We start from the raw sequence: 54,524 nt of genomic DNA on the forward strand, positions 1-54,524 counted from the left end.
ATTACACGGCGGAGGTGGATTACCCGCTGGAAGGCGCGATGGTGCCGGCGGCCGGCGAGGAATAGCCGCCGCCACGCCGTGCTTGCGGGAACGTCCGCGATCCCGCATCACCCCCGGCACCGATGACCCGCCGCCTTCGCCCGTTCCTGCTGCGCCTGCTCGTCGCCCTGCTGATCGTGCAGGGCGTGGCGGCGCCGGCGTGGTGCCTGGAGCGGATGGCGGCCACCACCGGCACGCCGATCTGCACCGCGGACGGCCTGCGCTTCCGCCACGACGGGGGCGACACCCCTGCCCCGCACCACGGCGCCGACGGCTGCGTCGTATGCCACGCCTTGCCGCAGGGGCCGGTGCCGGATGCGCCATGGCTGGCGGGCCGTGTTCTGGCGCCCGCCGCCATGGTGCCGCCGCTGCCGGCGGCGGCGGCGCTGCCGCAAGGCGCGCGGGTCCGCTCCTATGCCGCGAGGGCGCCGCCAGCCGCGTGAACGACCCGATGCCGTTCCACGCCTGACGACCCCCACGCCTCCGGAGCCATACGCCCATGTTCAACCGTCGCATCCTGCTCGCCGGCCTCGCCGCGCTGGCTCTCGCCACCCCCGTGCTCGCCCATGGCTACAAGGCGGGGCAGGTCGAGATCGGCCATCCCTGGAGCCGCGCGGCCCCGGCCGGCGTCACCGGTGCCGGCTACCTGACGCTGACCAACAAGGGCGCCACCGCCGACCGGCTGGTGGGTGGACGGGCCGAGATCGCCCGCGCGGTGGAAATCCACACCAGCACCATGGAAGACGGCGTGATGCGCATGCGCCCGCTGCCCGCCGTCGAGGTCGCGCCCGGCGCGGAGGTGAAGCTGGCGCCCGGCGGCATGCACCTGATGCTGATCGGCCTGAAGCAGCCTCTGGTGGCCGGCAGCCGCGTGCCGATGACCCTGGTGTTCGAAAAGGCGGGCGAGGTGCAGGTGGAACTGGCGGTGGAAGCCGCCGGCGCCCGCGCCGCGCCCACGCACGACCACAACCACGGCGGCTGAGCCTCCGCTTGAGGCTTCGGGCATGGCGCGCCATCTGCGCGCCATGCCCCTCGATGACCTGGAGCGGGCGGCGCGCGATGCCGCCGCCTGCACCCTTTGCGCCGCCGTGCTGCCGCTTGGGCCGCGCCCCGTGTTCCGCGTCAGCCCCACCGCGCGGCTGCTGGTGATCGGCCAGGCGCCCGGCACCAAGGTGCACCTCAGCGGCATTCCCTGGAACGACCCGTCCGGCGACCGGCTGCGGCTGTGGACGGCGCTGGACCGCGATACCTTCTACGACGCTGCCCGGGTGGCGATCGTCCCCACCGGCCTGTGCTACCCCGGCCGCCTGCCGCGCGGCGGCGACGCCCCGCCCCGGCCGGAATGCGCGCCGCTGTGGCACCCGCGGCTGATCGGGCCGATGCGCGAGATCCGGCTGACGCTGCTGGTGGGGGGCTATGCCATCCGCCATGCGCTGGGGCGGCAGGCGGGGCTGGAGCCCAGCGTGCGGGACTTCGCCGGGCTGCTGGCGCGCGGGCTGTTTCCGCTGCCGCACCCCTCCTGGCGCACCCGCGCCTGGGCGGCGCAGCGGCCGTGGTTCGAGGCGGAGGTGCTGCCGGCGCTGCGGGAAGCGGTGCGCGGGGTGTTGGAGAAGGCCGGGGGAATGAATTCCCCCAGGCCCCCATCTTTTTTCTGATTCATTTTATCCGGCCGCCTTCGAAGCCGTCCCGCTCCACAGCGACGACCGAAAGACAGGGAAAAAGAAGATGGGGTTTGGGGAATTCTTTCCCCAACCTTCTCTACCCCCTCAGTCCGCGCACCGCCGCCTCGCAGCGCCGCCCGACCTCCAGCCACCCCGCCTTGTCGTTGCCGACGCCCGAAAACTCCAGCGGCGGGCCAATGCGCAGCCGCAGCTTGCCGGGGCGCGGCCAGGAACGGGTGGCGGGCCAGCAGTCGAAGGCGCCTTCCAGAAAGCAGGGCACCACCGGCACGGCGCCGCCGGCCACCAGCGCGCCGATGCCAGGCAGAAAGCGGCCCATCTCGCCGTTGCGGCTGCGGGTACCCTCGGGAAACAGGATGAAGACCAGCTTGTCCTCCTCCAGCCGTTCCCGCAGTCCGTTGAGATCTTTGGCGCTGGTGCGCTTGCGCCATACCGGCAGGGCATTGACCGCCCAGGCCGCGAAGGCCGAGGCGCGCACGGAGGTGAAGAAGGTGTCCCCCGCCGCCAGGGCGAAGGCACGGCGGGCACTGGTGCCGCGCAGCATGGCGGCCAGCGTCAGCGCGTCCAGGTGGCTGCTGTGGTTGGCGATCAGCACGAAGGGCGGCGCGGCGGGCAGGTGCTCGCGCCCGCTAACCTCCAGCCGGTGGAACAGCCGCAGGTAAAGCCGTACCCCGCGCCGCCAGATGCCCTGCGCCAGCAGGCCGCGCAGGCCCACCTCCCGCGCGTGGCTGCTGAGGCGGGCAACCGGCGACAGCTCGGTGTCGCGCGCCGGGCGGAACTGGAATTCCATCAGCCGGTGATCACGCGGGTCGGCGCCTGCAGGCCGAAGCCCACGTAGTAGCCGACCAGGTGGAACACCGCCGGCGCCACCAGCAGCAGGCTGTTGAAGCGGTCCAGGATGCCGCCGTGCCCCGGCAGCGCCGCCCCCATGTCCTTGATGCCGACGTCGCGCTTGATCGAGGACAGCATCAGGTCGCCGCATTGCCCGGCGACGCTGACCAGCATGCCCAGGAAGACCAGCAGCGGCCAGTGGTCCATCGCGGTGCCGGCGAAGATCAGCTTGCCGAGCCAGGCGACCAGCGCCGTGGTGGTCAGCAACGCGCCCAGCGCGCCCGCCACCGTCTTGTTGGGGCTGGTGTTGGGCACCAGCTTGCGGCCGCCGAACAGCTTCTTGCCCAGCAGCTTGCCCCAGGTGAAGGCGGCGACGTCGTTCAGCGCCACGGCGGCCAGCAGCATCAGCACCAGCGGGCGGTAGCCCGGGTCGTTGGCCATGTAGCTGAGGTGGCCGAGGCCGACGCCCAGCAGCATGAAGGCGAAGATCGCCAGGGCATTGCGCTGGATGTAGCCGCCCGGCCGGTCCTGCGGGATGCTGGCGGCCAGGATCACCACCACCGTCAGCGGCCACAGCGCGACGAAAAAGCCGTACCAGTGGTCCAGCGCCGCGAAGTTCACGGCCAGGATGCCCAGCGCCACCACGGCGGTGGTCAGGTATTCGCGGAACAGCCCGGTGGCGCGGGCGAACTCGCTGAAGCACAGCAGCGCCAGCAGCGTCACCGCGCCGATGGTCCAGGCCCGGCCCAGCAGCACCGGCCCGAACATCAGCGGCAGCAACACCAGCCAGGAGCCGTAGCGCAGCCACAGCTCGCGCCGGAAGGCGGGGGTGCCGCGCCCGGTGAGCTGCATGGCGCCGATGACGAGACCCGCCAGCAGCAGGACCCCCGCCGTGGCGAAGACGATGCCGGTGGTGACCGGGTGGGCGAAGGCCGTGTTCATGCGCGTTACACTGAGCGGGATCGGAGGCGAGCGGAAGCCCTGCCGTGGGGCCCTTGAGGGGGCGCCGCCCCCTCAAGGCGCGGCCACTCAGCGCCGCAGCACGCCCGCCACCCGCACCAGCCGGCGGACCGCCGTCAACGCCGCCAGCAGCGTGATCGCCCCCAGCACCCAGGCCGCCAGGTGCCAGCCGCCGAGGAACTGCCAGCGCAGCGGCAGCAGGGCCGAGACCACCGCCACGCCGGTCGCCAGCGCCATGCGCTGCTGCTTGGCCATGGGCCCGGAAAAGTCGCTGCCGGCGCCCGCCGCCTTGCCGACGGCGCGGATATAGGCCGTGGCCATCGCCGCCAGCGAGGCCGCCAGCCCCAGCCCCCACAACCCGCCCGCCGCGGTGCCGAGGCCGAGCAGGATGGCGGTGTCGGACACGCGGTCCGGCACCTCGTTGTACAGCTCGCCCACCGGCGAGGCGATGCCGCGGCCCAGCGCCACCATACCGTCGAACAGGTTGGCCAGCAGCCGCGCCTGCACCAGCGCGGCCCCCAGCAGCCACAGCAGCCGTTGCCCGAAGCCACCCGGCGCCGCGTGCCACACCCCCCAGAAGCACAGCCCGGCCAGCGCCGCCGCCGCCATGCCAGCCAGGGAGATGCCGTTGGCCGAGGCACGCCGGGCCACCAGCCACGCGGCGACGCGCTGCGCCCAGCCGGTTTGCCGCGCGGCGATCGGCCGGCGGTCGCCGGACGCGGGTTCGCCCGGGGTGCCGCCGCCCGCGGGGGCGCTCACCCCTCGCCCTCCAGCCGGGCGATCTCGTCGTCGGAAAAGCCGAAGTGGTGGCCGATCTCATGGATCAGCACGTTGCGGACCAACCGGAACAGGTCCTCGCCCGTTTCGATCCATTCCACCAGGATCGGCTCCCGGTACAGCAGGATGGTGTCGGGCCCGGCCGGGACGTCGAGATTGGTTTTCTCTGTCAGCGGCGTGCCGCGATACAGGCCGGTCAGCTCCCAGGGGTGTTCCAGCTCCAGCGCGTCCAGGGTTTCCTGGTCGGGCACCTCCTCGACCAGGATGGCGGTGCCGCGCACGGCGTCGCGCAGCTCCACCGGGATGGCGGCGAAGGCGGTTTCCGCCATCTCCAGCAGGTCCTCGGCGGAGGGCGGCAGGGTGTGGCGCATCATTCCGGGGGTCACCGGCTTAGGCCAGGGGGGCATCGTCGCCGGGTGCCCCCGGGGCCGGCGGGGCGGTTCGGCCTTCGCGCGCCAGGCGCAGCTCGTCGCGGATCTCCAGCAAAATCTTCTCCTGCGGCGTCGGGCCGCTTGGCTTGTTGTCCTGGCCGGCGCGCAGGTGCAGCTTGGTCAGCACGCGCAGCAGCCAGAAGATCGCCATGGCGACGATCAGGAATTTGACGATGGCGTTGATGAACACGCCGATCGCCAGCACCGCGGCGCCGGAATTGCGCGTCGCTTCCAGCGAGGGGCCGCGCTCGCCGCTGAGCACCACGAAGATGTTGGAAAAATCCACGCCGCCGATCAGCAGGCCGATCAGCGGGTTGATCAGGTCGGTCACCAGGGAATTGACGATGCCGGTGAAGGCGGCACCGATGACGATGCCGACGGCAAGGTCCACCACGCTGCCGCGCATGATGAAGCTTTTGAACTCGCTCAGCCAGCGCGGCTCGTGCAGCGTGATGGGTGACTTCATGGGGGCAGTTTCTCCTTGGGGGGCTCAGCCCTCCCGGTAGGCGTCAAGCAATCGTTGACCCGGCGCCCCGGCCCGTTCGATCCATTCGCCGAGGATGATGGTGCCGATCCGCTCGAAGTCCTCGACCAGCTTAGGCGAAGGAGGGTTCAGCGTCATGCCGTGCCCGGACAGCACCTGCTGCGCCGCGGCCTGGGCGGCCTGCAGACCGTCCCAGCCGGCGGCCTCGCACCGCCCCGCCACCTCGCGCAGCAGCGCCCGGCGCGGCGCGGGCAGCGCGTCCATGGCGCGGCTTTGCGCGCACACGGCATTCTTGGAGAAGCTGCTGGACAGCGTGGTGAAGTAGCTGGCGAACTGCCATGCCTCGCTGTCCACGCCGGTGATGGCCGAAGCGAGCATGACGCTGGCTTGGCGGGTGGCGAAGGCCCGGGGCACGTCTTCCGGCTCCACCTGCGCGACGGTGGCGCCGGCCAGCCCGGCGACGCGCGCGCCGACCGGGGTCATGGACCGCATGCGGGTGCCCCGCAGCGACCCCACGGAATCGATGGCGAAGCGGCTGAACAGCCCGGCGCCGCTCCAGGGCGCCCAGTAGAGCAGCGTCAGGCCTTCGCGCTGCAGCTGCTGCTCGATCGCCGCCCGGGTGACCGCCGCCAGGCGCCGCGCCTCGTCCGGGGTGCGCGCCAGCATCGGCACCGTGTCCAGCTCCAGCAACGGGTTGCCCTGCGAATGGGCGGCCAGCGAGATGTCGCCGATCTGCACCGCCCCCTGCTGCAAGGCTTGGCGGATGTCGCGGCTTTTCAGCAGGTCGCCGCCGCCATGCCACTGGATCTGGACGGCGCCGCCCGAGGCCTCGTCCACCTCCTCGCAGAAGCGTCGCAGCAGCTGCACCATGGGATTGGCCACCGGCCAGGCGGACGCGGCCCGCCATTGCGTCCGTGCCCGCGCCGGACGCGGCCCGCCCAGCAACAGGCCCGAGGCAGCCAGGCCGCGGCGCGTGATTGCCATGTCCGTTCCGCCTCCCCCGCGCCGCCGCCCGGCCGCAGCTTGCGGCGCGGCGGCGGCCGGGACTACCCCGCCGTCGAAACGTAATGGCGCAGCTCGGTCGCCTCCATCTCCGCCTCGGCGATGCGGGCCTTCACGAGGTCGCCGATCGAAACCATGCCGGCCAGCCGGCCGTCCTCTTCCAGCACCGGCAGGTGGCGCACGCGGCGGTCGGTCATCATCGCCAGCGCCTCGACGATCAGGCTGCGCGGGCCGACGGTGTGCAGCACCTGGGTCATCAGCGCGCCGGCCATCAGCCCGGGCAGCCGCGCGGGATCCTCTGCGATGGCCCGGACGATGTCTCGCTCGCTGACGATGCCCAGCACCTTGCCAGAGGGGTCGCGCACCAGCACGGCGCCGATGCGGTGCCGCGCCAGGACGCGGGCGATCTCGGCCGCGCTGTCGCCGGGGTCCACCGAAACCACCGTGCTGCCTTTGCTTCGCAGGATGTTCGCGATCACCATGATGCATTCCCTTGCGCTTGGCGGCACGGGCGCGGCAGGCGTGGCCGGCCGTCGTCCGTGGCACGCCGGGGAACGATGGCAAGGCGCATTACAGCCTGTCCAGAAAAATCCCGCGCTTCGCCGCGCACGAAGTCGCGCGGCGGCCGTCAGCCCAGCAGCCGCGCCGCCTCGGCTTCCGCGCGGCGGATGGACAGCACGAACACCCGGCGGTCGCGCCGCGCCAGCCCGTCCAGGTCGGCACCGGTGAGCAGGGCCAGCAGCCCCGCGCCGCCGCCACCCGGCAGCGCCGAGGTCAGCCCCAGCAGCGTGCCGTCCGCATCCACCACCGGGCCGCCGGAATAGCCCATCAGGGCCGGCATCCAGGCCGTGAAGCCGCGGCCAAAGCCCGGCATCTCGGCATCCGGCGCTTCCACCACGCCGCGCGCCACGGGGCTGCCAAGGCCGGGCGCGCCGGCCGCCCAGACCGTTTCGCCCGCTTCCGGCGCCGCCGCGGCGCGGGGCGGCGGCAACAGAAAGCCGGCCGGCACGCGCAGCACCGCCAGGTCCATGCGCGCGCTGCGCAGCACCGCCTGGGGCCGCAGCTCGGCGCCATCGGCGCCGCGGCGCAGCGTCACCGTATCGCCGGCCGGCAGCACATGGGCGCAGGTCAGCAGGTGGTGGTCATCGAAGGCCACGGCGGCGCCGCGCGGCATGCCATGCGCGTAGAGTGCCGCGAAGCCGGTGGCGCTGACCTGGGCCGCGGGCGTGCCGCCGGCTTCCGGTGCCGGCATGCGCGCACAGGCCCCCAGCCCCGCCGCCGCCATGGCCCCACCCGCCGCCCGCAACAGACACCGCCTGCTTGTCATCGCCGTTTCGCCTCAATCCAGCCGAGTCCCCCGACCCGGTGCCGGCAATCAACCACATCTCAACCTTTGATTGAAGTGCCTTGCTTATCGTATTATGAATCCAGCGAATTTGGTTGAGTGGTTTCGGGGGCCGGATGCCGCCGCGTGGCAGCGGAAGCGCGGCATTGCCATGGTGGCCGCGAAAACTTGGCGCATACCCTGGCGCATGCCTATGCTGCGCGCCTGCCGCCGCCGCGGCGCCGGCGTTGTGGCCGGCCCGGCGGCACCCGCCAATCCGGGAACGCCCATGACACCCTTTGTCCGCACCCTGTTGCTGCTGGCCGCCACGCTTCCGCCGGTGGCCGCGCTGGCCCAGGGGGCCACGCCGCCCGCCAGCCCCGCCACCACCGGCGAGCCGAGCTGCGATGCCGCCGCCATCGCGTGGCGCAACTGCATCGCCGCCAGCCCCAAGAACGACGCGGACAAGGCCCAGGCCAACCTGGAGGTGGACAAGTTCATGCGCGACGTGGCCGATGCCGGCCCGGCGCACCGCCCGTCCATCACCGGCGCCTGCCCGCGCACGCGGGAAGGCTACGAGACCATGCTGCGGATGGGCACCTGCGCGGCCAACACCACCGGCGCGCGGGACGACGTGCGCGTGGCGCGCGACCCGGTGCCGCCGCCCATCCAGCGCCGCTAAAGCATGTCCAGCGGCTGCTTGCGGCGCGGCGGCGGAAAGGCGGCGTCCAGCTCCACCAGATCCTCCGGCGTCAGCACCATCATGCGGGCGCCCAGGTTGTCGCGCAGGTGTTGCTCGTCGGAAGCCTTGGGGATGCTGATCACCCCCGGCTCGCGCAGCGTCCAGGCCAGCGCCACCTGCGCGGGCGTGGCGTTCTGGCGACGGGCCACGCGCGCCAGGGCCGGGTGGCGCAACAGCGCGCCCGCCTGGCCCAGCGGCGAATAGGCCATCACCGGCATCCGCCGGTCCCGGCAGAAGGGCAGCAGGTCGAATTCCACGCCGCGCGATTCCAGGTTGTACAGCACCTGGTCGGTGGCGCAGTCCGGCAGGTCGCCGCCCAGTTCCTTCAGGTCCGACACGTCGAGGTTGGACACGCCCCAGTGGCGGATCTTGCCGGCGGCCTGCAGGGCGCGCATCGCCGCCGCCGTTTCCGCCAGCGGCACGCTGCCGCGCCAATGCAGCAGGTACAGGTCGATCACCTCGGTCTTCAGCCGCCGCAGGCTGCGCTCGCAGGCTTCCGGCAGGCGGCGGGCGGAAGCGTTCTGCGGATAGGCCTTGCTGACCAGGAACACCTCGTCCCGGCGGCCGGCGATGGCCTCAGCCACCACCTCCTCCGCGCCGCCATCGGCATACATCTCGGCGGTGTCAATCAGCGTCAGGCCCAGTTCCAGCCCGAGGCGCAGCGTGGCGGCCTCGGCCGCGCGGTCGGCGCCGCGCTCGCCCAGCTTCCAGGTGCCCTGGCCCAGGGTGGGGACGGGCGTGCCGTCGGCCAGCGTGATGGGGTGCATGGTATCCTCCTTGGCTCGACCCTATCTTGGCGGGCATGCGCCTCAGCACCACCGCCGCCCTTCTGGTTTCTCTCACTGGCGCGGCCGCCGCGGCGCCCGCCGCGCGGGCCGAGACCTTCGGCCCCTGGCTGCTGGATTGCGCCACCGACAGCATGACCGACCGGCAAAGCTGCCGCATGACGCATGAAACGCCGGTGGAGCCGGCTTCGGCCGGCCAGTCCGCCATGGCGCTGGAGGTGGTGCGGCGCGGCGAGCTGCTGTTGCCCGCCGTGACCGCGCGGGACCTGGGGCTGGACACCGCCGGGCGCGGGCTGCTGGCCTTCACCGGCACGGCGCAGATCCGCTTCCCGCCCGCCGCAATGCTGGAAATGCCCTGCCGCCTGGACGGCCGTTCCGTGGTCTGCGTGCCGCGCGCCGAAGACGCGGCGCGCGCGGCGGCGGAGCTGCCGCAGGCCGGCCGGGCGCTGGTGCGGATCACCGGGCTGGGCAGCGGCGGCGAGGCGGCGCCCCGGGAATTGCGGCTGGAACGAACGGCCGATGCCCTGTCCGCGCTGCGCGCGCGCCTGCCCGCCGATGGCGGCGCCCCGGCCGCCGAGCCGGGCTTCGACCTGCGCGATCTGCTGGGGCGCGCGCAGCGCTTTCTGTTTCCGGAATAGCCTCCGCTCAGCGGGTGGCGGTCATCACCCGGAACATCGCCAGCACGAGCAGCAGCACCCCGCCCAGCATCGCCAGCCGCTGCAGCACGGCGCTGATCCAGTCCACGGCGTTCCACAGCACGGACTGGCCGTAGCTGTTAAATTCCAGGAGGCCGGAGGCATTGCGCCGATGGAACGCCCGGCGCCCGCGCCAATGCCGCAGCAGGATGCCCACCGCCAGCAGCACGCCGCCCGCCACCAGAAAGGACGTGTTCATCGCCAGCCGCGCAACCGCGCGATGGCGTCGCGCACCGTGGCTTCCGTGCCGCAATAGCTGAAGCGCAGAAAGCGGTGGCCGCGCTCCGGGTCGAAATCCACGCCGGGGGTCGCGGCGATGCCGGCCTCGGCCAGCATGCGGGCGCAGAAGCCGACGCTGTCCTGCGTGCGGTCCGACACGTCGGCCCACAGGTAGAAGGCGCCTTCCGCCTGCGCCAGTGTTCCGAAGCCGGCGCCGGGCATCGCTTCCAGCAGCAGGGCGCGGTTGCGCGCGTAGACGGCCTTGTTGGCTTCCAGCTCCTCGGCGCAGCCGAAGGCGGCCTCGGCGGCGACCTGGGCGATGTGCGGCGCGCTGATCACCATGTTCTGCGCCAGGCATTCCACCGGGCGCAAAAGGTCCTCCGGCAGCAGCATCCAGCCGATGCGCCAGCCGGTCATGGAGAAATACTTGGAAAAGCTGTTCACCACGATGGCGCTTCCGGAGCAGCCGGCGGCGGTGGCTTCCTCCGTGCCATAGGACAGGCCGTGGTAGATCTCGTCCGAGATCAGCCGCACGCCGTTGGCCTCGCACCAGTCGGCGATGGCCGCCAGCTCGCCCCGCCCCAGCATGGTGCCGGCGGGGTTGCAGGGGCTGGCGACGATCAGGCCCGCCGGGCGCGGGTCCAACGCGTCCAGCATCGCCACCGTGGGCTGGAAGCGGGTGGAGGCATCGCAGGGCAGCACCTGCGGCCGCATGCCCAGCGCGGTCAGGATGTTGGCATAGGGCGGGTAGAAGGGCGCGGCCATGGCCACCCGGTCGCCCACGTCGAAGGCAGCGAGAAAGGCCAGCGGAAAGGCGCCGGAAGCCCCCACCGTCACCGCCACGCGGGCGGGGGACACGGCGACGCCATATTTCTCGCGGTAATGCCCGGCGATGCGCTCGCGCAGCGACCGCAGGCCGAAGGCCTCGGTGTAGCCCATCGGCGTGCCGGCCCGCAGCGCCTGGATCGCCGCCTCCGCCGCGCCGCGCGGCGCGCCGGTGCCGGGCTGGCCCACCTCCATGCGCAGAACGCCGGGGGCGCCGGGCGGCAGCGCCGCCTGCCGGGCATTGGCGGCGGCGATCACGTCCATCACCAGAAAGGGCGGCGCTTCCGCCCCCTTGCCGACCTTCAGCGCCACGGCGCTACTGCCCGCCGATGGCGAGGCCGGCGCCGCGCGCATCCGTGCCTGCCACGCATTGCCGGGGGTCGCCCGGCAGGTAGCGGTCGCAGCTGATGGCGTTGGTCCGGCCGGGCTCCGGCACCTCGGCCAGCGCCTGCGGCAGCGGCGTGCGGCTGACAAGCTGGCGGATCGCCGGCAGGGCGGCGGCCAGCGGCGCGGCGGCCTGCCCGCTGCCGGCGCCGGCAAAGCGGAAGGCCTTGAGGTTGCGGTTGTGCACCAGCACGGCCGACAGCAGCGGCGGCTCCACCCGCCCGACGCCCGGGGCGGCGGCCAGGAACATGCCCATGCCCGGCACCAGCCGGCCGGTGCCGAACAGGTTGTTCATGCTGAAGGCGCAGGACACGGCGCCGCCTTCGCGGTCCAGCACCACCAGCGTGGTGGAGGCCGGCAGCGTGCCCATGGCGCCGCCGCCGGCGGGCGGGTTGGCCAGCAGCGCGGCGGGTTCGGCGCCCCCGGCACGCCAGGCGCCCGCGGCGGCCAGCCCGCGCGCCTCGGCGGCGGCCGGCGCCTGCCCGGCGGCCAGCGCCTGGGCCGCCACGGCGGCGGCCAGCCCGCCATCGGCCGGTGGCGGCAGAAAGGACAGGGTGTCGTTGACCAGCGTCACCTGCAGCGGCGGCATCACCTGCGCCACGGCGGGGCGCAGCGCCGCCACCGTCAGCGGGCCGCCGGCGCGGGGCGAAAGCTCTTCCAGCCGCCGTGCCTGGGCGCCCTGGTACAGGTCGCCCACGCCGGACACCCGCAGCGCCGCCAGCGTGGCGCCGAGGTCGGGCTGGCTCAGCACCTCGCCTTCGCGCAGCGGCTGCTCGCCGGGGGCGAAGACCGCGCGGGCGCCGGCATCGGCCAGCAGCGGCCCGGCCACGGCGGCCAGGTCGGTGGCCAAGGCGCGGGACGCCGGCGTGCCGAAGCGGGCGAGCTGCTCGGCGGGGGACACCAGCTCCTCGAACGGCCGGCGGGGCTTGCGGGTGTGCAGGGCGAAAAGGCCGCGCGCCATCATCGGAATGGCGGCCGGGCGGTCGCCGGCGGATTGCGGGTTGGCACCGGCGGGAAACACCACCGCTTCCGTGCTGTTGCGCACGGGGTCGAACACCAGGCAGGCGCCGCCGCCGCCCAGCCCGGCGCGGGACGGCAAGGTGGCCGTCAGCGCGAAGCCGCCCGCCACCGCCGCGTCCACCGCCGTGCCGCCGGCCGACAGCACGTCCCGCGCCACCAGCGCGGCGCGGGGCTCGTCCGCCGCCACGCCGCCCAGAAAGCCCGACACAAAGCCCTGCTGCCCGGCGGCGGGGCCGGAGCCGCCGCTCACCACGCTGTTGACGGCGCTGGACACGGTGCCGCAGGCCGCGAGCGACAAGGTGCCCAGCAGGGCGAGCGTGGCGGGGATGGCGCGGTCGCGGGTGCTGGTCATGCTGGCGTCTTCGCTCCGGTCGGCCGTTCAATCTGGCGCACCGGCCATAGACTCCTTCGCCCATGGCGGCAACGGGGCGGGCCGGATTTGCCTGCTGCGCCGCCTGCCCGCAGACTGTGCGGCCGCTGAGGAGTTCCGCCGCCTTGCCCCTTCGCCCCCTTGTCCGCCGGGTCCTGCCGGTGCTGCTCGCCGCGCTGCCCCTGGCGCCCGCCCATGCCGCCGCGCTGACGGAAGCGCAGCGGCAGGAGGTGGTGGAGGTGCTGCGCCAGGCGCTGCGCGAGGACCCCTCCATCCTGCGCGACGCGGTGGCCGCCCTGCAGGCGGCGGACCGGCAGGCGCGCGACAGCACGCGCGGCGCCACCATCGCCGCCCAGGCCGATGCGCTGCTGCGCAACCCCGCCGACCCGGTGAAGGGCAACCTGCGCGGCGACGTGACGCTGGTTGAGTTCTTCGACGCCCGCTGCGGCTACTGCAAGGTGCTGCACCCGACCATGGAGGCGCTGCTCCAGGCGGACCCCAACATCCGCGTGGTCATGAAGGACCTGCCGATCCTGGGGCCGTCCAGCGTGGTGGCCAGCCGGGTGCTGCTGGCCGCCCAGAAGCAGGGCAAGTACCTGCCGCTGCAGGCGGCGCTGATGCGCCTGCGGGTGGAACCGAGCGAGGCGGTGCTGAAGGCCGAGGCGGAGAAGCTCGGCCTCGACTGGGCGCGCATCCAGCGCGACATGAACGACCCGGCGGTGCAGCAGCGGCTGGAAGGCAACCTGGCACTGGCGCGGGCGCTGTCCATCGAGGGCACGCCGGCGCTGGTGATCGGCACCACGCTGGTGCCCGGCGCGGTGGACCTGCCGACCCTGCAGCAGCTGGTGGCGGACGCCCGCCGCCGGCCCGCCGCTGCCGGCGGTGGCTGAGCCGGTGGTGCCCGGCGGTGGCCCGCGCGACCTGGCGCTGCCGGTGTTTCCGGTGCAGCTGCCGGTGCCGGACCTCGGCCCCTGGCTCGGCGGCAACCTGTTGCCGGGCGTGTGGAGCTTCGAGGCCGCGTCGCCCGGCCCCCACGTGGCGCTGATCAGCCTGATCCACGGCAACGAGATCGCCGGCGCGCTGCTGCTGGCCCGCTGGCTGCGGGAAGGGCTGCGGCCACTCCGCGGGCGGCTGACCCTGGTCTTCGCCAACCTGGACGCTTTCGCGCGCTTCGACCCCACCGACCCCACCCTGTCCCGCTTCGTGGACGAGGACCTGAACCGGGTGTGGGACGAGCGCGTGCTGCTCGGCCCGCGCCGTTCCAGCGAGCTGGCCCGCGCCCGCGCGCTGCGCCCGCTGATGGACGGGGTGGACGTGCTGCTGGACCTGCACAGCATGCTGTGGCCGTCCGACCCGCTGATCCTGGCGGGCGACACGCCCGATGCCCGCGCGCTGGGACTGCGGCTCGGCGTGCCGGGGCTGGTGGTGGCGGACCAGGGCCACAGCACCGGGCGCCGGCTGATCGACTGCGCCGCCTTTGCCCGCCTCGGCCGCGCCGCGCTGCTGGTGGAAGGCGGCCAGCACTGGCAGCCGGCGACCTTCGAGGTGCTGGAAGCCTCGGCCACGGCGCTGCTGCGCCACACCGGCCTGCTGCCCGCCAGCACCGCCCCCGCCACGCCCCCCGGCCGCTTGGCGGAGGTGACGCGCACCGTGACCGCCACCACGCACGGCTTCGCCTTTGTGCAGGACTTCCGCGGCGGCCAGGTGATTCCCGCCCGCAACACCCTGCTGGCGCTGGACGGCGAGCAGGAGATCCGCACGCCGCACGACAACTGCCTGCTGGTGATGCCGACGCCGCGCGCCCTGCGCGGCCACACAGCGGTGCGGCTGGCGCGCCTGGTGGACGAAGCCGGCCATTCATAACTTGCATGACCGGCATGTTTCGCGCTGATGTCGTGGCCGTCACGATGTCCTTGGAGCGCCGATGTCCCCTGCACCGTCCAGACTGAAGACCGCCCTGCTGCTGGGCGCCGCCACGCTGGCGATGCTGGCCGCGACGCCGCTGGCGGCCCAGAACCTGACCATCGCCATCGGCGGCTCGGTCACCTCGCTGGACCCGCATTTCTACAACGCCTCGCCCAACAACAGCGTGTCGGCGCATTTCTTCGACAAGCTGACGGAATTCGACGCCTCCACCCGCCTGCAGCCACAACTCGCCCTGTCCTGGACGGCGGTGGCGCCGACGGTGTGGGAGTTCAAGCTGCGCCCCAACGTGCAGTGGCATGACGGCAAGCCCTTCACCGCCGACGATGTGGCCTTCACCATCGAGCGCACGCCCAACGTGCCCAACAGCCCGGGCGGCTTCGGCGGCTTCGTGCGCGCCATCCAGCGGACCGAGATCGTCGACCCGCTGACCATCCGCTTCCACACCGCGGCGCCCTACCCGCTGCTGCCGACCGACTTCGCCTCGGTCGCCATCATTTCCCGCCACGCCGGCACGGGCGCCGCGACGGAGGACTACAACAGCGGCAAGGCGGTGGTCGGCACCGGCCCCTACCGCTTCAGCGCCTATGCGCCCGGCACCCGCACGCAGATGACGCGCAACGACAACTACTGGGGCGGCAAGCCGAGCTGGGCGACGGTGGACTTCCGCGTCATCTCCTCGCCGCCCGCGCGCACGGCGGCGATCCTGTCGGGCGACGTGGACATCATCGACACGGTGCCCTCCTCCGACATCCCGCAGCTCGGCCGCGAAAGCCGGCTGCAGCTCACGCAGATCCAGGGCCTGCGGCTGATCTACCTGTCGCCCGACCGCAGCCGCGCCGACAACCCGATCGACGTGACGGACAACACGGGCAAGCCGCTCGCCAGCAACCCGTTCAACGACGTGCGCGTGCGCCGCGCGCTGACCATGGGCATCGCCCGCGACGGCCTGGCCGAGCGGGTGATGGAAAACACCGCCAAGCCCGCCGGCCAGTGGCTGCCGCCCGGCACCTATTCCTACAACGACAGCATCCAGCCGCCGCGCCTGGACATCGAGGGTGCCAAGAAGCTGCTGGCCGAGGCGGGCTTCCCGCAGGGCTTCCGCATGGTGCTGAGCACGCCCAACGACCGCTACCCCAACGACAGCAAGACCGCCCAGGCCGTGGCGCAGATGTGGACGCGCATCGGCGTGCAGACCACGGTGCAGGCCCTGCCCTGGTCCACCTTCTCCGCCCGCGCCAACCGGCAGGAATTCGGCATGCGCCTGACCGGCTGGGGCAGCATCACGGGCGAGGCCTCCTACGCCCTGGTCAACATCATGGGCACCTACAGCACCGAAACGCGGATGGGCGCCAACAATTCCGGCCGCTATTCCAACCCGGAGCTGGACGCGCTGACGGCCAAGGCGCTGGGCACGCTGGACGACGCCGAGCGCGAGAAGCTGCTGCAACAGGCGGTGAAGCTGGCGATCGACGATGTCGCCATCATCCCGCTGCACCAGCTGGTGAACACCTGGGCGGTGCGGAAGGGGCTGGTGCACGACCCGCGCATGGACGAGCGGACGCGCGCCATGGACGTGAAGCCCGGCCAGAGCTGAGGTCGCGCGTCCCGGGGGCGGCGGGCCGCCCCCGGGGCTTCCGCCCTACTTCGGCTCGCCGCTCACCGGCTCGAAGCCCAGGCCGGCCACAAAGGCGGCGATCTCCGCGACCGCCGCTTCCAGCGCCGCCACGTCCGTGCCCTTGGCCACCAGCGCCACGCCGCCGCCGGCTTCGCGGTAATACGGGTAGGAGCCGATCTCCACGGCGGGGAAGCGCTTCTGGATCTGCCCCAGCTCCTCGGCGATGCGGCCTTCCAGCAGGCCGTGCGCGTGCACCGCGCGCATCTGCACCGGCGTGCCGCCCTTCAGCGTCGGCGCCAGCTGCTCGAACATCCCCTGCATGATGCGCGGCACGCCGGCCATCACATGCACGTTGCCGATGATGAAGCCCGGCGCCACCGACACCGGATTGGCGATCAGCGTGGCGCCGCGCGGCATGGTGGCCATGCGCTGGCGGGCGGCGTTGAACTCCACCGGCGGGTCGCGGCGGGCATAGTCGGCGGCCATCAGCGCCATCGCCTCCGGATGCTGCTCCCAGGGCACGCCAAAGGCCCGGGCGATGCATTCGGCGGTGATGTCGTCATGCGTGGGGCCGATGCCGCCGGTGGTGAAGACGTAGGTGAACCGCGCCCGCACGGCGTTCACGGTGTCCACGATCACGTCCGGCACGTCCGGGATGACCCGCACCTCGCGCAGCGGAATGCCGAGCTCGCCCAGCCGCGTGCCGAGGAACTGCAGGTTGGCGTCCTTGGTGCGGCCCGACAGCACCTCGTTGCCGATGATCAGGAGGCAGGCGGTGGGGTTGGTCATCGGCAAGGTCCTCGGCAGGGTTCAGGACGGCGGGAGCGTCACAGGAAATCCCGCAGCATGGCGACCAGCGGCCGGTCGGCCGGCGGCATGGCGTAGTCGGACAGCTTGTTGGGCCGCACCCAGGCCAGCGCCTGGCCTTCGCGCGCCACCATGGTGCCGTCCCAGCGGCGGCACAGGTACAGCGGCATCATCAGATGCGCGTGGCCGAGGTCGTGGCTGGCGAAGGTGAAGGGTGCGAGGCAGGCGGCCGAAACGTCGATGTCCAGCTCCTCCTTCAACTCGCGGATCAGCGCCTCCTCGGGCGTTTCCCCCGGCTCCAGCTTGCCGCCGGGGAATTCCCACAGCCCGGCCATGGCCTTGCCCTCGGGGCGGCGGGCCAGCAGCACCCGGCCGTCGCTGTCCACCAGGGCGCAGGCGGCCACCAGCAGCAGCTTCTTGCCCGGCGGCGCCTCGGCCGCCAGCACGGGCGCGACCGTGGGGGCGGCCTGCGGCGGCGGCTCGGCCGGGGGGGCGGCCACCTCTTCCCGCCCGCCGCCGAACAGGCGCACGGGCAGCCGCGCGCCGCGCGCCAGGAAATGCGCCTCGCCCGTGCCGACCTCCCGCAGGCCCACGCGCTTCAGCACGCCGGCCGAGCGGTCGTTGCCTTCCAGCACGCTGGCCACCACGCGGTCGATGTCCAGGTTCGCCAAACCCCAGCGGGCCAGCCGCCCGGCGGCTTCGGCCGCCACGCCGTGGCCCCAGTAGCGGCGACCGACCCAGTAGCCCAGCTCGGCCTCGCGCTCGTCGGCGCTCTTCTTCATCAGGCCGGCGCAGCCGACCAGCACTTCCTTGTCGCCTTCCTGGCCAACAATGGCCAGGTGCCAGGCCTCGCCGGCCTCGCGCTGGCGGTGGGTGGAGGCGATCCACTCGTCCGCCAGCTCGCGCGGGTAGGGAAAGGGCACGCGGGACAGCCAGCGCACCACGTCCCAGTCATTGATCAGCCGATGCAGCTCGGCGGCATCGGCGGCGCCGAGCGGGCGCAGCGTCAGCCGCTCGGTGCGGATGGGCGTGAAGGCGGGCACGGTCATGACGGCAACCCAAGGCACCCCCGCGGCGGCCAAGCCGCCGCGGGGTCTGGACGGTTCAGCGCTTCCACCAGCCACGCTTCTTGGGTGCGTCGGGCGAGCTTTCCACCAGCACCGGCTGCACGGGGGCGGCGGCCACCGGCTCGGACGTGGCGGAAGCCGGCTCCGCCGGCTCGGCCGGCGCCACGGGCGCGGGGGCCGGCGCCTCGCCGGACACCGTCTCGGCGGCGGCGGGCGGCGGCGGCGCGGGCTCGGCCCGCTTGGGCGCGGCACGGCGGCGGGCGGGCTTGGCGGGCGCCGCCTCCTCTGCCGCCGCCACCGTCGCCTCGGCCGGGCTGGCTGCCGGCGCGGCCTCGGCCTTGCGGCCACGCGGGGCCCGCTTCGGCTTGGCGGCCGGCGCTTCCTCCGGCGCGGACGCCTCGGCCACCGGGGGCTGGGCCAGCGGCGGCTCGGCGGCCGTGGCCGCTTCCGCCACGGCCTTGGGCTTGGCGGCGCGGCGCGCGCGCGGCTTGGCGGGCGCTTCCGGCGCCGGCTCGGCCATGGCTTCCGGCGCCGCCGGGGTGGCTGCCACCGGCTCCGCCGCCGTCACCGGCTCCGGTGCGGGGGCCGCCACGGGCTCGGCTGCCTGGGGCTCCACCACCTGGGGTTCCACCGGAGCCGGCTGCGGCGAAACGGCCGGCTGGGCCGGACGCAGCGCCGCTTCCTCGGCCGCCGCCATGGCGTCGAAGATGTCCTCCAGCGAGCCGCCGGCGAAGGGGTTCGCCGGAGTGGGGCCGACGTAGCGGGCCGGTGCCTCGGGCGTCGGGCGTGCCGCCTCGGGCGCGCGGCTTTCATCGCGGAAGCCCTCGCTGCGGCGGCCACGACGGCGGATGCCGTCCTCACGCCGGCCACCGTCGCGGCCATCGCGGCGCGGGCCGCGATCGTCGCGCCGGCCTTCCGGCTGGCGCTCGGGCCGCGGCGCGGCCACGGGCGCCGGTGCCTCGGGCGCGGCCTGGGTGGCGGTCACGGCGTCCTCGCGGTCCACCGCCCCCTCACCCTGGTCGTCACCCTGGTCGTCGCCCGGCTCACCACCCTGGGCATCCTCGGACGCGACGTCCTGCGGCGTCATCGGGCTGCCGTCCTCGCGGCGGCCGCCACGGCGGCGGCGCCGGCGGCGGCGGCGGCTGCCTTCGCCCGTCTCGCCCTCGGCGCGGCGCGGCGGCTCGCCGTCATGCGCCGGCTCGGCTTCGGCGGCAACCGCCTCGGCCACGCGCGGCGCGGGCTCCACGGCCTCGGGCTCCGGCACGTAGGCGGGCTCGGGGGCGTAGTCCATGCGCAGCGCGGCGGGGGTGGTCGGCGCCTCGGCCACCAGCTGTGCGCGGGTGCGCTCGATGCGCAGCGCCGGCGGCAGCAGCTTGCTGTCGGGCTCGAACACCACCTGCATGCCGTAGCGCTGCTCGATCTGCGCCAGCCGGTCGCGCTTGCGGTTCAGCAGGTGCAGCGCCAGCTCCGGCGCCACGTGCACGCAGATCTCGGCGGCCTTGCGCTTGCTGCCCTCGTCCTCGATCGCGCGCAGCACCTGCAGCGCGGCGCTGTCCGGGCTGCGGACGATGCCGAGGCCCTGGCAATGCGGGCAGGTGATGAAGGAATGCTCGGTCACGCTGGGGCGCAGCCGCTGGCGGCTCATCTCCAGCAGGCCGAAGTGGCTGATGCGGCCGACCTGGATGCGGGCGCGGTCGTGCTTCAGCGCTTCCTTCAGGCGGCGCTCCACCTGGGCGTCGTTGCGGCTCGCCTCCATGTCGATGAAGTCGATCACGATCAACCCGGCGAGGTCGCGCAGCCGCAGCTGGCGGGCCACTTCCTCGGCCGCCTCGCAGTTGGTGCGCAGCGCCGTGTCCTCGATGTGCCGGTCGCGCGTAGCGCGGCCCGAGTTCACGTCAATGGAAACCAGCGCCTCGGTCTGGTTGATGACGATGTAGCCGCCCGACTTCAGCTGCACGACCGGCGACATCATCGCGTCGAGCTGCTGGTCCACCCCGTGGCGGGCGAAGAGCGAGGCGCCCTGGTCGCGATGGATGCGGATCTTGCGCTCATGCTGCGGCATCAGCATCCGCATGAACTCGCGCGCCTGGCGGTAGGCGTCCTCGCCCTCGATCTGGATGTCCTCGATGCCCGTGCTGAACACGTCGCGGATCGAGCGCTTGATGAGGTCGGCTTCCTCGTAGACCAGCGCGGGGGCGACCGATTCCATGGTGCGGGTGCGGATCTCGTCCCACAGCCGCAGCAGGTAGTCGCCGTCGCGCACGATCTCGGGCTTGGGGCGGGACGCGCCGGCGGTGCGCACGATCAGGCTCATGCCCTTGGGCAGGCCGACTTCCTGCACCGCGTCGCGCAGCCGCTTGCGGTCGCCGGCCGAGGTGATCTTGCGGGAAATGCCGCCGCCGCGCGGGCTGTTCGGCATCAGCACGGAAAAGCGGCCGGCCAGGCTGATATAGGTGGTCAGCGCGGCGCCCTTGTTGCCCCGCTCCTCCTTGACCACCTGCACCAGCATGATCTGCCGGCGGCGGATCACCTCCTGGATCTTGTAGTGGCGCATGAAGCGCGACGGCATGCGCCGCTCGCGCTGGTCGTCACCCTCGCCCTCGTCCTTGCTGCCGCGGCCGCCGACGGTCTCGGGCGGCGGGCCTTCCTCGTCTTCCTCGGGGGCGGGCACGTCCTCGTGCGGCACCGTCGCCTCGGCGGCGGCGGCCTCAATGGCGATCAGCTCCTCAGGCGTGGCGGAACGGCTTTCCTGCTCCATCGCCATGGGCTGCGCGCGGCCGGGCCCGTTGTCGCCCTCGGGCGCCTCGGGGTGCACGTCGCCCGGCTCGACATGGCGCGGATTGGCGCCCTCCGGCTCCTCGGAAGCGGTGAAGGTCGAGGGATTGGCCTCGGGGCCCTGGGCGGCGGCGGCGCGCTCGGCCTCGTCCGCGTCGGCGATCGCCTCCAGCCGGGCGACCATCGCGTCGGCCTCGGCCTCGCTCACTTCCTCGCCGTCGTCGTCATCGTCCTCGGCGGCTTCGGCGGCCTGCATGTCCAGCAGGCGCTGCCGGTCGGCGACCGGGATCTGGTAGTAGTCGGGGTGAATCTCACCGAAGGCCAGAAAGCCATGGCGGTTGCCGCCGTATTCCACGAAGGCGGCCTGCAGGCTGGGCTCCACCCGCACCACCTTGGCGAGGTAGATGTTGCCCTTCAGGGGCTTCTTGTGCTCGGTCTCGACATCGAATTCCTCGAGCCGGTTGCCGTCCAGCACCACCACGCGGGTTTCTTCCGGGTGGGATGCATCGATCAGCATGCGCTTGGTCATGAACCGGGATGCTCCGTGCCGCCGGCGCTCTCAGGCGCGGGGCGGCAGCAATAGGTGGGCAGGCCCGAGAAGGCGGGATGGACGCGGCGGCGCGGCGATAGGCGGCCCATGCTGCGCGATCCGACCTCTCTCTCGGCGGGCCGGCGCCCCTGACACGGGGGCGGCCCTGTTGTCGCGCGCCAGGCGCGAACCCCGCGCGCGACCTGGGCGGCCGCAAGGCGGCACCGGCAGGCGCGGGCGGGCCGGCGGACAGGCGCGACGCGGGCGGCGGGCCACGCATGGCCTGGGCCGCCCCGCCACACCGCTGTGCGACAACCGGTGGAGGCAAGGGCGACGCCACCCGGGCACAACAGGAAACGGCCCCGCGCGATGGGGGACAGCCTGGCACCCGGGGCATCCTTTGCAACCGCTGCCGGCGCCACCCGGCGCCCGCCAAAGCGGGGCAGCCATCGGTGGCCGGCGGGCGGTGACACCCGGTAAAACCTCCACCAGCGGCACTGACCGCCGGGGCAATGCACCATAGGCGTCGCGTTCCGCTTGCACAAGGCGCAGTCACATTCACATGTTACATTCGGTAAACCCATGATCCCGCTGTAATACCGTATAGGCTGCGGCCACACGGCCCTGTCGGGGGGCAGCGCCGTGCCGTGGCCGCCCGCCCCCGGCGGGCTGCCGAGACTTGTGGGGGAAACACGCCATGCCCGATCCGTCCAGCCGCCGCCGGCTGCTGCAACTCGCCTTCGGTCTCGCCGCCGCCGGCCTTTCTTCGCCCGCCCTGGCCCAGACCCGCCGCCGCGCCGCGCCGCTGCCCCTGGTGGTGCTGGACCCCGGCCACGGCGGCAAGGACCCCGGTACCATCGGCGTGACCGGCACGCATGAAAAGCGCATCACCCTGGCCGCCGCCACCGAGCTGAAGCGCGTGCTGGAACGCACCGGCCGCTGCCGCGTGGCCATGACCCGCTCCCGCGACGCCTTTATCCCGCTGGATGGCCGGGTGGAATTCGCCCGCAAGCGTGACGCCGCACTGTTCGTGTCGCTGCACGCGGACAGCGCCCCCGGCGCCCGCGGCGCCAGCGTCTATACCCTGTCCGACCGCGCTTCCGACTCGCTGTCGGCAGGCCTCGCCAAGCGGGAAAACCAGGCGGACCTGCGCGGCGGCCTGCGCCTGCCGCCCGTGTCGCCGGAAGTGGAGCGCATCCTGTTCAGCCTGGTGCGCCAGGAAACCCGCGCCGGGTCTGACCGCATGGCCAGCTCCGTGGTGCGCGCCCTGGGCGGCGAGGTGCCCCTGCTGCCCAACACCCACCGCCAGGCCGCCTTCGCCGTGCTGAAGGCCCCCGAGATTCCCAGCGTACTGGTGGAAATGGGCTTTCTGTCCGACCGGCGGGACGAGGCGGCGCTGAAGCAGCCGGCCCACCGCGCCAAGGTGGCGCGGGCGCTGGCGCAAGGGATTCACGGGTGGCTGGCGCGGGCGTGATGGCGATGGTGGCCAGGGGCGCTGCTCCTGGACCCCGCCGGGGTGGCTGAGCCACCCCGGACCCCGGCTTCTGAAAGCAGTTTCGGGCTTTCGCGATGAAGCGCGGTGCCTGCTGCCTTTTTCTTAAAATAAAGGCCACTCGCGCTGAACAGACAGCCTCCGGGGGTCATCGACCCCCGGAGCAAGATACAAAACAGATGTCGGGGTCCGGGGTGGTTCAACCACCCCGGCGGGGGTCCAGGGGGCGGCGCCCCCTGGCCTGTCCCCTCAGTTGCCTTCCGCCGGCACGCCCACGGCGCTGCGCCCGTGGCAATGCTTGAACTTCTTGCCCGACCCGCAGGGGCAGGCGGCGTTGCGTGGCGTGCGGTACCAGGTGGAGGGATCGGCCGGGTCCACCCCTTCCACCTCGCGCGCCAGGGCGGCGGGGGGCGGGGCGGCGCCGGCATGGTCCCAGCCGCCTTCGGCGCCGGCGGTGGCCATGGTGGTGGCGTCGGCATAGCCCGGGTCGGGGTGGCGCATGTCGGTCACGCGCACCGGCTCGGGCGCCATGGGCAGGGCGTTGGGCTGCAGCTCGATGCGCATCAGCAGCGAGGTGAGACGCTCGCGCATCTCGTCCAGCAGGCCGTTGAACAGGTTGAAGGCTTCGCTCTTGTACTCGTTCAGCGGGTCGCGCTGCGCAAAGGCGCGCAGCCCGATGCCCTGGCGCAAGTGGTCCAGGTTAAGCAGGTGCTCCTTCCACACGGCGTCGAACACCTGCAGGAGCAGCGACTTCTCGACCATGCGCATCAGGTCGGGGCCGATGTTGGCGGCGCGCGTCGCGGCGGCCTGGTCGGCGGCGGTTTGCAGCCGCTCGCGCACCTGCACCTCGTCGATGCCTTCCTCGCGCGCCCAGTCGGCCACCGGCAGGTCGAGGCCGAGCACCTCGCGCACGGAGCGGTCCAGCCCTTCCAGGTCCCACTGGTCGGGATAGGCGTTCTCGGGGATGGCGCGGGCGACGATGGCGTCCACCGTTTCGCGGCGCATCTCCTCCACGGTCTCGGACACGTCCTGCGCCTGCATGTAGGCCCGCCGCTGGGCGTAGACCTCCTTGCGCTGGTCGTTCATCACGTCGTCGTACTTGAGCAGGTTCTTGCGCGTGTCGAAGTTCCGCGCCTCGACCTTCTTCTGTGCCTTTTCCAGCGCCCGGTTGATCCAGGGGTGGATGATGGCCTCGCCTTCCTTGAGGCCGAGCTTCTCCAGCATCCCGCCCATGCGGTCGGAGCCGAAGATGCGCATCAGGTCGTCTTCCAGGCTCAGGAAGAAGCGGCTGGCGCCGGGGTCGCCCTGGCGGCCGGAGCGGCCGCGCAGCTGGTTGTCGATGCGCCGGCTCTCGTGCCGCTCGGTGCCGATCACGAACAGGCCGCCGGCTTCCTTGACCGCCGCTTCCTTGGCCTTGATGCTGGCGCGCACCTCGGCGAGGTGGGCGTCCCACTCGGGGCTGTACTTCTCGCCCGTGAAGCTCTGCTCGGCCAGCATCTCGGCGTTGCCGCCGAGTTTGATGTCGGTGCCGCGGCCGGCCATGTTGGTGGCGATGGTGACCGAGCCGGGGGCGCCGGCCTGGGACACGATGCCCGCCTCCTGCTCATGGTAGCGGGCGTTCAGGACCGCGTGCGGCACGCCCTGCTTCTTCAGCAGCTCCGAGATCAGCTCGGACTTCTCGATGGAGGTGGTGCCGACCAGCACGGGCTGGTTGCGCGCCTGCGCCTCCTTCACCAGCACCGCCACGGCCTCGTACTTCTCGCGCGCCGAGCGGTAGACCTCGTCGTCGCTGTCCTTGCGGATGACGGGGACGTTGGTCGGGATCTCGACCACTTCCAGCTTGTAGATCTCGGCGAACTCGTCCGCCTCGGTCGCCGCCGTGCCGGTCATGCCGGACAGCTTCGGATACATGCGGAAGTAGTTCTGGAAGGTGATGGAGGCGAGCGTCTGGTTCTCCGGCTGGACCTCGACGCCTTCCTTGGCTTCCAGCGCCTGATGCAGGCCGTCCGAGTAGCGGCGGCCTTCCATCATGCGGCCGGTGAACTCGTCGATGATGACGAGCTTGCCTTCGCGGTTGACGATGTAGTCCACGTCGCGGGCAAACAGCACATGCGCCCGCAGCGCCTGGTTGACGTGGTGGACGAGCGAGATGTTGTGGCTGTCGTAGAGGTTGCCCTCAGTCAGCAGCCCGGCCTCGCGCAGCATCTGCTCGACCGCCTCGGTCCCCGCCTCGGTCAGGGCGGCGGAGCGCTGCTTCTCGTCCTTCTCATAGGTCTCCTTGTCCTGCACCAGCGCCTTCACCGCCACGTCGACGTTGCGGTACAGGTCGGAGCTGTCGTCGGACGGGCCGGAGATGATCAGCGGCGTGCGGGCCTCATCCACCAGGATGCTGTCCACCTCGTCGACGATGGCGTAGGCGAAGTCGCGCTGGACCATCTCGTCCAGCCGGTACTTCATGTTGTCGCGCAGGTAGTCGAAGCCGAATTCGTTGTTGGTGCCGTAGGTGACGTCGGCGGCGTAAGCCGCGCGGCGCTCGTCATCGGTCAGGCCGTGCACCACGCAGCCGGTGGTCAGGCCCAGCCAGCCATAAAGGCGGCCCATCTGCTCGCTGTCACGCGCCGCCAGGTAGTCGTTGACGGTGACCACATGCACGCCCTTGGCCGGCAGGGCGTTGAGGTAGACCGCCAGCGTGGCCACCAGCGTCTTGCCCTCGCCGGTCTTCATCTCGGCGATGCGGCCGGAATGCAGCACCTGGCCGCCGATCATCTGCACGTCGAAATGCCGCATGCCGAGCACGCGCTTGGAGGCCTCGCGCACCGTCGCGAAGGCCTCGGGCAGAATGTCGTCCAGCGTCTCGCCTTTGGCCAGCCGCTCGCGGAAGCGGAGGGTCTGGGCCTGCAGCTCCTCGTCCGGCATCGCCGCCAGCTTCGGCTCGAAGCCGGCGATGGCGGGCAGGCGGGCGCTGAACTGCTTCAGCACGCGGTCATTGGCGGTGCCGAAGACGGCGCGGGCAAGGCGGGCGAACATCTGTCTCAGTCTCTCCGAGGGCCCCTGCCCCGCGCCAGGGCTCGGCGCGGCGCGACCCACGGGGCGCGTGGGGGCGGGTGGCAGTCTCTGTCACGCGCACAGATAGGCTTGGGACCCGCCAGGGTCAACGAAGCGCGGTGGCAGGGCCGGGGGTATCGACTTTTCTCCCGAATTAGGAATTCATTCTAGACAGGCGGTGGCCTGTGACCTTTGTCCCTGCCACGGAAGCAAGCCTGAAGCGCGCCATGCGTGACCCGCGCTCCTGGCAAAGCGGGCATCCCGAGAGGAGTGCATACAGCGCCTGGGTCAGCGACGGCTGGCAGGCGCTGGGAAAGGCCTCGTCCGGCGGCCGCACCGCCGAGGGGCTGGTGTTCGTGCGGGCCTATGACCGCACCCGCAACGGCCATGCCGAGCATGTCTCGGCGCGTACGCGCAGCGCGCCGCCGGGGCGGGTGGTGGAGGACATGCCCGGCACGACGCCGGGGGTTGCGGCGCACCGGAGTATCAGTTCCGGCTACGAGCAGCATGCCATGCTGAACATGTACCCCGTTTCTGGGATTCTCCCGAATCCGGACCGGATGCTCGGCGCTGGCGTCGGTGGCGGCCGCATCATGAGGCCACCCTTGCCGGTCCTGCGGCCCACCGCACGCCCCCAATGGACGCCCAGCGCCGGCCTTCGCCCGCGCGGCGGCCTGGGGCCACGAAGCTGGCACAACCAGATTTCGGAACAGCCGGGTGAGGCGGAGGCAGCCGGTGAGGAGCGGGGTGCGTCGGCGCCTGCGGAGCCGCTGCTGCCCTCACCGCCGACGGTCGAGGAACTGGCGGCACAGACGCCGCGAATGCCGCGCCGGGGCCGGAGCAGGAACTCGGCCACTGAGCATACGCCGCAATACGAACGAGGCGGCGGGACGGCCCAGCGCGACGCCGACCTCCAGGCACTACGACCCGGCGCCGGGAAGCCCGATCCTAATGATCCGAGCGTGATGTCCCATCCGCTGCCTGATGGGCGGACAGCGGTGACGCGCGTTGCGACCAAGAACCGAGGGGAAATAACTTTGGAGATCCAGGATCACGCTGCTTATGACGCTGGCCGAATTCCAGCAAAGGCAACACACAAGTTCCGTTATGGAGTGACGCCGTGATGACCCAACTCCCCAGCTATCGTCATGAGGAAGATGTGCCCAGCGACGTCTCGCGCGCCGGGGATACGGAGGAGGAGCGCCGCCTGGGACAGTTGGCTTGGGAAATGGTGAAAATTTGGATGGCACCACCCCCGCATGACGGGGTGAACACCGACTTTTCAACGGCGTGGCTGCGCTTCTCGGGTTGGCAGGTGGCACACACCCGAGCGCCCCTGACAGTCGATGAATACACCAGATTCCTCGCGGCCGTGGCCGCACGGGGCCACCGGCAACTTCTGATGACCTTTGTCTCACCGAATCATCCGGGAGAACTGACGGCCGTCTGGCGTCTTCCGCTTCAGGAGCGTGTGATCGGAACCATGTTGCGATATTCCCCGACCATGATTTTCACTCCAGAACGGGATTTCGCCCTCCTGATCGATGGTGAGGATATCGCGACCCTCGCCGGGCCACCGGCCTTCCTGCGTGCCGCCCTGGGCGACCTCGGGGAGGTTGAGCGCACCTTCATTGAGGAGGTGGTGGAGGAATACGAGGAATCGGAGAAGGGCCGCGTGTTCATCCAGGCCTTCCGCGCGCGCTACGCGGAATTCCAGGCCCGATGAGGCAGGGCGTCTGCTTGCAGGCGGCCGGGTTCGAGCGCCACGACCGCCCCTTCCTGGCCTGACGGCGCGCCCGCGCCACGGGCAGGCCCGAAAACAGGCGAAAGAAGGAGGGGGCTCGGGGGAGTTCGCTCGCTGGCCTTTCTCTCTCGCCCGCCCTGCGCCATCTTGCGCCCTCCCCCGCCGGGAAGGCACATCGGTTCCATGCGTTCAACCACCCTCCTCCTCCCCCTGCTGCTCGCGGCAGCCCCCGTGCTGGCCCAGGCCCCCGCGCCCGCGCAGCCCCCGGCCGCTGCGGCGCCGGCCCCGGCTGCTCCGGCCCCCGGGGGCACCGCCGCCACGCCCGCCGCCGACCCGGTGCTGGCCAAGGTCGATGGCGCCGAGATCCGGCGCTCCGACGTGCAGGCCGCCATTGGCGAGCTGCCGCCCGAGCTGCGCTCGGCGCCCGAGACGGTGCTGACGCCGCTGGTGCTGGACCAGCTGATCACCCAGAAGGCCCTGGTGAACGCCGCCCGCGCCGAGAAGCTGGGCGATGACCCGGAGGTGCAGGCCCGCATCCGCCGCGCCGAGGAGCAGGAGCTGCAGCAGGCGCTCTTGCGCCGCGAGATCGCGCCCAAGCTGACGGAGGAGGCGCTGCGCGCCCGCTATGCCCGCGACATCGCAGGCAAGGCGGGCGAGGAGGAGATCCACGCCCGCCACATCCTGGTGGCCAGCGAGGAGGACGCCAAGAAGATCGAGGCCGAGGTGCGCAAGCCCGGCGCCGACTTCGCCGCCATCGCCCGCACCCGCTCCACCGGCCCCGGTACCGAGCAGGGCGGCGACCTGGGCTTCTTCAAGAAGGGCGACATGGTGCCCGAGTTCGCCGAGGCCGCCTTCAAGCTGCAGCCCGGGCAGATCAGCGCGCCGGTGCGCAGCCCCTTTGGCTGGCATGTGATCAAGGTGGAGGAGCGCCGCGCGGCCGAGGCGCCCTCCTTCGAGGACAGCCTGGACACGCTGCGCCAGGCGGCCTTCGAGGAGGCGGTGCAGGACACCGTTAAGCGCATCCAGGAGGCGTCCAAGATCGAGCGCTTCAACGAGGACGGCTCGGTGCGGCAGATGGCCCCCGCCCCCTCGCTGCTGGACGGCGCCACGCCGCCGCCGGCCCAGCGCCGGTAACGCCTGCCGCTGACCGACCGACGGCGGGGGAAACCCCGCCGTTCTTTTGTTTCGACCCCCGTCACACCAAGGACCCGCCCCATGGCCGGCAAGGCTCTGCCCGTTTCCCCCCTCGCCGTCGCCCTGCCGGAGGTGCCGCCGATCGCCGGCGTGCGGCTCGGCACCGCCGCCGCCGGCATCCGCTACAAGGGGCGCGCGGACCTGACGGTGATGGAGTTCGCGCCCGGCACCACGGTGGCCGGCGTGTTCACCCGCAACAAGTGCCCCGGCGCGCCGGTGGACTGGTGCCGGGCGGCGCTGAAGTCCGGCAAGGCCCGCGCGCTGGTGGTCAACGCCGGTAACGCCAACGTCTTCACCGGCAAGGCCGGGCGCGACGCGGTGCAGGCCACCGCCGAGGCCGCCGCCGCGCTGGTCGGCTGCAAGACCAAGGAGGTCTTCCTCGCCTCCACCGGCGTGATCGGCGAGCCGCTGCCGTATGAGAAGCTGACCGCCGCCCTGCCCGCGCTGCACGGCGCGCTGACCGAGGGCGCCTGGGCCGATGCCGCGCGCGGCATCATGACCACCGACACCTTTCCCAAGGCCTGCGTGCGGAAGGCGCTGATCGGCGACACGGAAGTCACCATCGCCGGCATCGCCAAGGGCAGCGGCATGGTGGCGCCCGACATGGCGACCATGCTGTGCTTCATCGCCACCGACGCCAAGATCCCGGCCGCCGCCCTGCAGGCGGCGCTGGCGAAGGGCACGGACGCCAGCTTCAACCGCACCACGGTGGATTCCGACACCTCTACCAGCGACACCGTGCTGGTCTTCGCCACCGGTCAGGCCAAGCACCCGCGCGTGCCGGCCGAGGGCGGCGCCATGCTGAAGCCCTTCGTGAAGGCGCTGCACGAGCTGCTGCTGGACCTGGCGCTGCAGGTGGTGCGCGATGGCGAGGGCGCGCAGAAGTTCGTGCGCATCGACGTGACGGGTGCGACCACCGCGCGTTCGGCGCAGAAGGTGGCCATGGCCATCGCCAACTCGCCCCTGGTCAAGACCGCCATCGCCGGCGAGGACGCCAACTGGGGCCGCATTGTCATGGCGGTGGGCAAGGCGGGTGAGCCGGCGGACCGCGACAAGCTGTCCGTCGCCGTGGGCGGCACCTGGATGGCGCGCGACGGCGGCGCCCTGCCCGGCTACGACGAGACGCCGGTGGTGGCCCACATGAAGGGCCGCGAGATCGAGATCACGGTCGATCTCGGCCTGGGCCGCGGCAAGGGCACCGCCTGGACCTGCGACCTGACGCACGGGTACATCGACATCAACGGCTCTTACAGGTCCTGACTTAACGCCGCCTTCACCGCTCGCGCCGCACACTCGGCGCGAGCGGAACGGGGGAGGAGGACAGGATGACCTGCAAGCTGACATGGACCAGCCGGGACGGCGCGATGCGCAGCCCCGACATGATGTTCAACGCCTATGAGGACGCGGTGCGCGAGGTCGGCTCGGCCGTGCGGATGTTCGACCAGGGCGACGTCATCGTGCTGACGGATGCCGGGCGCGTCATGCTGCGCATCCGCTGCGAAAAGTCGCCGACCAGCGCGCTGGCCGCCAGCCACCTTCCCAGCTACGGCTACGACGAATAGGCGGCCGGCACGGTGTCAGGCGATGCCGTGCTTGCCCATCTCCAGGAACTTCTCGCGCCGGCGGGCCCGCAGCGTCACGGCGTCCTGCGCGAGCAGCGGCTCCAGGCTGGACCACACCTTGTCCGCCACCGCGCGCATGGCCGCCGCCGGGTCGCGCTGCGCGCCGCCCACCGGCTCCGGCACCACGGCGTCGATCAGCTGCAGGCGGGACAGGTCCTGCGCCGTCAGCTTCAGCGCGTCCGCCGCCGTGCTGGCCTGCGCCGCGTCGCGCCACAGGATGCTGGCGCAGCCCTCGGGCGAGATCACGGAATAGATGGAGTGCTCCAGCATCAGCACCCGGTCGGCCGCGGCCAGCGCGATGGCGCCGCCCGAGCCGCCCTCGCCGATGATGGTGGCGACAAAGGGCACCGGCGCGTCCAGCCCGGCCTCGATCGCGCGCGCGATGGCCTCGGCCTGGCCGCGCGCCTCGGCCTCGATGCCCGGAAAGGCGCCGGAGGTATCGACAAAGGACAGGATCGGCAGGCCGAAGCGCCCGGCCAGCTCCATCAGGCGGCGGGCCTTGCGGTAGCCCTCGGGCTTGGCCATGCCGAAGTTATGCTTCACGCGGCTTTCGGTGTCGGTGCCCTTCTCGGTGCCCATGACCACCACGGAATGGCCCCGGAAGCGGCCGATGCCGCCGATCACCGCCGCGTCCTCGGCAAAGGCGCGGTCGCCGGCGAGCGGCATGAAGTCGTCGATCAGCGCGCGCACGTAGTCCAGGCATTTCGGGCGGTCGGGGTGGCGGGCCACCAGCGCCTTCTGCCACGGCGTCAGCTTGCTGTAGGTGCTGGCCAGCAGCTTCTCGGCCTTGGCCTGCAGCGTGCCCACTTCCTCGGCCAAGTCGACGCTGCCGGTGTCGGTGGTGCGACGCAGCTCCTCGATCTTCCCTTCCAGTTCGGCGAGGGGCTTTTCGAAGTCCAGGAAGTGACGCATCTCGGTTCCGTCTCATGCCAGCCGGCCAGCCGGGCCAGGGGGTCCCTGCCCTAGCCCAGGCCGCGCCGGGACGCCAGCCTGCGGGGGTTCCCGGGTGCTGGTCCCGGTGGCCTTTGGGAGGGGCGACGCCCTTTTTCGAACGCCGTTCGCCAAAGGCCCGGGCCTTCCGGGCACCCGCCTGGGGATGCACCCGAATATCAGGGCGCGCCTGTCCAGGTGGTCGATATCAGCGAAGCACCTTGCGGCGTCCGATCGGCGCGGGTGCGGGAAAGCTGCGGGGGGCCCCGTCAAGGACCACCCGCGCTGCCGCCCGGCAGGGCCCGTGCCAGCGGATGATGTTCCGCCACCAGGGCCTGCAGCCTTTCCTCCAGCACCCGGGTGTAGATCTGCACCGTGGCGATATCCGCGTGCCCCAGCAGCAGCTGCAGGCTGCGCAGGTCGGCGCCGCCTTCCAGCAGGTGGGTGGCAAAGGAATGCCGCAGCACATGCGGGCTGACGGTGGCGGGGTCCAGCCCGGCGGCCAGCGCCGCATCGTGCACCAGGTTGTGCAGGGTTTGCCGCGTCATGTGGCCGCTGGCGGCGCGCGACGGAAATAGCCATTTCGAGGGCGCCTGGGGGTCGCGCAGCGCCAGCGCGGCCTGCCGCGCGCGGGCCGAGATCGGCACCAGCCGGTCCTTGTTGCCCTTGCCGCGCACCATCACCAGGGGGGCCTCCGCCGCCAGGGCCGTGGCGGGCAGCGACACCAGCTCGCTGGCGCGCAGCCCGGCGCAGTACAGCAGCTCCAAGGCCGCCGCCGCCAGCGGGCCGCGCGGGCCGGGCAGCCGGGCGCCGGCTTCCAGCAGCGCCACCACGGCCTCTCGCCGCAGGGCCTTGGGCAGGGGGGCGGGCAGGCGCGGGGTGTCCAGCAACTCGGTCGGGTCGTCGGCGCGCACGCCCTCGCGCACCAGAAAGCGGTGGAACTGCCGCAGGGCGGACAGGCGCCGCGCGGCGGTGCGGGGGGACAGGCCCTGGTCGGTCAGCCCGGCCACGTAGCGGCGCAGCAGCTCGGGCCCGGCGCTGGCCAGGGTGGCGTCGCCGCGCCGGCGGGCAAAGCCGGCGAAGTCGGACAAGTCGGCCTCATAGGCCGCCAGCGTGTTGCGGGCGGCGCCGCGCTCGGCCGCCAGCATCTCCAGAAAGGCTTCCAGGTGCCGGTCGGCCAGCGGCACGGCTCAGCGGGTGCCGAAGCGCTCGTTCGGCAGCGTGCGTTCCACCGCCTGCTGCGAGGCGGGCGGCGGAAAGGCGCCCACCACCAGCAGACCGCCGACGACGGCGACAATCAGGACCAGGACCAGGAGCAGCAGGGGGCGGCGTAACATGGCGGCTCGGGGTATCCTCAGCTCGGCGATTGGGCGCGCTACGCGCTTCGCGCCCGATGTGCTACCGTCCGCCCCCGTGTCACGCAACCTCGGCCTCGCCATCATTCCGCCCCACGTCGTTTCCGCCGCCGCCCCGCCGCCGCCCACCCTGCGGCCGCGCTCCCTGGTGCTCGTCGGCATGCCCGGCTCGGGCAAGACCTCGGTCGGGCGCCGCCTGGCGCAGAAGCTCGGCCTGCCGTTCCGCGACGCGGATTCCGAGATCGAGGCCGCCGCCGGCCAGCCGGTGACGGAGATCTTCGCCCGCTACGGCGAGCCGCATTTCCGCGAAGGCGAGCGCCGCATCATCGCCCGCCTGCTGGACGGCCCGCCCATCGTGCTGGCCACCGGCGGCGGCGCCTTCAACGATGCCGAAACCCGCGCTGCCATCCGTGCCGCGGGCGCCGCCGCCATCTGGCTGCGCGCCGGCATGGGCACGCTGCTGACGCGCGTGGCGGGCCGCACCACCCGGCCGATGTTCCTGAACGCCGACCCGGTGGAGGTGCTGACCCGCCTGATGACCCAGCGCCACCCGCTGTATGCCGAGGCCGACATCGTGATCGACTGCCGCGACACCGACACGGCGGACGACACCACCGAGCAGGTGGCCGCCGCCATCGCCGGCTGGCGGCCGCCGACCCGCCAGCCCGTGGTGCTGGGCGAGCGGTCCTACGAGGTGGTGGTGGGCGACCAGCTGCTCGCCCGCGCCGGCGCGCTGATGAAGCCCGCCCTGCCCGCGCCGCGCGTCGCCATCGTCACCGATTCCCATGTCGGGCCGCTGCATCTGGCCACGCTGCGCCAGGGGCTGGAGGCGGCGGGGCTGGACATCCGCGCTTCCATCACCGTGCCGGCGGGGGAAGCCAGCAAGAGCCTGCCGCAGCTTGGCGTCGTGCTGGAATCGCTGATGGCGTCGGGCGTCGACCGCCGCACCACGGTGGTGGCGCTGGGCGGCGGCGTGGTGGGGGACCTGGCGGGCTTCGCCGCCGCCACCGCGCTGCGGGGCCTGCCCTTCGTGCAGGTGCCGACCTCCCTGCTGGCGCAGGTGGACAGCTCGGTCGGCGGCAAGACGGGCATCAACCTGGCCGCCGGCAAGAACCTGGCGGGCGCCTTTCACCAGCCGATCCTGGTGCTGGCCGACACCGGCACCCTGGCCACCCTGCCGCCGCGCGAGCTGCGCGCCGGCTATGCCGAGGTGGCCAAGCACGGGCTGCTGGACGGCCCGCTCTGGGACTGGTGCGAGGCCAACGGCGCGGCCGCCGTGACCGGCGACCCGGAGGCGCTGCGCCACGCCGTGCTGGAAAGCTGCCGGCTGAAATCCGCGGTGGTGGCCGCCGACGAGCGGGAAGAAAGCCCCGAAGGCGGCCGCGCGCTGCTGAACCTCGGCCACACCTTCGGCCACGCGCTGGAAGCCGAATGCGGCTACGACGGCAGCCTGCTGCATGGCGAGGGCGTGGCGCTGGGCCTCGGCCTCGCCGCCCGGCTGTCGGCCGCGCTGGGCCATTGCGACGCGGCGCTGCCGGAGCGGGTGGAAGCGCATCTGGCCGCCATCGGCCTGCCGTCCCGCATCCGCGACCTGGAGCGCGGGCACAACAGCGGCTTCACCGTGCCCGCCCTGATGGGGCGCATGCGCAAGGACAAGAAGGTGCGCGACGGCATGCTGCGCTTCGTGCTGATCCGCGCGCCAGGCGACGTCTTCACCGCGACAGACGTGCCGGCGGCGGCGGTGGAAGACCTGCTGCGCGCCGAGGGCTGCCGGGACTGAGCAAGGCCGGGGAAGGAATTTCCCGGCCCCTCCCTTTGTTTCTGGAATTTCGGGCCACGGCCGGGCCGGCCGCGTGATCGGGCGCTCCGCCGTCGCGGCTGCCCCGGGAAAACAGACAGAAGAAAGATGGGGCTCGGGGGAACGCATCCCCCCTGGCTTTACCGGCCGAACAACGCCCCCAGGAGCCGCCGCAGCCCGCCGGGGGCGGCCTCCTGCTCCGCCCCAGCCTGCGGCCTCGGCGTTTCCGGCGGCCCCATGCGGCGGGCGATGGCCTGCACGCGGGCGTCGTTGGGCAGGGCGGCGGCGGCGTCGGCCGCCACGTGGCGGGCTTGTTCCAGCCGGCCGGTGCGTTCCAGCACGCGGGCCATGCCGATATGCGCGGCGCCGATCTGCGGGGCCAGCCGCAGGGCCTCGGCGAAATGCGGCTCGGCCTCGGCGGGCTCGCCCACCACCAGCAGCAGCTGGCCCAGCCAGATGCGGTGGCCGGCATCGGCCGGCGCCAGCTCCACCGCCTGCCGCACCAGCGCGATCGCTTCCGGCTGGCGGCCATAGGCGCCCAGCACATGGCTTTTGCCGACCAGGGCGCCGGCATGCTCGGGCACCTGGCTGAGCACGATGTCGAACTGGCTTTGCGCGGCTTCCAGCTTGGCGGCGTTCAGCAGCAGAAAGCCCAGGTGGATGTGCAGCCCGGCATCGCCCGGCGCCTGCCGGGTGCCCTGGGTGGCGATGTCGATGGCCTCGTCCAGGCGGCCTTTGGCGGCCACCACCATGCTCAGCCCCTGGTACACGTGGCTGACGTCGCCGCGCAGCGCCAGGGCGGCGCGGAACGGCGCTTCCGCCGCCTCGCCCTCGCCGATGCCGACCAGCAGGTGGCCGATCTGCGCCTGCACCACGGCGTCGGCCGGGGATTCGGCGGCCTGCTGCAGGGCCAGGGCGCGGGCTTCCGGGCGGCGGCCCTTGTCGATCAGCCGGTGCATGGCGGGCGCCAGCAGGCGCATCACCTCCTGCTCGCGCAGGTTGCGGTGCAGCCCCAGCTGCTCGGCGCGGTTCCACAGCCGGTTGGCCAGGGCCGGGCGGTGGCGCAGAAAGGCGGTGTGGGCGACCCAGAAGAACCAGTGGACATTGCCGTGGCGCCGGGCCCGCAGCTCGCGCCGCAGCCCGTCCAGGTCGGCCGCCATGATGTGGTCGATCACCACGCGCAGAAAGGCCGTCTCGGTCAGCAGCCAGATGGCGGCGTGGCCGACGAACGGCGTGCGCAGCCATTGGATGCCGCCATCGGCCTGCAGCATGCGGGCGTTGCGCAGGTCCTCGGGGTGGTAGGGGTCGGCCATCATGACGCCGAATTCCGGCGCCTCGGCGGCCGTCAGGCGCATGCCGGCATGCAGGGCGGGGTCGTGAAAGGCGTGGAAGCGCTGGTCGTCCGGCAGGTCGGCGGGGCTGATGCTGGCCTGCGGGCAAACGCCCAACGCGCGGCCCGCGCCCAGCAGGCGGGCATATTTCAGCGCGGCATAGCCGCCCATGCTGTAGCCGTAGCACAGCGCCGGCCCCGCCCCCAGCACGGCGCGCACCGCCGGCGCGGCGCGGGCGACGGAGCTGGCGGGAAACCAGTTCTCCCGCTTGGCGACAAAGCCCACCACCGGCAGGCCGAGCCGGGCCGCGGGCTCCTGCGCCCACACGGCGCCGCCGTCCGGGCGAAAGGTCAGGTCGGCGAAGGTGACCAGGGTCAGGGGCGCCGCGCCGTCCTGAGGCGCGGCCGTGGCGGGGCGGTGGATGACAACGATCTCGGCATCCTCGAACAGCACCACGCTGCCCGCCGGGGCAGGCGGGTGGTGGGCGGCGCTCACGGGCGGCGGTCCGCCGCCGCGGCTTCTTCCGGTGTCAGCAGGCGCAGCGACAGGGCGTGCAGACCGCTGCCGAATTCGGCGTCCAGCAGGGCGTGCACGGCGCGCGAGCGCGCCACGCGGGACTGGCCGGCGAAGCCGGGGCTGACCACGCGCACGCTGTAATGCGTTTGTCCCCCCGGGGCGGCGCCAGCATGGCCGGCATGCAGGTGGCTGTCGTCTTGCACCAGGACCTCGGCGGGGGCGAGGCGGGCCTGCAGGAGGTCCTGGATGCGGTGGGCTCGAAGGCTGCTGTCGCGGGCGGTCATCGGGGTTCTTTTCCATGCCCCGCGCGCCCTGCCAAGCGAAAGCTGCGGCGTGGCCCTGGGGCGGCCGCATCGCGCGAAGGTCATGCGGCGGGCGGGAATTGCCGGGCTCTGCGCCTTGCGGCCCGGGGGATGCGGGATCATAAGAGGTCGAATGGCCCGTCGCGGCGAACGCTCCCGATTTGACCGATCCAACGCTCCCCCGTCCGGGCCGCCGTGCGATGCGCCGGGCTGCGAGGCGGTTGGCGAGTTCCGCGCGCCGCGCGACCGCTCCCGGCTGCGCGACTACTACCATTTCTGCCTGGAGCACGTCCGCGCCTACAACCAGGCGTGGGACTACTACAAGGGCATGTCGCCCAACGAGATCGAAACCAACCTGCGCGACGATTCCGGCTGGCAGCGGCCGACCTGGCCGCTGGGGCGCCTGGGCAACACCAAGCTGAGCCCGGAAGCGTTCCGCGACCCCATGGGCCTGTTCGGCCAGGCGCCACCGACACCGCGCAAGAGCGCCAGGGAGGCGCCGCCGGAGCTGCGCGCCGCGCTGGACCTGCTGGGGCTCGGCTGGCCGCTTGAAGAATCCGCATTGCGGGCGAAGTACAAGGAACTCGCCAAGCGTTACCATCCCGACAGCAACGGCGGGGACCGCTCCTTCGAGGAGCGGATGAAGGACATCAACCGCGCCTACAGCCTGCTGCGCAAGCGGCTGGCCGCCATGCCCGCCGAGGGCGCGGGCACGGATGGCGCCGCGGGTTCCGCCGCCGGCGGGCCTTCCCAACCGGCTTCCAGCAGGGCAGCCTGACCGCACGCCCGATCCGCGACACGACTTTCGAAGAGAGCCCGATGAACAACGTCGCTACCCTCCCCGAGACCCGCAGCACCAACGCGATCAACATGCCGGACATCACGGTGAAGGTCCGCGAGGTCTTCGGCATCGACAGCGACATGGAAGTGCCCGCCTTCTCGGTCACCACCGAGCACGTGCCGGAGCGGGACCCGACCTACCAGTTCGACCGCGACACCACGCTGGCGATCCTGGCGGGCTTCGCCTTCAACCGCCGCGTCATGGTCCAGGGCTACCACGGCACCGGCAAGTCCACGCATATCGAGCAGGTGGCGTCGCGCCTCAACTGGCCCTGCCTGCGCGTCAACCTGGACAGCCACATCAGCCGCATCGACCTGATCGGCAAGGACGCCATCGTCCTGAAGGACGGCAAGCAGGTCACGGAATTCCGCGAGGGCATCCTGCCCTGGGCGCTGCAGCACCCCTGCGCCATGGTGTTCGACGAGTATGACGCCGGCCGCCCGGACGTGATGTTCGTGATCCAGCGCGTGCTGGAGGTCGAGGGCAAGCTGACGCTGCTGGACCAGAACAAGGTGATCCGCCCGCATCCGGGCTTCCGGCTGTTCGCCACCGCCAACACGGTGGGCCTGGGCGACACCACCGGCCTGTATCACGGCACGCAGCAGATCAACCAGGGCCAGATGGACCGCTGGAACATCGTGGCGACCCTGAACTACCTGCCGCACGCGCAGGAAAGCAGCATCGTCGCCGCCAAGCTCGGCGTCGCTGCGGGCGACACGGCGGGCAAGAAGCGCATTGACGCCATGGTGGCGCTGGCCGACCTGACGCGCGCGGGCTTCATCGCGGGGGACATCTCCACCGTCATGTCGCCGCGCACCGTGATCACCTGGGCGGAGAACACCCGCATCTTCGGGGACATCGGCTTCGCCTTCCGCGTGACCTTCCTGAACAAGTGCGACGAGGCGGAGCGCGCCACGGTGGCCGAGTACTACCAGCGCTGCTTCAACGAGGAGATCCCGACCGGCCTGATGGTTCGCAAGAACTGAGGTGCGGCCGGTGGGGGCACGTCCGCCCCCGCCGCATGGGATCGGCGCGGGAGAACAGTTGATGAGCGGCACCAAGGACCAGACGCGCCAGGAAGAGTTCAAGCGCGCCACCGCCGGCGCCCTGCGGGCGATCGCCCGCAATGCCGAGGTGCAGGTCACCTACCAGCCCGGCCCGTCCGGCGTCGCCGGCAAGCGGGCCAGGCTGCCCCTGCCCACGCGCTCGCTGCCGCCGGCCGAGATGGCCCGGCTGCGCGGCGCCTCGGACGCCATCGCGCTGCGGCTCCGCCACCATGACGAGGCGGCCCACGCCGCCCGCACGCCGCCCCGCCGCGAGGCGCGCGAGGTGTTCGACGCGCTGGAGCAGGCGCGGGTGGAGGTGGTGGGCAGCCGGCACATGCCCGGCGTCGCCGCCAACCTGGACGCCAAGCTGGCCGAAACCTGCGAGGCCGAGGGCTATGACCGCATGACGCGCAAGGACCAGCTGCCGCTGACCGCGGCGCTGTCCCTGCTGGCGCGCGAGAAGCTGTCCGGCGAGCCGGCGCCCGCCGCCGCCAGCCGCGTGCTGGACCTGTGGCGCGACACGCTGGGCGAGAAGGCCGAGACCGCCCTGGCCGAGATGGCCCAGGCCAGCGAGGACCAGGACGCCTTCGCCCGCGCCGCCCGCAAGCTGCTGACCGCGCTGGATCTGGCCGAGGCCGAGGTCGAGGCGGAATCCGAGGAGGAGTCCGAGGGCGAGGATTCCGGCGAATCCTCCCCGCAGCAGGACAGCTCCACCGAGGGCGAAAGCCAGACGCAGGACAGCGAGCAGGCCATGGGCGCGCAGCCCGAGGCCATGCAGGGCGACGCCGCCGAGGAAGAGGGCGAGTCCGACGAGCAGGAAGGCGTCGCCGCCGAGGGCGAGGACCGCCCGGGCGGCCCGCAGCAGCGCAAGGAGGTGGCGCCGTCCGACGACGCCTCCGCCTACCGCCCCTTCACCAAGCAGTTCGACGAGGAGATCGAGGCGGAGGAGCTGTGCGACGCCGAGGAGCTGGCCCGCCTGCGCCAGCAGCTCGACCAGCAGCTCAGCCACCTGCAGGGTGTCGTGTCCAAGCTGGCCAACCGGCTGCAGCGCCGCCTCTTGGCGCAGCAGCAGCGCGCCTGGGAGTTCGACCTGGAGGAAGGCGTGCTGGACGCCGCCCGCCTGGCCCGCATCGTGGTCAACCCCATGCTGTCGCTGTCCTACAAGCGCGAGCGCGAGGCGGATTTCCGCGACACCGTGGTCACCCTGCTGATCGACAACTCCGGCTCCATGCGTGGCCGCCCCATCTCGGTCGCCGCCATGTGCTGCGACATCCTGGCCCGCACGCTGGAACGCTGCTCGGTCAAGGTGGAGATCCTGGGCTTCACCACCCGCGCCTGGAAGGGTGGCCAGTCGCGTGAGCGCTGGGTGCAGGAAGGCAAGCCGCGCAACCCCGGCCGCCTGAACGACCTGCGCCACGTGATCTACAAGTCCGCCGACGCGCCCTGGCGCCGGGCCCGCAAGAACCTGGGCCTGATGCTGCGCGAGGGACTACTCAAGGAGAACATCGACGGCGAGGCGCTGGACTGGGCGTATCGCCGCCTGCGCAACCGCCCCGAGAAGCGCCGCATCCTGATGGTGGTCAGCGATGGCGCGCCGGTGGACGACAGTACGCTCTCGGTCAACCCGGGCAACTACCTGGAGCGCCACCTGCGCAAGGTGATCGCCGAGATCGAGCAGCGCGAGGCGGTGGAGCTGATCGCCATCGGCATCGGCCACGACGTGACGCGCTACTACCGCCGCGCCGTGACCATCGTGGACGCCGAGGAGCTGGGCGGCACCATGATGAAGAAGCTGGCCGAGCTGTTCGACGAGGATGCCGCCGCGGCCTATCAGCGCGCGGCGACCGAGCGGGCGCCCGCCATCGCCTGACCTGCTGGCGCGGAAGGGGCCCTGCCCTTCCCGGCCCGCGCCCCTCCCCGTCTCGGTGACACCGGCAAAGGAAGCGACTGGATGACGCGCGGGCGCGGGGGATCGCGTCCCCTGCCTGGGGGCGCGGTGCCCCTTCCAAGGCCGCAGGCCCCACGCCGCCTTGCCCTGGCCCTGCTCGCCTCCGGCCTGCTGGCCGCCTGCGCGCCGCCGCACGGCCCGCCCGCCACGCCCCTGCCCCCCTTGCCCTTGCCCGCCGCCCATCCGTTGCGATCGCTGGGCGGGCTGCTCCTGAACCGCGACGTGATCGGCTTCGGGGGCCTGTCCGGGCTGCATGTGGACGACAACCTGCGGCTGACCGCGATCAGCGATACCGGTCGCTGGCTGCGGGCGCGACTGGTGCTGGACGAGGCCGGCCACCCACAGGGGCTGGCGGAGCTGGAAAGCGGACCGCTGTCGGATGGGCTGCCGATCAGCCTGCCGGGCCGCTTCTCGGTGGATGCCGAATCCCTGGCGCGCCTGCCCGACGGGCGCTTTCTGGTGGGGTTCGAACGCTGGCACCGCATCCGCGCCTATGACGGCATCAGCAGCTGGGGCGAACCCGTGGAGGCCCCGCCCGGCCTGTCCGCCGCGCCGCTGAACGCCAGCCTGGAAAGCCTGGCCGTGCTGGCCGATGGCCGCTGGCTGGTGATCACGGAGGGGCTGGAACACGCCCCTGGCCTGCTGCGCGGCTGGGTGGGCGCCCCTGGTGCCTGGACGCCCCTCGCCTTCCGTCCCACCCCGGGCTTTCTGCCGACGGACCTGACCCCCCTGCCCGATGGCGGTGCGCTGCTGGTGGAGCGGCGGTTCAACGTCTGGGAACGCGGCTTCAGGGGCCGGCTGCTGCGCATTCCCCCGGAACGGCTGGCCGCGCTGACAGCCGGCAGCGTGCTGGCCGGCGACGTGCTGCTGACCGAGGCGGAGTTGCCGCGGGAGAACTGGGAAGGCGTCAGCACCTTCGCCTGGCAGGGCCGCCGGCTGGTGGCCATGGTGACGGACGACAACGAGTTCTTTTTGCAGAAAGGCCTGCTGCTCCTGTTCAGCTTCTGATCATCGGTTTCATCAAATATTTGTTATATTACGAGATATCACCAATGTTTACGGTGCATCGCACTTGACCCTGGCAGCTCGATGCTTGGTTATAGGTCTTCTTTGATAGAGAAAAGAAATGATCTCAGGTCTTCCACGTCCAGTTGAACGACTTGATCAACTAGATATGCTACGTGGGATCGCTTCTTTGGTCGTCGTATTGAATCATTATGTTCAGACGGTCCCAGAAGATATTCGCTACTTGACCAGTTATCCGCTAGGCATTTTTGACCCTGCCGCGTGGCTGACACCATGGCCGTGGTTACGCGCAAGTCCGTTTCGGCTGCTGGTAGCTGGGCAAGCAGCAGTTGATCTGTTTTTTGTTCTCAGCGGGTTTGTTTTGGCGTTTAGCATCCGTCGTGATTGGCAGCCGAACACCGTGGTGTTTTTAGTAAAGCGGTTTTGCCGCATTTATCTGCCATTTCTCATTGTTTTATTGATGACTGTCGGAGTTTACAACGCATTACCAATAAAATTTCACGCTGGCAACAGTATCTGGATGAACGAAATTACATCGAACGCTGCCGCATCTATCGATGATTGGTTTTCGCACCTTCTTTTGACTGGCCTGAATACTGATATGCGCCTTAATCCGGTTATGTGGACGCTGGTTCATGAACTTCGGATCTCACTCATAATGCCAGTCCTATTCCTCGCTATCCGATGCTTTGGAACGATGCCTGTGCTGGTTACCAGCCTCCTCCTGTCTATTGCTGCATCTGTAGGAATGAACGACTCTATTTCCGGGACATGGCAGGCGAGCCTCCACTTCCTGTGGATGTTTGTCTTGGGCATGACGATCGCTATTCACCGCCGCGCACTGTTGGACCGGTTGGTGTCCTGGTCCCGATGGCAATTTGCCATGGCAGTGGTACTGGCGCTCGGATTGATGGCGGTACCCTTCTCACGGGTTTGGGCCGATTTTGCGATCGCCCCAGGTGCGGGGTTGTTAATTGCGCTGACGATGCACCCCTCGGTCGGACGACGGATGCAGGGTGTACGTCCGCTCCGCTGGCTAGGACAAATATCTTATAGCCTATATTTGGTTCATCTTCCTATACTAGTAATCCTCGTGTCTTATACCGATTTTTCCCCATCCATCATTTTAGTGATTAGCCTTGCAGCTGCTCACCTTGCTTATCTGGGCATAGAAAAGCCGGCCCAACAACTAGGCTCGCTGTTAGGCCGGATGATCTGCATTCACCGTGACATGACCCTGCGGGTGGCATCGGGCGGTGATCCCGTTTAGCAGTCAAGTCATCACCACCCGGGCCCGCGGCAGGGTCAGCCAGGCGCGGGCGCCGATGCCGGGCACCGCCTCCACCGTCAGGTCGCCACCATGGGCGCGCAGCAGGTCGCGCGCCACGACCAGCCCCAGCCCCATGCCGCGGGTGCCGCCGGAGGTCAGGCCATCGAGATCCTCGCCGGCATGACCGTCGCCCTCATCCTCGACCACGATGGCGACGCTGTCATCGGCGCGCACCAGACGCAGCCGCACGGCATCGCCGTCACGCGTTTGGCGGATCACGCGGGTCAGAACCTGCCGCAGCGCCCCGCACAGCGCCCGGCGGTCGGCGGCCAGGGTCAACTGGCGCAGTTCCGGAGCCACCCGCCAGGCGCGGCGGCCCGGCGTCAGGGATTGCGCGATCTGCCCGATCACCTCGTCCAGCACCGGGCCCAGCTCCGTCTCGCCTTCGCGCAGCACGCGCGGGCCGGCGGCATGGGCCAAGAGGTCGGACACGTCGGCGGACAGGCCCAGCAGGGCCCGGGCACGGCCTTCCAGCCCCTTGTCCGGCACCCCGGCCCGGGCTGCTGTGGCATAGCCCAGCAGCGCCAGCCCGTGCCCCTGCATCTCCTGCGCCAGGAGGCCGAGGTAGCGGCTGCGCGACTCCAGGTCGCGCTCGGCCTGCGCCACCTGGGCGTCCGCGCGCCGGCTGGTCCGCCACGCGGCCAGGCCGGGCACGCCGGCACAGACCAGCAGGGCGGCGACCACCATCAACAAGGGCAAGGAAATCTCCATCCCCTCATGCTGTGGGAGGATGGTTAACAAAGGCTGAATGATCACTCAAAAATGAGATCGGCGATCCAGCAAAAAGGGCGCCTCCCGCTTTCGCGGTGGCGCCCTTCCTGAAGCCAGGAAACCGGGGTTCCTCAGGCGGCGGCGGCGGTCGCCTTCTTGGCCTGGGCGCGCATGATGCGGCGCTTCAGGACCTGCGCCTCGACCGGCAGGCTGCGGTTCGGCGTGGTGGTCAGGAACGCGTCCAGGCCGCCATTGTGCTCGATCGTGCGGATGCCGTTGGTCGACAGGCGGATCTGGATCGAGGTGCCCAGCACGTCGGAGAAGAACGAGGTCTCCTGCAGGTTGGGCAGGAAGCGGCGGCGGGTCTTGTTGTTGGCGTGGCTGACGTTGTTGCCGGCCTGAACGCCCTTACCGGTGATCGCGCAACGGCGAGCCATGGCAGTACCCTTTATGCAGCAGGCTGGGCACGCACGGGCACCGCTCGCCTAGAGTTTGAGATCAGGAAGCGGCGTATGGCCCGCCGCCTTGCGCGAGTCAAGGATTCGCCGGCCGGCGCCTCAGCCGTTGCCGGCGGTGGGCGGGCTGGACTGGCGCAGCTCCTCCAGCTCGCCGGACTCGACCGAATGCAGCGCCGAACGCAGCACGTTGGCGATGGCCGGGTCCTTCATGCTGCGCGCCATCAGCCCGAGCGCGCCGCCCAGCAGCGCGGACGCCACGGAGATCGGGGCGATGTTCTGCCCGATCATGTATTCGATCGACTTGTCCACCACCGAGCCGGCGTGGCTGAGGTCCTCGGGGGCCATTCCCTGCGGATCGAGTTGCATGCGATGCCCTCCTGGATGCGGCTGGCTCACATAGTCAGTGGGGCGCGCCGGGGAAAGCCCCGGCGCGCCGAAGCTTTGCGCCTGGGGCTCAGGGCGCCGCGCCGGTGGCGCGGGCGGCTTCCTGCGCGGCCGCGGCGGCCTCGGCGGCGGCCACCGCCTCGGACTGGCGGCGCCACATCTGGGCATACAGGCCATCGGCGGCCATCAGCGCCGCGTGGCTGCCCTGCTCGGCGATGCGGCCCTCGGCCAGCACGATGATCTCGTCCGCTTCCACCACCGTGGACAGGCGGTGGGCGATCACCAGCGTGGTGCGCCCGGCGGAGACGCCCCGCAGCGCCGCCTGGATGTCCTGTTCCGTGCGGGTGTCGAGCGCTGAGGTCGCCTCGTCCAGGATCAGGATGCGCGGGTTCTTCAGGATGGTGCGGGCGATGGCCACCCGCTGCTTCTCGCCGCCCGACAGCTTCAGGCCGCGCTCGCCCACGCGGGTGTCGTAGCCGTCCGGCAGGCGCAGCACGAAGTCGTGCACCTGCGCCAGCCTGGCCGCCTCCTCCACCTCGGCGTCCGAGGCGCCGGGGCGGCCATAGGCGATGTTGTAGCGGATGGTGTCGTTGAACAGCACGGTGTCCTGCGGCACCACGCCGATGGCGGCGCGCAGGCTGTCCTGGGTGATGTCGCGGATGTCGTGGCCGTCGATGCGGATATGGCCCGACTGCGCATCATAGAAGCGGAACAGCAGGCGGGAGATGGTGGACTTGCCGGCGCCGGTGGGCCCGACGATGGCCAGCGTCCGCCCCGGCGGCACCGACACGGACACGCCCTTCAGAATGGTGCGGTCCGGCCGGTAGCCGAAGCGGATGTCCTGGAACTCCAGCGCGCCCGGGCCGGGCGGCAGGACCACGGCGCCGGGGGCATCGGCCACCTCGCGCTCCTCGCGCATCAGGGTGAACATCGCTTCCATGTCCACCAGCCCCTGCTTCAGCTCGCGGTATACGAAGCCCAGGAAGTTCAGCGGCAGGTAGAGCTGGATCAGGTAGGTGTTGACCAGCACGAAGTCGCCGACGCTCATCCGCCCGGCCTGCACGCCATAGGCCGCCATCAGCATCACCACCGTCAGGCCGATGGCGATGATCGCGCTCTGGCCCATGTTCAGCCAGTTCAGCGTCACCTCGGAGCGGATGTAGGCACTCTCGTAGCGCGCCTGGGAAGCATCGTAGCGCCGCTCCTCATGCGCCTCGTTGCCGAAATACTTGACCGTCTCATAGTTCAGCAGGCTGTCGACGGCCTTGGTGTTGGCGTCCTGGTCCATCTCGTTCATCTGCCGGCGGAAGCGCAGCCGCCAGTCGGTGAACATCAGGGTGAAGGCGATGTACAGGCCGATGGTGACCAGCGTCACCACGGCGAAGGACCAGTCGAACATCCCCCACAGGATGACGGCCACCATCAAGACCTCGATCAGGGTCGGGATGATGCTGAACAGCATGAAGTCGAGCACGAAGTTGATGCCCTTGGTGCCGCGCTCGATGACGCGGGAGAGCCCCCCCGTCTGCCGGTCCAGGTGGAAGCGCAGGCTCAGCGCGTGCAGGTGGTGGAACACCTGCCGCGCGATGGTGCGCGCCGCCCGCGCCTGCACCCGCACGAAGACCGCGTCGCGCAGCTCGGCGAACCAGGAGGACAGCACGCGCAGCAGGCCGTAGCCCAGCACCAGCGCGATGGGCACCGCCACCAGCGCCACGGCGCCCTGCTTGGGCGTCAACGCATCCACGGCGCGGGCATAGGCGATCGGCACCAGGACGTTGGCGCCCTTGGCCACCAGCATCAGCGCCAGCGCCACCACCACGCGGATGCGCAGCCCCCGCTCCCCCTTGGGCCAGAGATAGGGCGCCAGGGTTCGCAGGGTCGCGCCATGGCCACGCTCGGGAACCGGCGCGGAAGTGGTATCGAGCGGCAAAACGGGAAACTCCGGGGGTGGTCGGTTGCCGGTTACATGGCGCCGGGCCAGGGGGCTGGCAATGTGCCGGGGGCGCATGGCACCTGCCGCATTGCCCGGCCGGGCGGCAAAGGCCACAACGGCAGGCATGGACGGCTTCTTCCGGCACATCGATGCCTGCAACAACCTGGCCTCGCCGGCCGGGCTGATCCCCTTCCGCATCCTGAGCGAGCAGGTCGGCTGGCTGCAGCCCGAACTGGCGCGCTGGCTGGCCTTCCGGCCGCAGCACTTCCACTTCGACGCCGCCGGCGCCGCGCTGTCCACCCGCCTGCGCGGCCTGGGCGCGCGGGATTCCGCCCTGGCGGACGCGGTGCGCGGCCTGGCGCGCGCCGGCTTCCTGACGGAGCGGGACGAGCCGTTCGACGTGCGCGCGGGTATCGAGGGCCCGGTGTTGGCGCGGCTCGACCGCGGCGCCATCCCGGCCTTCGGCGTCATGGCGCAGGGGGTGCACCTGAACGGCTTGGTGCGGCGGCCGGACGGGCTGCACATCTGGCTGGGGCGGCGCTCCACCCGCAAGGCGGTGGCCCCGGGGCAGTGGGACAACATTGTCGCCGGCGGCACCCCCGCCGGGCTGGACGCAACGGAAACCCTGATCAAGGAAGCCGGCGAGGAAGCGGGCCTTTCGCCGGAGCTGGTCGGCCGCGCGCAGCCGGTATCGCGCCTCACCTATAACATGGCGCAGGAAGGCGGGCTGCGGCGGGACGTGCTGCACGTCTTCGACCTTGAGCTGCCGGAAGATGTCGTGCCGGTGCCGCATGACGATGAGGTGGAGCACTTCGAACTGTGGCCGGCGCGGCGGGTGCTGGAATTGGTACGAGACACCGATAGTGTAAAGTTTAACGTCAACCTGGTGCTGACCGACCTGTTCCTGCGTGAAGGGCTGCTTGACGCCGATAGCTTGGAAGGCCGGAAGTTGGCGGAAGCCTTGCGAGGTTGAGATCGAGGGTGAGAGCTCACGCCAGCATTGGCCGGATGGCGATTTGCGTGCAGAGAAACGAAATCCGCCCTTTGCAATACGCTTCCGATTCATCACGCTCATTCAGAAGATGAATCATGATATAATTTCATCCATTCGTATGGTTCATTTCACGTGCCTAGAGATTTTTCTCGCAAATTTCGTGGATTTATTTGTAAAAAATTCCGACAAAGCTCTTCGATTTGCCGCCTCACTGAGCTTTTCGCAGCTGCAACACGTGAGCGAACCGGATCACACGGAGAAGGCGCGATGAGACCGCCCTTATCGGCCCAGTCCCTGACGAAATCGCGAGGAGGATGGCCGAGCTTGTCGAAATCCTTTACAGGCCTCTAACGCGAGCAGGATCGGCGGGACTAAACCCTTGATCGACAAGGGTTCCGAGAGTTGGCACGGGTGTTGCAGTAAAGGCTGCGGGCATAGGTCCCAGCCAGGAGATCACGATCATGAACGCTTCCATCAAGTACGGCGCCGCTCTCGTTGCCGCCCTCGCCATGTTCGGCGCTGCCGCCCAGGCCGCTCCGATCTCGACCAACCCGACCATCCAGTCGGGCAACTACACCTTCAGCAACTTCACCATCGCCGTGACCAGCCAGGGCAGCGCCCTGCCGACCACCGGCGCTGGCAACGCGGTTGACGTGAGCGGCCTTTCGGGCGCCAACGGCATCCAGATCAGCAGCGGCTTCACCGCCGTGGGCGCCAGCAGCTTCAGCGACGCCGCGATCAGCTACGTCGTCACCGGCACCGCCGGCCTGACCTCGGTCGGCCTGTCGTTCGACGGCACGTTCCTGGGCCTCGCCATCTCCTCGGTGACCGAGACCATCTACGCTGACGCCGCCCGCCAGAACCTGGTCGGCCAGAACTATGTCAGCTGCTCGATCGATGGCTGCAGCCGCACCGCGTCGATCTCCCTGAACGGTTCCTACGACACGCTGTACGTGACCAAGGACATCAATGTGTCCTCGTTCCAGGCCGGTGACCGCGCGCAGACCAGCGTCATCACCCAGACCTACGGCCCGACCGCCGTTCCCGAGCCGATGAGCATCGCGCTGTTCGGCACGGGCCTGGTCGGCCTCGGCCTGGTGCGTCGCGCCCGCAAGGCCGCGAAGTAAGCTACGCGCCCGGCCGCGACAGCGGCCGTGCGGGAAGGGCCGGGCTCCCACGGGGGTCCGGCCTTTCCGCTGGTTGGGACCAGCCTCCAAGCAAAACGGGCCCGGCATCGCTGCCGGGCCCGTTTCGTGTTCGGGGCCGCCGCGCGGCTCAGCGCAGCGGCGTGGCCGTCACGCCGCCCTGGTAGGCGGGCGGCTGGTAGGCCGGTGCCTGCTGCTGGAACTGCGGCTGGGGTTGCTGAACCTGGGCAGCCGCGGCGGCGGTGCCGAAGCGCATCAGCGCCGCCCGCAGCGGGTCCGCCCCCGGGTTGTGCGCCGCCATGTCGATGACGATCTGCCGCGACGAGGAATCGCGCCCGTAATAGGCCCGGTTGGATTCGCTGCGGCTGCTCATCAACGAGCCGTCCAGCGCCAGCCCGGCATACAGGCCCCGCGCGCGGGCCACGGTCACGATGTCCGCGCCCACCGCCGCCGTGGTGGCACCCGCGATGCCGCCACCCAGCGTCGCCACCGCGATGGAGGCATCGGCGCCGATCTTGAACTGGCTGTCCAGCAGCGCACTCAGCCCCTTGTCGGTCAGGATCATCATCATGACCTGCGCGTCCTGCACGCCCACCTGGAAGCCGATGCTGCCGGCGCCCAGGCTGTAGAAGGCGGGCGAGGACCAGGAGCCCGCGCCGTCGCGCGCCATCAGCACGCAGGAGCCGCCCTGGCCGCCGACGATAAAACCGGCGCGGAAGATGCGCGGGCACACCATCACGGCGCGCGACCGGCGCAGCAGCCCCACCGCGTCGGTTTGCGGCCCCTCGGAGCCGCTCAGCATTTCCTGGACCGTCAGCGTGGCGCGGTCGACCAGCGACTGTTCCTCGCCCTGCGACCCGCTGGCGCAGGCGGGCAACAGCGCCGCCACCGCCAATGTCACCGGAATGCCGAACCACTTCAGGAAGATCGAGCGCCGCATGAATAACCCCTGGCAAACCTTTGGCCTGACATGGCCGTATGGCGCCAGCGTGGCAAGCGCAAGTTACGCCGGGGTGAGCGGTGGCTCTTCATTCACGGAAACCACGCGCCAGTCCCCGCCCACGCGCTCCAGCCGCGTCAACGACAGGTTCTTGACGGACAGTTGAAAGGCCTGGTGGGCGTCCAGCCGCAGGGCATGGGCCACCGCGGCGCGGATCGAGCCGCCATGCGCGATGATCACCACGTCCTGTCCCGGCATGTCCGCCGCCATGCCGTCCAGCGCCGGGCCGACGCGGCCGATCACGTCGGCCAGGCTTTCGCCGCCGGGCGGCTTTTCCTCCGCCCCGTGCGGCCAGAAGGGGTGGGCGGGCGTGGTCAGGCGGGCGGTGAATGCCTCGTGCGTGATGCCCTGCCACTCACCCAGATGCTGCTCCACCATGCGGGGCTCGATCTCCAGCGCCGCCGCGGGGTAGCCGGCGGCGAAGATCGCGGCGGCCGTCGCCTGCGTGCGCGACAGCGGGGTGGTGAACCAGCGGGCGCCGGGCGGCAGCCGCGCGGCGAGCCACTGATAGGCGCTGGCATCCTGCACCAGCGCTAGGGCGCAGATCGCCACGTCCATGTCGCCGTACATGACGGTGCGGGCCGAGGGCTCGACAATGGCGTGGCGGATCAGAAAGAAGCGGGTCGGCCGGGGGGCGGGGATCTGGGTCACGGCCACCGCTTATAAGGCGGGCGGCGATTCCTGGGAACGACCCCGGTGTTCATGCTTCGTTCAAGCCACCTGCGGCAGGATGCCCGCCGCCCCGCCCCGGGGCCGAAGGAGCATGACAAGATGTCTGTCCCCCCCATGCCTGCCCCGCCGTCCCCTGACGACAGCGGCTGGGCGGCCGCCGCCGGCCAGCTCAGCCTGGCGCTGCAGCCGCCCGCCTGGCCGAGTTTCGCGCCGGATGCCGCGGCGCCCCCGCTGGTGGTGATCGGCCACGACTACACCGGGCCGGGTCCGGCCGGCGACGTGGACAAGGCCTGGACCACCGGCCTGCCGGCGGATGATCCGTTTCTGCGCCTGCTGGCCGGGCTGGCACAGGGCACGCCGGACGCCGTCTGGCTCGGCTGAGGCGCCAGGCGCGGTCACGCAACACGCCGGCCGGCTCTGGCGCCGGCGCGCGGCACGGTGTTTTCTCCAGCCGATGCCCGCGCCCAAGCTGCTTCTCGCCCCCGCCGCCCTGCCCCCCGGTCTGCGGGTTTATGCGATCGGCGACGTGCATGGCTGCGCGATGCGGCTGGCGGCGCTGCATGCCGCCATCGCGGCGGACTGGGCGGCCTGGCCTGCGGCCCGCGCGGCGGTGGTGCATCTGGGCGACTACGTGGACCGGGGGCCGGACAGCCCCGGCGTCCTGGCGCGCATCGCGGCTCCGCCGCCGGTCGCGGGCGCCGAATCGGTGGCGCTGCGCGGCAATCACGAGGCGATGATGCTGGACGCGCTGGCCCCGGGCGCCACGCCGGCGGCGCGGGAGCACTGGCTGCGCAATGGCGGCCGCACCACGCTGCGCGACTTCGGCGGCGCGGTGCCGGATGCGGTGCTGGCGCAGCTGCGCGCCCTGCCCTTGTTCTGGCAGGCCGGCGGCTACCGCTTCGTGCATGCCGGGGTGGACCCGTGCCGCGGCTGGGCCGCGCAACGGGAACAGGATCTTCTGTGGATGCGCGAGCCCTTTCTGTCCTGGCCCACAGCGCTGGACGCGGTCTACGTGCACGGCCACACCCCGGCGGCGGAACCCGAGGTCTGCGGCCACCGCATCGGCATCGACACCGGCGCGGTGGGCGGCGGCGCGCTGACCGCGCTGGTGCTGGAAGGCGACGGTCTGCGCTTCCTGCAGGCCCTGCCCGGCACCCCCGCAACGAGCCTGTCTTGCGCCTGAGGCCAGGGCTGCGCTAGGCCGTTGGCGATGCAAGGCGACAGGCCCCCTGGCGATCCGGCGTTCCCGCCCGAGCTGCCATCCTTCCCCGTGACCGAAACCACCGGCCCCGACCTGGCCGAGGCGGTGCGGCAGCTGCGCCGCGCCTCCGTGCTGGTGGTGGGCGACGCCATGCTGGACCGCTACGTCTACGGTGTGGTCCGCCGCATCAGCCCCGAAGCGCCGGTGCCGATCCTGGCCGTGGACCGCGAGGTGGCGATGCCCGGCGGCGCCGGCAACGTGGTGCGCAACCTGACCGCCCTGGGCGCGGCCGTGGCCTTTCTGTCCGTGGTGGGCGACGACCAGGCGGGCAGCGACCTGACCGGGCTGATCGGCGGCCAGCCGGGCGTCGAGCCCTGGCTGCTGGTGCAGGGCGGCCGGGCGACCACCAGCAAGACGCGCTACATCGCCTCCGGCCAGCAGATCATGCGCGCCGACCATGAGATTTCCCGCGCCATCCATGAGCGGCTGGCCGACCGGCTGGTGCGCATCGCGGCCGACACGGTCGCGGCCTGCTCCGTGATGGTGCTGTCGGACTACAACAAGGGCGTGCTGGCGGGCGAGGTGCCGGCCCGGCTGATCGCCGCCGCGCGCGCCGCCGGCCGCCGCGTGGTGGTGGACCCCAAGGGCCACGACTACAACCGCTATGCCGGTGCCGACATCGTCACCCCCAACCGGGGCGAGCTGGCCCAGGCCACCGGCATGCCGGTGGACACGGAACAGGAGATCGTGCTCGCTGCCCGCGCGCTGCGCGAGGCGCACGGCTTCGGTGCCGTGCTGGTGACGCGCAGCGAGGACGGCATGACGCTGCTGGACGGCGACGCGCTGCACCACTTCCCGGCCGAGGCGCCGGAGGTGCACGACGTGTCCGGCGCCGGCGACACGGTGGTGGCGGTGCTGGCGGCGGGCCTCGCCTCCGGGCTGGCGCTGCCGGTGGCGGCGCGGCTGGCCAACATCGCGGGCGGGCTGGTGGTCGGCAAGGTCGGCACCGCCGTGGCGCGCGAGAACGACCTGCTGGAAGCGCTGACGCCCGAGCGCGGCACCTTGCGCAAGGTGATGCGCCGCGCTTCCGCGGCCGAGCAGGTGGAGCGCTGGCGGCAGCGCGGCTGGCGCGTCGGCTTCACCAACGGCTGCTTCGACCTGCTGCACCCCGGCCACGTGCACCTGCTGGAGCAGGCGAGGAGCTGGTGCGACCGGCTGGTGGTGGGCGTCAATGCCGACAGCTCGGTCAAGCGCCTGAAGGGCCCGTCCCGCCCCATCCAGCCCGAGGCCGCGCGCGCCGCCGTGCTGGCCTCGCTGTCCACCGTGGACCTCGTGACCGTGTTCGACGAGGACACGCCCGTGGAGCTGATCCGGCTTTTGCGGCCCGATGTGCTGGTCAAGGGGGCGGACTACACCGTGGCCCAGGTGGTGGGCGGTGAGCTGGTGCAGGAATGGGGCGGCGTGGTGAAGCTGGCCGAGTTGCTGCCGGGCAATTCCACCACCGCCACCGTCGCCCGGATGCGCGGCTGACGCCGGTGGCCATGGACTGGGGCGCGCTGTTCAACACCGGGCGCTTCCCCGACCGCCCGGCGCGCGACGACCCCGGCCGCAACCCCTTCCAGATCGACCAGGACCGCATCGTCTTTTCGCGCCCCTTCCGGCGGCTGCAGCAGAAGACCCAGGTGCACACCATGATCGGCAACGCCCATGTGCGGAACCGGCTGGTGCACACGCTGGAGGTGGCCTCCATCGGCCGCTCGATCGGCTTCGGCGTCGGTGCCGCGCTGCGACAGGACCTCGCCGCCGCCGGGCGCACGCCGGACGACCTCGGCTACCTCGTGCAGGCGGTGTGCCTGGCGCATGACATCGGCAACCCGCCCTTCGGCCATGCCGGCGAGGAGGTGATCGGGCATTTCATGGCCGAATGGCTGGACCACGGCCCGGGCCGGGACCTGGCGCTCGACGACGACCTGCGCTTCTTCGATGGCAACGCCCAGGGCTTCCGCATCCTGACGCGGGCGGATGGCTACCGCGAGCGCGGCGGGCTGCGGCTGACCTTCGCCAGCCTGGGCGCCTTTATCAAGTATCCCTGGTCGGCGGCGGATGCACGGGCCGCGCGGCGCGGCGTGCCGGGCGTGAAGTTCAACCACTTCGCCACGGAAGCCGAGGGCTTCGCCGCCGTGGCGCGCGAATGCGGCCTGTCCGGCCCCCTGCCCCGCCACCCCGCCGTGTGGCTGATGGAGGCCGCCGACGACATCACCTACGGGCTGGCCGACATGGAGGATGCCGTGGAGCTCGGCATCGTGTCCTTTGATCGCTACGCCGCGCTGGTCAAGCCGCTGGCCCAGGTGACGGATGCGCGCATCGCCGACGAGGACGGCGAGCAGCAGAAGATCGCGCTGCTGCGCTCGGCCGCCGCCGGCACCATGATCCGCGCTTCCATCGATGCCTTTCGCGAATGGACCCCGGCCCTGCTGGGCGGCGCGCAGCCACCGGGCAAGGGCCTGCCGGACCTGTTGCCGGCCGAGGTGCGCGAGCCCTTCGCGGCGCTGGCGCGGGCCAACAGCGACACGCTCTACATGCATCCGCGCAAGGTGCAGTTCGAGATCGGCGCGCGGGACGTGCTGGAAAAGACGCTGGGCGTGTTCCTGGAAGCCAGCCTCGCCTTCGTGCAAGTGGATGGCGACGAGGAAAAGCTGCCGCTGCGCGCGCAGCAGGCGCTGGTGCTGATGCAGGACTACCGCCCCCGCCGGAGCTTTTCCGCCAGCGAGACGCTGCGCTGCGCCATCGACTTCGTGGCCGGCATGACGGACGACTACGCCGCCACGCTGGCCGCCCGGCTGCGCGGCCTTTAGCGGCCCACTGGCTCCATCCGCACCACCGCCGGCGGCGGCGGCACGACGGCCGGCACCGGCTGGCGCAGGCAGCCGCGCACGATGGGCGCGCACACGCCGTCCTGGCCGCCCACGTCGTCGTTGTCGCCGGTGTAGTTCAGCCCGATCACGCGCCCCTGCGCCACGCGGAACAGCGCGTGGCAATAGCTGCCGCTGTTGCCGGTGGTGAAGCCGCCCAGCACCGGGATCTCGATGTTCAGGCCGCCGGTGTTGGCGTTCTTCTGCTCGTAGGACAGCAGTTCCGTGCCATCGCCCAGCGTGCTGCGGCGGGTCGGGATGCCGGCGCAAGATTGCAAGTCGTTCACGTCCATGCCCACCAGCCGCTG

The 54,524-nt window shown here is 71.5% G+C and carries 55 protein-coding genes (2 of these 55 only partly in view); 27 read left to right on the forward strand and 28 right to left on the reverse strand.

What is annotated here, in order from left to right; translation table 11 throughout:
* The 4 genes in view from thpR to IAI59_RS16395 are tightly spaced (at most 57 nt apart) and all read left to right on the forward strand, a layout consistent with a single transcriptional unit that may run on beyond the window.
* A protein-coding gene (thpR, locus tag IAI59_RS16380) for an RNA 2',3'-cyclic phosphodiesterase (protein WP_207415033.1) crosses the window boundary here: on the forward strand, window positions 1-65 show its end. 502 nt of this gene lie to the left of the window's left edge; 65 of the gene's 567 nt are visible here — the last part of the coding sequence; its start codon lies off the left edge, out of view; the stop codon is at window positions 63-65.
* Between the two features lie 57 nt (window positions 66-122).
* Entirely contained in the window at window positions 123-482 is a 360-nt protein-coding gene (locus IAI59_RS16385; RefSeq protein WP_207415032.1) for a DUF2946 family protein, read from the forward strand.
* 56 nt (window positions 483-538) lie between these two features.
* On the forward strand, window positions 539-1,021 hold the full coding sequence (locus IAI59_RS16390; protein WP_207415031.1) for a copper chaperone PCu(A)C: 483 nt from the start codon (window positions 539-541) through the stop codon (window positions 1,019-1,021).
* 22 nt (window positions 1,022-1,043) lie between these two features.
* Window positions 1,044-1,694 carry a uracil-DNA glycosylase family protein gene (locus IAI59_RS16395; RefSeq protein WP_408887600.1) on the forward strand — a complete coding sequence of 217 codons (651 nt, stop codon included), beginning with the start codon at window positions 1,044-1,046 and terminating at the stop codon, window positions 1,692-1,694.
* 103 nt (window positions 1,695-1,797) lie between these two features.
* On the opposite strand, the gene IAI59_RS16400 is transcribed toward IAI59_RS16395, so the two are convergent.
* From IAI59_RS16400 to IAI59_RS16435, 8 genes are all read right to left on the reverse strand, one after another.
* Window positions 1,798-2,508, reverse strand: coding sequence for a lysophospholipid acyltransferase family protein (locus IAI59_RS16400; protein WP_207415030.1), 711 nt, complete (start codon window positions 2,506-2,508; stop codon window positions 1,798-1,800).
* Entirely contained in the window at window positions 2,508-3,491 is a 984-nt protein-coding gene (locus IAI59_RS16405) for a phosphatidate cytidylyltransferase (protein ID WP_207415029.1), read from the reverse strand. The genes IAI59_RS16400 and IAI59_RS16405 overlap by 1 nt, the downstream gene beginning before the upstream one ends.
* A gap of 87 nt (window positions 3,492-3,578) precedes the next feature.
* Entirely contained in the window at window positions 3,579-4,268 is a 690-nt protein-coding gene (locus IAI59_RS16410; RefSeq protein WP_207415028.1) for a CDP-alcohol phosphatidyltransferase family protein, read from the reverse strand.
* A complete protein-coding gene (locus IAI59_RS16415) occupies window positions 4,265-4,660 on the reverse strand; it encodes a metallopeptidase family protein (protein ID WP_419556475.1) in 396 nt (131 codons plus the stop codon). Before IAI59_RS16415 ends, IAI59_RS16410 begins: the two co-directional genes overlap by 4 nt.
* Window positions 4,661-4,676: 16 nt before the next feature.
* Window positions 4,677-5,183 carry a large conductance mechanosensitive channel protein MscL gene (gene mscL / locus IAI59_RS16420; RefSeq protein ID WP_207415027.1) on the reverse strand — a complete coding sequence of 169 codons (507 nt, stop codon included), beginning with the start codon at window positions 5,181-5,183 and terminating at the stop codon, window positions 4,677-4,679.
* Between the two features lie 24 nt (window positions 5,184-5,207).
* Window positions 5,208-6,185, reverse strand: a complete 978-nt coding sequence (gene dctP / locus IAI59_RS16425) for a TRAP transporter substrate-binding protein DctP (RefSeq protein WP_207415026.1) — start codon at window positions 6,183-6,185, stop codon at window positions 5,208-5,210.
* Between the two features lie 62 nt (window positions 6,186-6,247).
* Complete coding sequence (locus IAI59_RS16430) at window positions 6,248-6,685, reverse strand: CBS domain-containing protein (protein ID WP_207415025.1); 438 nt, start codon at window positions 6,683-6,685, stop codon at window positions 6,248-6,250.
* Between the two features lie 146 nt (window positions 6,686-6,831).
* Window positions 6,832-7,530 (reverse strand): S1 family peptidase, encoded by a 699-nt coding sequence (locus IAI59_RS16435; protein ID WP_207415024.1) that lies wholly within the window; start codon window positions 7,528-7,530, stop codon window positions 6,832-6,834.
* Window positions 7,531-7,816: 286 nt separating this feature from the next.
* Here IAI59_RS16435 and IAI59_RS16440 point away from each other — a divergent pair, with 286 nt between their 5' ends.
* Window positions 7,817-8,209 carry a hypothetical protein gene (locus tag IAI59_RS16440; protein ID WP_207415023.1) on the forward strand — a complete coding sequence of 131 codons (393 nt, stop codon included), beginning with the start codon at window positions 7,817-7,819 and terminating at the stop codon, window positions 8,207-8,209.
* Here IAI59_RS16440 and IAI59_RS16445 read toward each other — a convergent pair.
* Window positions 8,206-9,036 (reverse strand): aldo/keto reductase, encoded by an 831-nt coding sequence (locus IAI59_RS16445; RefSeq protein WP_207415022.1) that lies wholly within the window; start codon window positions 9,034-9,036, stop codon window positions 8,206-8,208. The genes IAI59_RS16440 and IAI59_RS16445 overlap by 4 nt on opposite strands.
* 35 nt (window positions 9,037-9,071) lie before the next feature.
* Here IAI59_RS16445 and IAI59_RS16450 point away from each other — a divergent pair, with 35 nt between their 5' ends.
* Window positions 9,072-9,692 (forward strand): hypothetical protein, encoded by a 621-nt coding sequence (locus IAI59_RS16450; RefSeq protein WP_207415021.1) that lies wholly within the window; start codon window positions 9,072-9,074, stop codon window positions 9,690-9,692.
* A gap of 7 nt (window positions 9,693-9,699) precedes the next feature.
* On the opposite strand, the gene IAI59_RS16455 is transcribed toward IAI59_RS16450, so the two are convergent.
* From IAI59_RS16455 to IAI59_RS16465, 3 genes are read right to left on the reverse strand one after another with little or no spacing between them, the layout of a single operon-like run.
* A complete protein-coding gene (locus tag IAI59_RS16455) occupies window positions 9,700-9,948 on the reverse strand; it encodes a hypothetical protein (protein WP_207415020.1) in 249 nt (82 codons plus the stop codon).
* Window positions 9,945-11,105, reverse strand: coding sequence for a pyridoxal phosphate-dependent aminotransferase (locus IAI59_RS16460; protein WP_207415019.1), 1,161 nt, complete (start codon window positions 11,103-11,105; stop codon window positions 9,945-9,947). Before IAI59_RS16460 ends, IAI59_RS16455 begins: the two co-directional genes overlap by 4 nt.
* 4 nt (window positions 11,106-11,109) lie before the next feature.
* Window positions 11,110-12,549: a gamma-glutamyltransferase gene (locus tag IAI59_RS16465; protein WP_207415018.1), complete on the reverse strand. Its 1,440-nt coding sequence runs from the start codon at window positions 12,547-12,549 to the stop codon at window positions 11,110-11,112.
* 143 nt (window positions 12,550-12,692) lie between these two features.
* On the opposite strand from IAI59_RS16465, the gene IAI59_RS16470 reads away from it, so the two are divergent.
* The 3 genes from IAI59_RS16470 to IAI59_RS16480 all read left to right on the forward strand — a co-directional run bounded on the left by IAI59_RS16470 (window position 12,693) and on the right by IAI59_RS16480 (window position 16,087).
* Window positions 12,693-13,457, forward strand: a complete 765-nt coding sequence (locus tag IAI59_RS16470) for a DsbA family protein (RefSeq protein ID WP_237180353.1) — start codon at window positions 12,693-12,695, stop codon at window positions 13,455-13,457.
* Window positions 13,450-14,430 (forward strand): M14 family metallopeptidase, encoded by a 981-nt coding sequence (locus IAI59_RS16475; protein ID WP_237181150.1) that lies wholly within the window; start codon window positions 13,450-13,452, stop codon window positions 14,428-14,430. Before IAI59_RS16470 ends, IAI59_RS16475 begins: the two co-directional genes overlap by 8 nt.
* A gap of 61 nt (window positions 14,431-14,491) precedes the next feature.
* A complete protein-coding gene (locus tag IAI59_RS16480) occupies window positions 14,492-16,087 on the forward strand; it encodes an ABC transporter substrate-binding protein (RefSeq protein WP_207415016.1) in 1,596 nt (531 codons plus the stop codon).
* A 45-nt stretch (window positions 16,088-16,132) separates the two neighbouring features.
* Here the strand turns inward: IAI59_RS16480 and IAI59_RS16485 are convergent, their stop codons facing one another.
* From IAI59_RS16485 to IAI59_RS16495, 3 genes are read right to left on the reverse strand one after another with little or no spacing between them, the layout of a single operon-like run.
* Window positions 16,133-16,897, reverse strand: coding sequence for a competence/damage-inducible protein A (locus IAI59_RS16485; protein WP_207415015.1), 765 nt, complete (start codon window positions 16,895-16,897; stop codon window positions 16,133-16,135).
* A gap of 38 nt (window positions 16,898-16,935) precedes the next feature.
* Window positions 16,936-17,964, reverse strand: coding sequence for an 8-oxo-dGTP diphosphatase MutT (mutT, locus tag IAI59_RS23375; protein ID WP_207415014.1), 1,029 nt, complete (start codon window positions 17,962-17,964; stop codon window positions 16,936-16,938).
* Between the two features lie 55 nt (window positions 17,965-18,019).
* A complete protein-coding gene (locus IAI59_RS16495) occupies window positions 18,020-21,286 on the reverse strand; it encodes an Rne/Rng family ribonuclease (protein WP_207415013.1) in 3,267 nt (1,088 codons plus the stop codon).
* Between the two features lie 697 nt (window positions 21,287-21,983).
* Here IAI59_RS16495 and IAI59_RS16500 point away from each other — a divergent pair.
* On the forward strand, window positions 21,984-22,760 hold the full coding sequence (locus IAI59_RS16500) for an N-acetylmuramoyl-L-alanine amidase family protein (protein ID WP_237180352.1): 777 nt from the start codon (window positions 21,984-21,986) through the stop codon (window positions 22,758-22,760).
* Between the two features lie 267 nt (window positions 22,761-23,027).
* On the opposite strand, the gene secA is transcribed toward IAI59_RS16500, so the two are convergent.
* The gene (secA, locus tag IAI59_RS16505; protein WP_207415012.1) at window positions 23,028-25,805 is read right to left on the reverse strand and encodes a preprotein translocase subunit SecA; all 2,778 of its coding nucleotides are present in this window, start codon (window positions 25,803-25,805) and stop codon (window positions 23,028-23,030) included.
* 245 nt (window positions 25,806-26,050) lie between these two features.
* Here secA and IAI59_RS16510 point away from each other — a divergent pair, with 245 nt between their 5' ends.
* From IAI59_RS16510 to IAI59_RS16530, 5 genes are all read left to right on the forward strand, one after another.
* Entirely contained in the window at window positions 26,051-26,947 is an 897-nt protein-coding gene (locus IAI59_RS16510; protein ID WP_207415011.1) for a hypothetical protein, read from the forward strand.
* Window positions 26,947-27,549, forward strand: a complete 603-nt coding sequence (locus tag IAI59_RS16515) for a hypothetical protein (protein WP_207415010.1) — start codon at window positions 26,947-26,949, stop codon at window positions 27,547-27,549. Before IAI59_RS16510 ends, IAI59_RS16515 begins: the two co-directional genes overlap by 1 nt.
* Before the next feature lie 201 nt (window positions 27,550-27,750).
* The gene (locus IAI59_RS16520; protein WP_207415009.1) at window positions 27,751-28,701 is read left to right on the forward strand and encodes a peptidylprolyl isomerase; all 951 of its coding nucleotides are present in this window, start codon (window positions 27,751-27,753) and stop codon (window positions 28,699-28,701) included.
* A gap of 81 nt (window positions 28,702-28,782) precedes the next feature.
* A complete protein-coding gene (gene argJ / locus IAI59_RS16525) occupies window positions 28,783-30,021 on the forward strand; it encodes a bifunctional glutamate N-acetyltransferase/amino-acid acetyltransferase ArgJ (protein ID WP_207415008.1) in 1,239 nt (412 codons plus the stop codon).
* Window positions 30,022-30,086: 65 nt separating this feature from the next.
* Complete coding sequence (locus IAI59_RS16530; RefSeq protein WP_207415007.1) at window positions 30,087-30,323, forward strand: hypothetical protein; 237 nt, start codon at window positions 30,087-30,089, stop codon at window positions 30,321-30,323.
* 15 nt (window positions 30,324-30,338) lie between these two features.
* Here IAI59_RS16530 and IAI59_RS16535 read toward each other — a convergent pair whose 3' ends face one another.
* The 3 genes from IAI59_RS16535 to IAI59_RS16545 form a co-directional block, all read right to left on the reverse strand.
* Window positions 30,339-31,295, reverse strand: a complete 957-nt coding sequence (locus IAI59_RS16535) for an acetyl-CoA carboxylase carboxyltransferase subunit alpha (RefSeq protein ID WP_207415006.1) — start codon at window positions 31,293-31,295, stop codon at window positions 30,339-30,341.
* Between the two features lie 287 nt (window positions 31,296-31,582).
* Window positions 31,583-32,500 (reverse strand): tyrosine recombinase, encoded by a 918-nt coding sequence (locus IAI59_RS16540; RefSeq protein WP_272877391.1) that lies wholly within the window; start codon window positions 32,498-32,500, stop codon window positions 31,583-31,585.
* Between the two features lie 3 nt (window positions 32,501-32,503).
* Entirely contained in the window at window positions 32,504-32,650 is a 147-nt protein-coding gene (locus IAI59_RS16545; RefSeq protein ID WP_207415005.1) for a hypothetical protein, read from the reverse strand.
* Between IAI59_RS16545 and aroB the strand changes: the two genes are divergently transcribed.
* Complete coding sequence (gene aroB / locus IAI59_RS16550; RefSeq protein WP_207415004.1) at window positions 32,649-34,448, forward strand: 3-dehydroquinate synthase; 1,800 nt, start codon at window positions 32,649-32,651, stop codon at window positions 34,446-34,448. The genes IAI59_RS16545 and aroB overlap by 2 nt on opposite strands.
* A 158-nt stretch (window positions 34,449-34,606) precedes the next feature.
* Here the strand turns inward: aroB and IAI59_RS16555 are convergent, their stop codons facing one another.
* On the reverse strand, window positions 34,607-36,292 hold the full coding sequence (locus IAI59_RS16555) for a tetratricopeptide repeat protein (protein ID WP_207415003.1): 1,686 nt from the start codon (window positions 36,290-36,292) through the stop codon (window positions 34,607-34,609).
* Window positions 36,289-36,597, reverse strand: a complete 309-nt coding sequence (locus IAI59_RS16560; protein ID WP_207415002.1) for a BolA family protein — start codon at window positions 36,595-36,597, stop codon at window positions 36,289-36,291. Before IAI59_RS16560 ends, IAI59_RS16555 begins: the two co-directional genes overlap by 4 nt.
* Before the next feature lie 151 nt (window positions 36,598-36,748).
* Between IAI59_RS16560 and IAI59_RS16565 the strand changes: the two genes are divergently transcribed.
* The 5 genes from IAI59_RS16565 (at window position 36,749) to IAI59_RS16585 (ending at window position 42,746) form a co-directional block, all read left to right on the forward strand.
* Window positions 36,749-37,393, forward strand: coding sequence for a J domain-containing protein (locus tag IAI59_RS16565; RefSeq protein ID WP_207415001.1), 645 nt, complete (start codon window positions 36,749-36,751; stop codon window positions 37,391-37,393).
* A gap of 41 nt (window positions 37,394-37,434) precedes the next feature.
* Window positions 37,435-38,442 (forward strand): cobaltochelatase subunit CobS, encoded by a 1,008-nt coding sequence (gene cobS / locus IAI59_RS16570; RefSeq protein WP_207415000.1) that lies wholly within the window; start codon window positions 37,435-37,437, stop codon window positions 38,440-38,442.
* Between the two features lie 61 nt (window positions 38,443-38,503).
* Window positions 38,504-40,372, forward strand: a complete 1,869-nt coding sequence (gene cobT / locus IAI59_RS16575; RefSeq protein ID WP_207414999.1) for a cobaltochelatase subunit CobT — start codon at window positions 38,504-38,506, stop codon at window positions 40,370-40,372.
* A 126-nt stretch (window positions 40,373-40,498) separates the two neighbouring features.
* A complete protein-coding gene (locus tag IAI59_RS16580) occupies window positions 40,499-41,458 on the forward strand; it encodes an esterase-like activity of phytase family protein (protein WP_207414998.1) in 960 nt (319 codons plus the stop codon).
* Window positions 41,459-41,624: 166 nt separating this feature from the next.
* The gene (locus IAI59_RS16585; protein ID WP_207443815.1) at window positions 41,625-42,746 is read left to right on the forward strand and encodes an acyltransferase family protein; all 1,122 of its coding nucleotides are present in this window, start codon (window positions 41,625-41,627) and stop codon (window positions 42,744-42,746) included.
* Window positions 42,747-42,749: 3 nt separating this feature from the next.
* Here the strand turns inward: IAI59_RS16585 and IAI59_RS16590 are convergent, their stop codons facing one another.
* The 4 genes from IAI59_RS16590 to IAI59_RS16605 form a co-directional block, all read right to left on the reverse strand.
* Entirely contained in the window at window positions 42,750-43,505 is a 756-nt protein-coding gene (locus tag IAI59_RS16590) for a sensor histidine kinase (protein WP_207414996.1), read from the reverse strand.
* Window positions 43,506-43,648: 143 nt separating this feature from the next.
* Window positions 43,649-43,954, reverse strand: coding sequence for a 50S ribosomal protein L28 (gene rpmB, locus IAI59_RS16595; protein WP_207414995.1), 306 nt, complete (start codon window positions 43,952-43,954; stop codon window positions 43,649-43,651).
* A 120-nt stretch (window positions 43,955-44,074) separates the two neighbouring features.
* Complete coding sequence (locus tag IAI59_RS16600) at window positions 44,075-44,341, reverse strand: hypothetical protein (RefSeq protein WP_207414994.1); 267 nt, start codon at window positions 44,339-44,341, stop codon at window positions 44,075-44,077.
* A gap of 88 nt (window positions 44,342-44,429) precedes the next feature.
* Window positions 44,430-46,289 (reverse strand): ABCB family ABC transporter ATP-binding protein/permease, encoded by a 1,860-nt coding sequence (locus tag IAI59_RS16605; protein WP_237180350.1) that lies wholly within the window; start codon window positions 46,287-46,289, stop codon window positions 44,430-44,432.
* Between the two features lie 127 nt (window positions 46,290-46,416).
* Here IAI59_RS16605 and IAI59_RS16610 point away from each other — a divergent pair, with 127 nt between their 5' ends.
* Together IAI59_RS16610 and IAI59_RS16615 are read left to right on the forward strand one after the other, a co-directional pair.
* On the forward strand, window positions 46,417-47,265 hold the full coding sequence (locus IAI59_RS16610) for an NUDIX hydrolase (protein WP_207414993.1): 849 nt from the start codon (window positions 46,417-46,419) through the stop codon (window positions 47,263-47,265).
* A gap of 482 nt (window positions 47,266-47,747) precedes the next feature.
* Window positions 47,748-48,413, forward strand: coding sequence for a PEP-CTERM sorting domain-containing protein (locus IAI59_RS16615; protein WP_237180349.1), 666 nt, complete (start codon window positions 47,748-47,750; stop codon window positions 48,411-48,413).
* Between the two features lie 148 nt (window positions 48,414-48,561).
* Here the strand turns inward: IAI59_RS16615 and IAI59_RS16620 are convergent, their stop codons facing one another.
* On the reverse strand, window positions 48,562-49,371 hold the full coding sequence (locus IAI59_RS16620) for a lipid-binding SYLF domain-containing protein (protein ID WP_207414992.1): 810 nt from the start codon (window positions 49,369-49,371) through the stop codon (window positions 48,562-48,564).
* A gap of 63 nt (window positions 49,372-49,434) precedes the next feature.
* Window positions 49,435-50,082, reverse strand: a complete 648-nt coding sequence (locus tag IAI59_RS16625; protein ID WP_237181151.1) for a histidine phosphatase family protein — start codon at window positions 50,080-50,082, stop codon at window positions 49,435-49,437.
* Between the two features lie 120 nt (window positions 50,083-50,202).
* On the opposite strand from IAI59_RS16625, the gene IAI59_RS16630 reads away from it, so the two are divergent.
* From IAI59_RS16630 to dgt, 4 genes are all read left to right on the forward strand, one after another.
* Window positions 50,203-50,484, forward strand: a complete 282-nt coding sequence (locus IAI59_RS16630) for a hypothetical protein (RefSeq protein WP_207414991.1) — start codon at window positions 50,203-50,205, stop codon at window positions 50,482-50,484.
* 73 nt (window positions 50,485-50,557) lie between these two features.
* Window positions 50,558-51,286 carry a metallophosphoesterase gene (locus IAI59_RS16635; RefSeq protein ID WP_207414990.1) on the forward strand — a complete coding sequence of 243 codons (729 nt, stop codon included), beginning with the start codon at window positions 50,558-50,560 and terminating at the stop codon, window positions 51,284-51,286.
* A gap of 27 nt (window positions 51,287-51,313) precedes the next feature.
* Window positions 51,314-52,834 carry a D-glycero-beta-D-manno-heptose-7-phosphate kinase gene (gene rfaE1 / locus IAI59_RS16640; protein WP_237180348.1) on the forward strand — a complete coding sequence of 507 codons (1,521 nt, stop codon included), beginning with the start codon at window positions 51,314-51,316 and terminating at the stop codon, window positions 52,832-52,834.
* Window positions 52,835-52,845: 11 nt separating this feature from the next.
* A complete protein-coding gene (gene dgt / locus IAI59_RS16645) occupies window positions 52,846-54,159 on the forward strand; it encodes a dGTP triphosphohydrolase (protein WP_207415490.1) in 1,314 nt (437 codons plus the stop codon).
* Here the strand turns inward: dgt and IAI59_RS16650 are convergent.
* Window positions 54,156-54,524, reverse strand: the 3' portion of a protein-coding gene (locus IAI59_RS16650) for a hypothetical protein (protein ID WP_207414988.1). It continues 87 nt past the right edge of the window; 369 of the gene's 456 nt are visible here — the last part of the coding sequence; its start codon lies off the right edge, out of view; the stop codon is at window positions 54,156-54,158. The two genes, dgt and IAI59_RS16650, sit on opposite strands and share 4 nt — an antisense overlap.

Source organism: Roseomonas haemaphysalidis (genome assembly GCF_017355405.1).
GTDB classification, from domain to species: domain Bacteria; phylum Pseudomonadota; class Alphaproteobacteria; order Acetobacterales; family Acetobacteraceae; genus Pseudoroseomonas; species Pseudoroseomonas haemaphysalidis.

Excerpts from the sequence above, each read along its gene's own strand:
- IAI59_RS16385 (WP_207415032.1), top strand. The coding sequence starts at position 123 with ATGACCCGCCGCCTTCGCCCGTTCCTGCTGCGCCTGCTCGTCGCCCTG.
- IAI59_RS16390 (WP_207415031.1), top strand. The coding sequence starts at position 539 with ATGTTCAACCGTCGCATCCTGCTCGCCGGCCTCGCCGCGCTGGCTCTC.
- IAI59_RS16395 (WP_408887600.1), top strand. The coding sequence starts at position 1,044 with ATGGCGCGCCATCTGCGCGCCATGCCCCTCGATGACCTGGAGCGGGCG.
- IAI59_RS16400 (WP_207415030.1), bottom strand. The coding sequence starts at position 2,508 with ATGGAATTCCAGTTCCGCCCGGCGCGCGACACCGAGCTGTCGCCGGTT.
- IAI59_RS16405 (WP_207415029.1), bottom strand. The coding sequence starts at position 3,491 with ATGAACACGGCCTTCGCCCACCCGGTCACCACCGGCATCGTCTTCGCC.
- IAI59_RS16415 (WP_419556475.1), bottom strand. The coding sequence starts at position 4,660 with ATGATGCGCCACACCCTGCCGCCCTCCGCCGAGGACCTGCTGGAGATG.
- mscL (WP_207415027.1), bottom strand. The coding sequence starts at position 5,183 with ATGAAGTCACCCATCACGCTGCACGAGCCGCGCTGGCTGAGCGAGTTC.
- dctP (WP_207415026.1), bottom strand. The coding sequence starts at position 6,185 with ATGGCAATCACGCGCCGCGGCCTGGCTGCCTCGGGCCTGTTGCTGGGC.
- IAI59_RS16430 (WP_207415025.1), bottom strand. The coding sequence starts at position 6,685 with ATGGTGATCGCGAACATCCTGCGAAGCAAAGGCAGCACGGTGGTTTCG.
- IAI59_RS16435 (WP_207415024.1), bottom strand. The coding sequence starts at position 7,530 with ATGACAAGCAGGCGGTGTCTGTTGCGGGCGGCGGGTGGGGCCATGGCG.
- IAI59_RS16440 (WP_207415023.1), top strand. The coding sequence starts at position 7,817 with ATGACACCCTTTGTCCGCACCCTGTTGCTGCTGGCCGCCACGCTTCCG.
- IAI59_RS16445 (WP_207415022.1), bottom strand. The coding sequence starts at position 9,036 with ATGCACCCCATCACGCTGGCCGACGGCACGCCCGTCCCCACCCTGGGC.
- IAI59_RS16450 (WP_207415021.1), top strand. The coding sequence starts at position 9,072 with ATGCGCCTCAGCACCACCGCCGCCCTTCTGGTTTCTCTCACTGGCGCG.
- IAI59_RS16455 (WP_207415020.1), bottom strand. The coding sequence starts at position 9,948 with ATGAACACGTCCTTTCTGGTGGCGGGCGGCGTGCTGCTGGCGGTGGGC.
- IAI59_RS16465 (WP_207415018.1), bottom strand. The coding sequence starts at position 12,549 with ATGACCAGCACCCGCGACCGCGCCATCCCCGCCACGCTCGCCCTGCTG.
- IAI59_RS16480 (WP_207415016.1), top strand. The coding sequence starts at position 14,492 with ATGTCCCCTGCACCGTCCAGACTGAAGACCGCCCTGCTGCTGGGCGCC.
- IAI59_RS16485 (WP_207415015.1), bottom strand. The coding sequence starts at position 16,897 with ATGACCAACCCCACCGCCTGCCTCCTGATCATCGGCAACGAGGTGCTG.
- mutT (WP_207415014.1), bottom strand. The coding sequence starts at position 17,964 with ATGACCGTGCCCGCCTTCACGCCCATCCGCACCGAGCGGCTGACGCTG.
- IAI59_RS16495 (WP_207415013.1), bottom strand. The coding sequence starts at position 21,286 with ATGACCAAGCGCATGCTGATCGATGCATCCCACCCGGAAGAAACCCGC.
- IAI59_RS16500 (WP_237180352.1), top strand. The coding sequence starts at position 21,984 with ATGCCCGATCCGTCCAGCCGCCGCCGGCTGCTGCAACTCGCCTTCGGT.
- secA (WP_207415012.1), bottom strand. The coding sequence starts at position 25,805 with ATGTTCGCCCGCCTTGCCCGCGCCGTCTTCGGCACCGCCAATGACCGC.
- IAI59_RS16510 (WP_207415011.1), top strand. The coding sequence starts at position 26,051 with ATGCGTGACCCGCGCTCCTGGCAAAGCGGGCATCCCGAGAGGAGTGCA.
- IAI59_RS16515 (WP_207415010.1), top strand. The coding sequence starts at position 26,947 with ATGACCCAACTCCCCAGCTATCGTCATGAGGAAGATGTGCCCAGCGAC.
- IAI59_RS16520 (WP_207415009.1), top strand. The coding sequence starts at position 27,751 with ATGCGTTCAACCACCCTCCTCCTCCCCCTGCTGCTCGCGGCAGCCCCC.
- argJ (WP_207415008.1), top strand. The coding sequence starts at position 28,783 with ATGGCCGGCAAGGCTCTGCCCGTTTCCCCCCTCGCCGTCGCCCTGCCG.
- IAI59_RS16530 (WP_207415007.1), top strand. The coding sequence starts at position 30,087 with ATGACCTGCAAGCTGACATGGACCAGCCGGGACGGCGCGATGCGCAGC.
- IAI59_RS16535 (WP_207415006.1), bottom strand. The coding sequence starts at position 31,295 with ATGCGTCACTTCCTGGACTTCGAAAAGCCCCTCGCCGAACTGGAAGGG.
- aroB (WP_207415004.1), top strand. The coding sequence starts at position 32,649 with ATGGCGGCTCGGGGTATCCTCAGCTCGGCGATTGGGCGCGCTACGCGC.
- IAI59_RS16545 (WP_207415005.1), bottom strand. The coding sequence starts at position 32,650 with ATGTTACGCCGCCCCCTGCTGCTCCTGGTCCTGGTCCTGATTGTCGCC.
- IAI59_RS16560 (WP_207415002.1), bottom strand. The coding sequence starts at position 36,597 with ATGACCGCCCGCGACAGCAGCCTTCGAGCCCACCGCATCCAGGACCTC.
- IAI59_RS16565 (WP_207415001.1), top strand. The coding sequence starts at position 36,749 with ATGGCCCGTCGCGGCGAACGCTCCCGATTTGACCGATCCAACGCTCCC.
- cobS (WP_207415000.1), top strand. The coding sequence starts at position 37,435 with ATGAACAACGTCGCTACCCTCCCCGAGACCCGCAGCACCAACGCGATC.
- cobT (WP_207414999.1), top strand. The coding sequence starts at position 38,504 with ATGAGCGGCACCAAGGACCAGACGCGCCAGGAAGAGTTCAAGCGCGCC.
- IAI59_RS16585 (WP_207443815.1), top strand. The coding sequence starts at position 41,625 with ATGCTACGTGGGATCGCTTCTTTGGTCGTCGTATTGAATCATTATGTT.
- rpmB (WP_207414995.1), bottom strand. The coding sequence starts at position 43,954 with ATGGCTCGCCGTTGCGCGATCACCGGTAAGGGCGTTCAGGCCGGCAAC.
- IAI59_RS16600 (WP_207414994.1), bottom strand. The coding sequence starts at position 44,341 with ATGCAACTCGATCCGCAGGGAATGGCCCCCGAGGACCTCAGCCACGCC.
- IAI59_RS16610 (WP_207414993.1), top strand. The coding sequence starts at position 46,417 with ATGGACGGCTTCTTCCGGCACATCGATGCCTGCAACAACCTGGCCTCG.
- IAI59_RS16615 (WP_237180349.1), top strand. The coding sequence starts at position 47,748 with ATGAACGCTTCCATCAAGTACGGCGCCGCTCTCGTTGCCGCCCTCGCC.
- IAI59_RS16620 (WP_207414992.1), bottom strand. The coding sequence starts at position 49,371 with ATGCGGCGCTCGATCTTCCTGAAGTGGTTCGGCATTCCGGTGACATTG.
- IAI59_RS16630 (WP_207414991.1), top strand. The coding sequence starts at position 50,203 with ATGTCTGTCCCCCCCATGCCTGCCCCGCCGTCCCCTGACGACAGCGGC.
- IAI59_RS16635 (WP_207414990.1), top strand. The coding sequence starts at position 50,558 with ATGCCCGCGCCCAAGCTGCTTCTCGCCCCCGCCGCCCTGCCCCCCGGT.
- rfaE1 (WP_237180348.1), top strand. The coding sequence starts at position 51,314 with ATGCAAGGCGACAGGCCCCCTGGCGATCCGGCGTTCCCGCCCGAGCTG.
- dgt (WP_207415490.1), top strand. The coding sequence starts at position 52,846 with ATGGACTGGGGCGCGCTGTTCAACACCGGGCGCTTCCCCGACCGCCCG.